The sequence below is a fragment of the Xanthobacter aminoxidans genome (genome assembly GCF_023571765.1).
GTDB lineage: Bacteria > Pseudomonadota > Alphaproteobacteria > Rhizobiales > Xanthobacteraceae > Xanthobacter > Xanthobacter aminoxidans.
In genome coordinates this window covers 1-56,297 of the sequence record NZ_JAMJXC010000020.1, presented here as the reverse complement: position 1 = coordinate 56,297, position 56,297 = coordinate 1, and the positions used below count along the sequence as shown (strand labels likewise).

Below are 56,297 nucleotides of genomic sequence, written 5' to 3'. Positions count from 1 at the left end.
TGAGGGTGAGCAGGATGCCGAAGATGCCGATCTCGATGGAGCCCCAGCCGAAGGTGCCGGCGGCATAAATGCCGCCGAAGGCGAACAGGGCGACGAGGCCGTCGGCATAGATCATGTTGGCGAGGAGGAAGCGGGCGAGCGCCGGGCGCGTCCTCAGCTTCGGCACCAGCCCGCGGATTTCCGTGAGGCCCTTGCGCACCGCCTCGCGCAGCGGCAGGCCCTTCTTGCGGTCGGGCACGAACAGGAACATGGGCAGCACCAGCACCGCGAACCACACGGCCGTGAGCGGCCCCGAGAAGCGGTCGCCCTCGCGGGTCGCCGCGTCGAGCCCGAGCGCCGGCGGCCGGCCGATGAGGGTGAGGCCGGTGTCCGGCGCGGTGGAGAAGAAGCCGAGCATCAGCGCCAGCGACACCAGCCCGCCAAAATAGCCCGCCGCCCAGCCGGTGCCGGAGAGCCGGCCCAGCCGCTCCGGCGGCACGAGGTCCGGCATGATGGCGTTGTTGAAGACGGTGGCGAACTCGACGCCGATGGTACCGATGGCGAAGGCCGCGAGCACCAGCGGGATGCGCGCCGTGTCGCCGGGCACCGCGAACCACAGCAGCGCCGATCCCGTCATCAGCATCAGGCCGAACACCGCGATCCACGGCTTGCGCCGGCCGGAGGCGTCGGCCACTGCGCCGAGGATGGGGGAACAGATGGCGATGATGAGCCCCGCCGCCCCGGTGGCGAAACCCCACAGGCTCTGCCCCTCGGCCGGTGTCGGGGCCACGGCGGAGGCGAAGTAGGGCGCGAAGATGAAGGTGGTGATGAGGGTGAAATAGGGCTGGCAGGCGGGATCGAACAGGATCCAGCCGACCACGGCCCGGCGCGGGAGGCGGGAGGCAGGCCGGGAGGAGGGCAAGGGCAAATCCGCAATCTGGCGAGTGATGCCGCACCATGGCAGTCGCCGCGCCCGAGGGAAACCGTCTCCGACGCGAAACCTCAGGCCGGAAAGTCGGGCATGGGCTCTGCCCCGGCCGGCACCACATGCTCCACCAGCGCGGCGATCGCGGATGCGACCAGCACGGCGGCGCCCACGGGCGCGGCGGAGAAGAACTCCTCCTGCACCGCATGGCCGTCCTCGTCCTTGAAGGCGGAGGAGGCGGCGCGCACGACGACCGCCTCGGTCACGAGGTAGCCGTCCTTGACGAGATCGCGGGCGATGGCCTTGGGTGGGCGCTTGTCACGCACGTGCAGCGGTTCCTCCTCGCCTGAGGCCCGCCAGACCACCTTGTAGATGTACATGGCGCTTCGCTGCTCCCTGCGGACATCCGTCCCCTGAACGCCACTGTGGAGCCCCTCGTTCCGATCCCTCTGCATTCCTATGGATCAACTGCCACGCCGCAGCGTTAATGCCGTGTTCGGCGCCGCGGGCGCCTGATTGGGGAGAGGCGGCGATGCTGCAGTCACAGGATCCGTCGTTGTCCGGCCCGGCCAGAGGCGCCGATCTGCCCGGACGGGACCGGCTGCTCGCCTTCTTCACCGCCATCGCCATCGTGACCGTGCTCTATGTGGGGCGCGACGTGTTCGTGCCCATCGCGGTGGCCATCCTCCTGTCCTTCGTGCTGGCGCCGGTGATCCTGGTGTTGCGGCGGGTGAAGGTGCCGCGGACGGCCGCGGCGGTGGTGGTGGTGATCGCCACCTTCCTCGGCCTGCTGGCGCTGGGCTCCGTGATTGCGCTCCAGACCTCCGATCTCGTGGCCGAGCTGCCGAAATACCGGCTGAACCTCAGCGAGAAGATCCGCTCCGTGAAGGAGGCGACCGGCGGTTCCGGCACCTTCGAGCGGACCATGGACATGATCCAGGACCTCGGCCGGGAACTTGAGGCGCCGGACCCGGCCAAAGCCGTGAGCGAGGAAGGCGGGCCCTTCGCGACCGGCGGGCGGCCGCTGCCGGTGGAAATCCGCGAGCCGCCGCCGGGCACACTCGGCACCCTCTCCGCCGTGATGGCGCCGCTGCTGCACCCGCTCGCGACGCTCGGCATCATCTTCATCTTCGTGCTGTTCATCCTGCTCCAGCGCGAAGATCTCAGAAACCGCTTTGTGCGCCTCGCCGGCGCCCACGACATCCAGCGCACCACGGCGGCGCTGGATGATGCGGGGCGACGGCTGTCGCGCTTCTTCCTGACCCAGGTGGCGCTGAATGCCGCGTTCGGCACGGTGATCGGCCTCGGCCTGTGGCTCATCGGCGTGCCGAGCCCGCTTTTGTTCGGTATCGCCGCCGCGGTGCTGCGCTTCGTGCCCTATGTGGGGGCAGCGGTGGCCGCTGCATTGCCCATCGGCTTCGCGCTGGCGGTGGACCCCGGCTGGACCATGGTTCTGTCGGCGGCCGTGCTGTTCATCGTGGTGGAGCCGCTGGTGGGGCACGTCATCGAGCCATTGCTCTATGGCCGCTCCACCGGCCTGTCGCCGGTGGCGGTGATCGCCGCCGCCACCTTCTGGACCTGGCTTTGGGGCCCCATCGGGCTTCTGCTCTCAACGCCGCTCACCTTGTGCCTGGTGGTGCTCGGGCGTCATGTGGAGAGCCTCGAATTCCTGGACGTCGCCCTGGGCGACCGGCCGCCGCTTTCGGACAGCGAACTTCTCTACCAGCGCCTGCTGGCGGGCGACCCCGTAGAAGCCGCCGCATCCGCCGAGGATGTCCTGCGCCAGACCGATCTCGACGCCTATTGCGACGGCGTGGTTCTGCCGGCGCTGAAGCTGGCCCAGCGCGATGCCGCGCGGGGGGCTCTCGATGCCGAGCGTCAGGCCCGCATTCGCGACACCCTCGCCGATCTCCTCGAGCATCTGCCGGCGTCCGAGGAGAAGGTCGCGGCCGACGGGGAGGGGGCCGACGATGGCCGTCCGCGGCCGGAAGGCCCCTCCGTGCTGGTGCTTCCCGCCCGCTCGGTCCTTGATGAAGCGGCGGCGCAGCTTCTGGTCTACCGGCTGACGGCCGATGGCGTCGCGGCCGAGGCGACCGCACCCGGCAGCGCCCGGCGGCTGGCGGCGGGACAGGCCGGGATGGTCGTCCTCGCCTATCTCTCCCCCGCGACGCCCGCGCACCGCCGCTACACCATCCGCAGCCTCACCCGCGACCGCACAGGCCGGCGCGTGGTGGTGGCCGATTTCATGGCCGAGGGACCGCCACCCGTGCTTCAGGGCGAGGCGGCGGCAGTGTCCACCGTGAGGGGCGCGGTGGAGGCGGCGCAGGTGGACGCGCCCGCGTCGGGGCCTTCCGCTCCCGCACTGGTCCCGGCGCGGGCGGGAGCGGCCTGAAGGGGAGCGCCCCCTTCAGGCCTTCACCAGATCGCCCAGCAGGCTCGCGGCCAGCGTCAGCTTGGAGAGGCTGAGGCCGGACTGGGCGATGTCGCGCACCGTGCGGCGCATGCGCTCCACCTCCTCGCGGCGGCGGGCCACATAGGCGTCTACCGCGGCTTCGCCGGAGATGCCCTCCGCCAGCATCGCTTCGGTGATGCGGCGCAGGAACGTCTCGAGCTGCGCCAGCGAGCGGTCCAGCGCCAGCCGGTCGTAATAGTCCGGCGCCATGATGCTACGCGCCTGGGTGAGCAGGTCGTCGATGGCGAAGTAGCGGCCGGCAGCGAAGAAGGTGCTGGCCGCGCTGGGGATGGCCTTGCCGGTGGTCTCGGCGATGAGCGCGATGTCGGACGCCGCCGCCAGCGCCGGCATGGAAGCAATGCGGCGGGCCAGCTCCTCCGGCACCCGCTGGGCGACGAGATCGGCCACGCGCCCGGCGCGGTCCTTGCGCCAGGCCTCGGGCAGGCTCTCGTCGAGCGCGGCGGCGACCGCCGCGACCCCGCTGCGGTAGCGCTCGACCACGCCGGCGATGCCGTCCGCGAACGAGACGTTGCCAAGGAACCAGATGGTGCGTCCCACCATCAGGTCCTGCACCGCCGCATAGAGCTGGAGCTGGACGTGCCCGTCCACCTTGTTGTCCAGCGCGTCGATGGCGGCGGTGAGTTCCGGCAGGTGATAGCTGTCGCGCACCGCCGCGAAGGCGCGGGCGATGGAGGCGGCGTCCCCGCCCGTCTGGTCGGAGATGCGGGCCATGGCGGAGGGGCCGCCCTGGTTGACGATGGCGTTGGCGAGGCCCGTCGCGATGATCTCCCGATGGAGGCGGTGGGTCTCGATGGCGTGGGGATAGCGGTCCTGCAGTTCGTGCGGGAAGTAGTGGACCAATTCGCCGGAGAGATAGGCGTCGTCCGGCACGCTGGAACCGACGAGGTCGTCCTTTAATGCGAGCTTGGCATAGGCGAGCAGCACCGCCAGCTCGGGCCGGGTGAGATGCTCCCCGCGCGAGCGGCGGTCGGCGATCTCGGCATCGGAGGGCAGGAACTCCACCGCACGGTCGAGTTCGCCGCGTGCCTCCAGCATTTGCATCAGGCGTTGCTGGAAGGCGAGGTCGTCCGCGCCCTTCAGCTCGGCGAGGGACAGAGCGAGGGTCTGGTCGTAATTGTTGACGAGGACGAGGCGCGCCACCTCATCCGTCATCTGCTTCAGCAGCGCCGCCCGGTCCGGCACGCTGAGGTCGCCCATCTCCAGCGGTTTGGCGAGCGCGATCTTGATGTTCACCTCCACGTCGGAGGTGTTCACACCAGCGGAATTGTCGATGGCGTCGGTGTTGAGCCGCACGCCCTTGCGCGCCGCCTCGATGCGCCCGCGCTGGGTCATGCCGAGGTTGGCGCCCTCGCCGATGACCTTGGCATTGAGGTCGGCGGCGGCGATGCGCACCGCGTCGTTGGCGCGGTCGCCGGCCTGGGCGTCGGTCTCGGCGGAGGCGCGCACATAGGTGCCGATGCCGCCGAAGAACAGCAGGTCCACCGGCGCCTTCAGGATGGCGTTGATCAGCTCCGCCGGGGTGGCGCTCGCCTTTGGGAACCGCAGCAGCGCGCGGACCTCCTCGGAGAGGTCGATGCTCTTGGCGCTGCGCGGGAAGATGCCGCCGCCCTTGGAGATCAGGGAGGCGTCGTAATCGGCCCAGGAGGAGCGGGGCAGGTCGAACAGGCGCCGCCGCTCGGCGAAGGCGCGCGCCGGGTCCGGCTCGGGATCAAGGAAGATGTGGCGGTGGTCGAACGCCGCCACCAGCTTCAGCGCCGACGACAGCAGCATGCCGTTGCCGAACACGTCGCCCGACATGTCGCCCACGCCGGCCACGGTGACGGGCGTCGTCTGGATGTCGATGTCCATTTCCCGGAAATGGCGCTTCACCGCCTCCCAGGCACCGCGGGCAGTGATGCCCATGGCCTTGTGGTCGTAGCCCACCGAGCCGCCGGACGCGAACGCGTCGTCCAGCCAGAAGCCGTGACGGGCGGAGATGGCGTTGGCGGTGTCGGAGAAGGTGGCCGTGCCCTTGTCGGCCGCCACCACCAGATAGGGGTCATCCCCGTCGAGCCGCACCGTGTCGGCCGGGGGCACCACGGCGCCGCCCTTCAGATTGTCGGTGAGGTCGAGGAGCGAGGAGACGAACACCTCATAGGCCGCCGTGCCCTCGGCGAACACTGCCTCGCGGGAGCCGCCCACGGGCAGGCGCTTGGGCACGAAGCCGCCCTTGGCGCCCACCGGCACGATGACCGCGTTCTTCACCTGCTGCGCCTTCACCAGCCCGAGAATCTCGGTGCGGAAATCCTGCGGCCGGTCGGACCAGCGCAGGCCGCCGCGCGCCACCTTGCCGAAGCGCAGGTGCACGCCCTCCACGCGGGGCGAATAGACGAACACCTCGTAGAGCGGGCGGGGCAGGGGCAGGCCCTCCACCCTCGCGCTCTCGAACTTGATGGCGATGGGCTCGCGCAGGCGGCCCTGCGCATCCTTCTGGTAATAGGTGGTGCGCAGGGCCGCATCCACGAGGTTCACGAAGCGGCGCAGGATGCGGTCTTCGTCGAGGCTGGACACCTCGGCGAGGGCTTCGTCGATGGCGTCGCGCAGCGGCGCTTCCCGAGAGGCGCGCGCCTCGGCGGAAGTCTCCTGCGCCGGATCGAAGCGGGCGTGGAACAGGCCGACGATGGCGCGGGCGAGGCGGCCGTGGCGGTTCAGCGTCTGCCAGATGTAGTCCTGCGAGAAGGGGATGCCCGCCTGCCTGAGATAGTGGCCGAGCGCACGCACCAACGCCGCCTCCCGGAAGTCGAGGGCGGCATCGAGCACGAGGGCGTTGTAGCCGTCATTCTCCGCCGCGCCGCGCAGCACGGCGTTGAGGCAATCCTCAAGGCGGACGGCCGAGCCCTCCACCGAGATGGTGCCGCCATCCGCCCGCTCCAGCGACATGTCGTGGACCCAGCTCTTGGGGCCGCCGGCGGGCTCGATGCGGAAGGTGCGTTCATTGATGGCCTTGAGGCCCATGTTCTCCAGCATGGGCACCCGCGCCGCCAACGGGAGGGGAGCACCGAACGAGAGGAGGCGCAGGGCGATGCGCCGGTCGTCGTCGCCTTCCCGGCGGTAGAAATCGAGGGCGACAGGCCGCTCCTCGGAGAGGCGCTCCAGCAGCTCGATGTCGGCGAGCGCCGTGGGCACGCCGTAGGCCGCGCGGTAGCCGGGATCGAACGCCTCCACGTAGCGGCGGGCGAGGCGAACCGCGTCGGTGCTGGTCATGCCGGGCAGCGCCGACACGGCGGCCGAAAGGCGGTCGCGCCAGGTGAGGATGGCGTCCGCCACCGCCCGTTCCAGCTCCCCCTTGTCCACCTCCGGGATGCGCCCCTCGGTGCGGCCGATGTCGTAATGCACGCGCGTGAGCGGCAGGCCGGCGACGAACGCCTGCTCGAAGGACGTGACCGTTCCGCCGTAGGACTTTTCGAGGATGGCGCCCACCCGGTCGCGCACCTGCGCATCGAACCGCTCGCGCGGCAGGAAGGTGAGCACGGAGACGAAGCGGTCGAACCGGTCGGCCCGCGCCAGCACCTTCAGGCGCGGCCGGTCATAGAGCGAGAGGATCTCGCGGGCGTGGCCGAGCAGCGTCGGCACGTCGATCTGGAACAGGTCGTCGCGCGGATAGGTCTCCAGCACGGTGGAGAGCGCGCGGGCGGAGTGGCTGTCCGGCTCCAGCCCGGCGCCGCGGATGACCGAATCCGCCTTGAGGCGCAGATAGGGGATCTCGCGCAGGGAATGAGTGTAGGCGGTGGAGGCGAACAGGCCGATGAGGCGCACCTCGCCGATGAGCCGGCCTTTCTCGTCGTGGGCCTTGATGCCCACATAGTCCATCACATCCCGCCGGTGCACCCGCGAGCGCAGGCTGGCCTTGGTGAAGAGGAGCGGGGTGGGGCCTTCCAGGAAGGCGCGGATTTCCGGCGTCGTCACCACCGGCGCATCGCCGAGGCGCAGTTCGTGGACGTCGGGATTGCGCAGGATGCCGAGGCCGCTGTTGGCCTCCGCCTTCAGGCCATCCTCGCTCAGCTCGTAGTGGCGCAGGCCGAGGAAGATGAAATTGTCCTCGGTCAGCCATTCGAGCACGTCGGCGGCTTCCTCGCGGGCGTCGTCGCCATAGGGCCGCTTCTCGCGCCGGTAGCCCTTCGAAAGGCTCTTCACCTGCTTGCGCATGGCGGAGAAATCGAGATTGGCGGCGCGCACGTCGGCGAGGGTTCGGTCCAGTCCCGCCTTCAGCTCCGCCGCCGCGGTCTCGTCGATGGCGGCGACGTGGATGTGGATGAGGCTTTCGCGGTTCTCCTCCGACAGGCCCCGGGGGCCGGGGGGCTCCAGGCCGCGCACCGTGCCGTCGCCGTCCCGCTCCACATGCAGGATGGGGTGGGCGGCGAGCTTCACCACCAACCCGCGGTCGGCCAGCTCGCCGGCGACCGAGTCAAACAGGAAGGCCATGTCGTCGTTCACCGCCTCGATGACGGTGATGGCCGCCCCCGGCAGATCGGGATTGAAGACGCGCACGCTCGGCTGCCCCTTGGGGCGGCCGGCCACATGGGCCCACGCTTCGCGCAGCAGCAGGACGACGCAGGCCGCCGGGAGAGGCGCCAGATCCTCCGGCGCGACGGCGGCGAGGAAGATGTCGGCGAAGCCGGCCGGCAGATGGGGCGCCTCGCGTTCGACGAGCGCTTTCACCGCGGCCAGAGCCGTCTCGTCGTGGAGTCCGTGCGCGCCGGCTTGAAATCCCATGACGTTCATGGCCTTTCCTCACTGTGTGGCCGCCGGCTGCGGGTCCCCCGCTTACGGCGAGCATGACGTTGTGGCCCGGAGCGGCGACGCTGGAATGACGAGGCGACCCAATGGCATCGAAAGTGAAGGCAGTAGGGGGCGTGGAAAAGGCCAAAAGCGCGACTGCCGCAAATAAAGGCAGGCCCGAAACTCAGGCGGCGCCGTCCGGCCGAAAGTCTTCGGCCAAAACTTCTGCACCGAAGACGGCGGTTCCGGCCGCTGAGCCTGCCCGCCAGCGCGACGATCTTCCCGCCGTCGCCCTCGCGATCCCGCCCGCCGAACTCGATGCGTCGAACAAGGCTTATTTCGACAAATGCGTGGAGAAGATCGGCTTCGTGCCGAACGTCCTCCAGGCCTATACGCTCGACATGGCGAAGCTGAACGCCTTCGCCGGCATGTACAATGATCTGATGCTCGCCCCCTCCGGCCTCTCGAAGCTGGAGCGGGAGATGATCGCGGTGGTCGTTTCCAGCATCAACCGCTGCTATTACTGCCTCACGGCGCACGGAGCTGCGGTGCGCCAGCTTTCCGGCGATCCCATCCTCGGCGAGCAGATGGTGATGAATTATCGCGCCGCCCGGCTCGACCCGCGCCGCCGGGCGATGCTGGACTTCGCCGCCAAGCTCACCGAGCGCCCCCACGAAGTGGAGGAAGAAGACCGGGAGGCGCTGCGCAAGGTCGGCTTTTCCGAGCGCGACATCTGGGACATCGGCGCCGTGGTCGGCTTCTTCAACATGTCCAACCGCATCGCCTCGGCCACGGACATGCGCCCGAACGAGGAATATCACGTCCAGGCGCGCACGCCGAAGGGGTGAGGCCCGGCCGAAGGGCTCGCCTGCCGGTCCGGAAAGATATATTCATATAGATATAGTTTTCCGGATCCTGAGGCGCGGCATGGCTCTGGCACGCCGTCTGTTGATGCTTGTGATACCTGCCCTCGTCTGCGCCGCAGTCGCGGCCGTTCCGGCGGTCGCGGCGGCGGAGCCGGGCGGTGAGGATTGCGGCAAGGCGGCATGGCCGCTCGCATCGGCCCGTACCCGCCTTGCGGCGCCGGTTCGGACGGTGGAGGTCGGCGGACGCCTGTCCTTGCCGCTGGAGGGCGCCGTGACGCTCGCCTTGTCGGATCGCGCTTCCGCGGCACTGCCGTTCCCGCCGACCCGGCAGGGGCGGGAATCGCGGGCCGGATTCGCCCGCATCGCCGTGCCCCCGCCTGGCGGCGAATACCAGATCACGGTGTCGGAGGGCGCGTGGCTCGACGTGTTCACGGACGGCAGGCCGCTGGCGCCGATTGCCTTCACCGGCGTGCATGCCTGCCCGGGCGTGCGCAAGAGCCTGCGCTTTCGTTTGCCGGCCGGCGAGGCGGTGCTGGTCGTGACCGATGCCGCCGGCTCCGGTCTCGGCATGGTCATCGATCCCGTTGGACCTTGAGAGCAAAAACAACTTCAGCTCAACCACGGCGGGTATGGCTATTGATTACCTCCTGCCGCAGCGTCTCTCAGACAATAGTGGTAAGATCGAGCTAGACATTCGTCGGCGCGTCGGTCTATTGACGCAGCCGCGGCGGAGCATGATAGCTTGCGCCCCAAGATCAAGCGCACCAGCCAAGGTGCCGAATGTTGCGGAGATCGGCTGGAGCGCGTCGCTTGCGATGTGCGGCCGGGGAACAGCGAGGGCGCCTTACGATCATGGACAGCGTCTCAGACGTGCCCTACATCGTTGAAGCTTCAGGTCTTACGAAGGAATTCAAGGGGTTCGCTGCGGTCAAGAACGTTGACCTCAGGATCCGCCGCCACACCATTCACGCCCTGATCGGGCCGAACGGTGCCGGTAAGACCACGTGCTTCAACCTGATTACCAAGTTTCTGGAGCCGACGCGCGGCACCATCAAGTTGAACGGCCGCGATATTACGCGCACGCCGCCAGCGGATGTTGCGCGGATGGGCATGGTCCGTTCGTTCCAGATCTCCGCCACGTTCCCGTACCTCACGGTGCTGGAGAACGTGCGGATCGCGCTGCAGCGGCCCATCGGCAACTCGTTCCACTTCTGGCAGTCGGAGAAGAGCCTCGAAGCGCTCAACGACCGCGCCATGGAACTGATCGCCGACGTGGACCTGACCCAGTACGCGAAGCACCTCGCGGTGGAGCTGCCCTACGGCCGCAAGCGCGCGCTGGAGATCGCCACCACGCTGGCGCTCGAGCCGGAAATGCTGCTGCTGGACGAGCCCACCTCGGGCATGGGCCGCGAGGATATCGCCCGCACGGCGGACCTCATCAAGCGCGTCTCGGACAACCGCACCATCCTCATGGTGGAGCACAATCTTTCGGTCGTGGCCAATCTCTCGGACCGGATCACCGTGCTTGCACGCGGCGAGATCCTCACCGAAGGCCCCTATGCCGAAGTGTCGAAGAACCCGCAGGTGATCGAGGCCTACATGGGCACCGGTGGAGCGCATTGAGATGGCCGCGAACGGAACGCCCCTCCTCGAGGTGAAGGACCTGCACGGCCACTATGGCGAGAGCCATGTGCTGCACGGCATGACCTTCGACGTTCATCCGGGCGAGGTGGTGACGCTGCTCGGCCGCAATGGCGCCGGCAAGACCACCACCATGCGGGCCATCATGGGCCTGCTGCGCAAGCGCGCCGGTTCCATCCGCTATCAGGGCACTGAAACGGTTGGATTGGCACCCAACAAGATCGCCCGGCTCGGCATCGCCATCTGCCCGGAAGAGCGGGGCATCTTCTCCTCGCTCTCGGTGCGCGAGAACCTTCTGCTGCCGCCCGTGGTGCTACCCGGCGGCCTGACCGTGGACGAGGTGCACGAGCTGTTCCCGCGACTCGAAGAGCGCCGCAACAGCCAGGGCACCAAGCTGTCGGGCGGCGAGCAGCAGATGCTGGCCATCGCCCGCATCCTGCGCACGGGGGCAAAGCTCCTGCTGCTGGACGAGCCCTCCGAGGGCCTTGCGCCGGTGATCGTGCAGCACATCGGCCAGATCATCCGGGACCTCAAGAAGAAGGGGTTCACGGTGCTGCTCGTGGAGCAGAATTTCCACTTCGCCTCCACTGTCGCCGATCGCCACTACGTGGTGGAGCACGGCCGTGTGGTGGACATGGTGGAAAACGACAAGATCGCGGAAAACGCGGCTCGTCTCGAAGCCTTTCTCGGCGTCTGACGCCGGGTTTCCGACAGCGAGAAAATCCGGTTCCAGCCGGAGGGAGGACACATCATGCGTCTTGCAGCCGTATTGCTGGCCGCCGCCAGCGTCGTCGTTGCCGCTGGCGCCGCCAAGGCCCAGGTTCCCGTCAAAATCGGCGTTCTCAATGACCAGTCGGGCCTCTACGCCGATCTCGGCGGCCAGGGCTCCGTGTGGGCCGCCAAGAAGGCGGTCGAGGACTTTGGCGCCGCCGCCAAGGGCCTCAAGGTGGACGTGATCTTCGCCGATCACCAGAACAAGGCCGACGTCGGCACCTCCATCGCCCGCCAGTGGTACGACGTGGACGGCGTGGACGTCATCCTGGACGTGCCGAATTCCGGCGTCGCGCTGGCGGTCAGCGGCGTGACCAAGGAAAAGAACAAGGTCTTCATCAATTCCGGCGCGGCCACTTCCGACCTCACCGGCAAGGCCTGCACGCCCAACACCGTGCACTGGACCTACGACACCTGGGCGCTGGCCAACGGCACCGGCAAGGCGATCGTGAAGACCGGCGGCGACACCTGGTTCTTCCTGACCGCCGACTATGCCTTCGGCCATGCGCTCGAGCGCGACACCTCGAAGGTGGTGGCGGAGAATGGCGGCAAGGTGGTCGGCTCCGTCAAGGTGCCGCTCAACAACGCCGACTTCTCCTCCTTCCTGCTGCAGGCGCAGTCGTCCAAGGCCAAGGTCATCGGCCTCGCCAATGCCGGCGGCGACACCATCAACTCCATCAAGCAGTCGGCGGAATACGGCATCGTCGAGGGCGGCCAGAAGCTCGCCGGCCTCCTCATCTTCCTCACCGACGTGCATTCGCTGGGGCTGAAGACCGCCCAGGGCCTGACCCTGACCGAAGCCTGGTACTGGGACCAGACCGACGCCAACCGCAAGTTCGCGGACGCCTTCGCCGCGGCCAACGGCGGCAAGCGTCCGACCATGGTGCAGGCGGGCGTCTACGCCGGCACGCTGCACTATCTGAAGGCGGTCGAGGCCCTGAAGTCTGCCAAGGACGGCGCCGCCGTTGTGGCCAAGATGAAGGAAATCCCCACCGACGACCCGCTGTTCGGCAAGGGCGAGGTGCGCGTCGACGGCCGCACCATTCATCCCATGTATCTCTATGAGGTGAAGAAGCCCTCCGAATCCAAGGGGCCGTGGGACTACTACACCCTGAAGGCGACCATCCCCGCCAACGAGGCGTTCCGTCCGCTCTCCGAGAGCGACTGCCCGCTCGTCAAGAAGGGCTGATCCAGAATCCGGATCGGGCGGGTCCTCAGGGCCCGCCCGATCCTTCTCCTCCGTGTCCGGTACCCCCAGTTCCGGTTGTCGCTTGCGGTTTCCGCCGTTTCCTCCTGACGAGACGGGTCTTCGATGTTCGAGCTCATCGGCATTCCCCCCCAGGCCCTGTTCGGGCAATTGCTCCTGGGTCTAATTAACGGCGCCTTCTACGCCATGCTGAGCCTCGGGCTCGCGGTGATTTTCGGCCTTTTGAACGTCATCAACTTCACCCACGGCGCGCAGTACATGATGGGCGCGTTCGGGGCGTGGATGCTGCTGAACTATGCCGGCATCCCCTTCTGGGGGGCGCTCGTGCTTTCGCCCATCATCGTGGCGATCATCGGCATGGTCATCGAGAGGACGCTGCTCAAACGGCTGTACCATCTCGATCATCTCTATGGCCTGCTGCTGACCTTCGGCCTCGCCCTCATCCTCGAGGGCCTGTTCCGGCGGCAGTACGGCTCCTCGGGCCTGCCGTACAACAACCCGCTCCCGGGTGGCACCAATCTCGGCTTCATGTTCCTGCCCAACTACCGCGCCTTCGTGGTGGTGGCCTCGCTGGTCGTCTGCCTCGCCACCTGGTTCGTGATCGAGCGCACCAAGCTCGGCTCCTACCTGCGCGCCGCCACCGAGCGGCCGGACCTGGTGCAGGCCTTCGGCATCGACGTGCCGCGTATGATCACGCTCACCTACGGCTTCGGCGTGGGCCTTGCGGCGCTCGCCGGCGTGCTTGCAGCCCCGGCCTATCAGGTGAGCCCCACCATGGGCTCGAACCTCATCATCGTGGTGTTCGCGGTGGTGGTGATCGGCGGCATGGGCTCGATCATGGGCGCCATCGTCACCGGCTTCGGCCTCGGCGTCGTGGAGGGCCTGACCAAGGTCTTCTATCCCGAGGCATCGTCCACCGTGATCTTCGTCATCATGGCCATCGTGCTCATGGTGAAGCCCGCCGGCCTGTTCGGCACGGCCAAGTGAGGGCTGCTACATGAGCTCCGCAACCCATCCCGCCTCCGCCCCCGCCACCTCCGGCGCCGGCTCCAACGTCATGCTCCTGTTCGCCGTCGCCGCGGTGGCGGTGCTACTTGTGGCGCCGTTCGGCGTCTATCCCGTGTTCCTGATGAAGGTGATGTGCTTCGCGCTGTTCGCGTGCGCCTTCAACCTGCTGCTGGGCTACACGGGCCTCCTGTCGTTCGGCCACGCCATGTTCTTCGGCGGGTCGGCCTACATCTGCGCCCACACCACCAAGGTGCTGGGCTTCACCCCCGAGCTTGCCATTCTCTCCGGCGTCGCCTTCTCGGTGGTGCTGGGCTTCCTCGCGGGGCTGCTGTCCATCCGCCGGCAGGGCATCTACTTCGCCATGGTCACGCTGGCTCTGGCGCAGATGTTCTTCTTCTTCTGCCTGCAGGCGAAGTTCACCGGCGGCGAGGATGGCCTTCAGGCGGTGCCGCGCCGGCCGCTGTTCGGCGTCATCGACATCAGCCAGGACATCCACCTCTACTACTTCGTGCTGGCGATCTTCCTGTTCGGCTTCTTCGTCATCTACCGCACCATCCATTCGCCCTTCGGGCAGGTGCTGAAGGCGATCCGCGAGAACGAGCCGCGCGCCATCTCGCTCGGCTACCGGGCCAACCAGTACAAGCTGCTTGCCTTCGTGCTCTCGGCGGCGCTGGCGGGTCTCGCCGGCTCCACCAAGGTGCTGGTGTTCCAGCTCGCCTCGCTCACCGACGTCGCCTGGCAGATGTCGGGCGAGGTGGTGCTGATGACGCTGGTGGGCGGCATGGGCACCGTGCTCGGCCCTGTGGTTGGCGCGGCGGTGATCGTGACCATGCAGAACTATCTCGCCGGTCTCGGCGAGTGGGTGCTGGTGATCCAGGGCGTCATCTTCGTGCTCGCCGTCTCGCTGTTCCGCCGCGGCTTCGTCGGCGAGGTCATCGCGATCTGGCAGCAGATGAAGGCCCGCAAGGCCAACAGCTAGGCCGTCAGTCGCCGGCCCCGGGGCCGGCCCGACATCCTCCCACCCCGCGGGCGCCCGTCGCTCGCGGGGTTTTTCATTTCAGGGCCCGCTCCCGTCAGCGGCGGCGCACGGTATCCATGGCGAACACGGCGAGGCCGGCGGCCAGCCCCCACACCGGGGCGCCGAGGCCGAGGGCACTGATTCCCGACGCCGTGGTGGCGAAGGTCACGATGGCGGCGGTGCGGTCCTTGTCCACGCTGAGCGCCGCGGTGAGTGAGCCGGTGAGGGGAGCGATCAACGCCAGCCCCGCGATGGTCGCGACCAGCGCCGGTGGCAGCGCCGCGAACACCGCGACCAGGGAGGCCCCCGCCGCGGCCAGCAGCAGATAGAACAGGGCATAGACCGGCCCCGCCTTCCATCGCGCCCGCGGGTCCGGGTCGCAGTCCGGCCCCGTGCACAAGGCGGCGGTGATGGCGGCGAGATTCGAGGCATGGGCACCGAACGGCGCGGTGAGCACCGAAGCGATGCCGGTGGTGGCGAGGATGGAGCGCACGGGCGGCACGTAGCCGCTGGCGGTGAGCACGGCGAAGCCGGGCAGATTCTGTGACGCCATGGTCACGAGGAACAGCGGCAACGCGATGCTGAGGAGCACGCCGCCGTCGAATTCCGGCGTCACCCACACCAGCGCCGACAGCTCCGGCGCGGGCATCGGTCCCACCACGCCCAGCCCGAGGGCCGCGCCGATGCCGGCGACGAGCGCCGCCGGCACGGACCAGCTCGGCGCCAGCCGGCGGGTGAGGAAGAAGGCGGCCACGACAGGCAGCACCAGCAGCGGGCTCTTCACCGCATGTTCGGCCAGCGCCGTGACGAAGCGCACCAGCACGCCCGCCAGCATCGCCGCCGCCACCGCCACGGGAATGCGGGCCACCAGCGTGCCGAGCGGCTTCACCGCGGCGCAAGCCACCATGAGGAGCCCAGCCACCAGGAAGGCCCCCACCGCCCGCTCCATGCCGATCCCCGCCCCGAAGGCAGCCAGCAGGGCCGCGCCCGGCGTGGACCAGGCGGTGATGATGGGCAGGCGGTGGCGGATGGACAGAAAAGCGCTCGATCCCGCGATCGCGAGACAGAGCGCCGCCACCCAGGACGACGCCTGCGCTGGGCTCGCGCCCACTGCCGCGGCGGCGGAGAGAATGAGGGCGAGGGTCCCGCCGAAGCCCACGAGGGCGGCGACGAAGGCCGACACGATGGCGGAGACCGGCACGCTCAACTCCTCGCGGATATCTATCGGAAGGCCTCAGCCGGCAGGCTCAGGGGGCCTGAGCCGACAGGACCGGGACGAGCGCCGCCAGCGTCTGCCGCCGTGCCACCAGTCCGAGGGATTCGGGGGAGGCCATGTCGAGGGAGGTGTAGCGCACGAACACGGCGGTGTGGCCGTCCTTCCTCGCGAAGCCCACGAACCAGCCGAACGGGCGCGACCGGTCGATGCGTCCGTCCGGGAAGCGCCCGAAGCCGGAGCCGGTCTTGCCGAAAGTGAGCCAGCCGGCGGGCTGCTCGTCGATGGCCATGATGCGGATGGTCTCGTCGACCGCGTCGGCCGAAACCGGCAGCTGGCCCTTCAGCATGCGGCGCAGGAAGTCGATCTGCTCGCGCGGGGAGATGACGAGGGAGGAGGAGATCCAGTAGCGCTTGCCGGGCTCCGCCTCGCCCTTCACCCCGCCCATGTTCTCGTTGCCGTAAGTGAAGACCTTGAGATAGTGGGCCATCCGCTCGCCGCCGAGCTCGGCGGCCAGTACCTCGGAATACCAGACCACCGAGTTCTTCATCCAGGAGCGGGGCGTCTGCGGCCCGCGCGTGACCTCCCGCTCGAGGTCGGCACCGGGCGGGGGCTCGTAGACAGGCTTGCTGTCGCTCTTGAGGATGCCGGCGTCGTAGCCCATCAGCGCCAGAACCACCTTGAAGGTGGAGTTGGGTGGATGCCGCGCGGCGCACAGCCCCTGCTTCGCCAGTACCCGGCCGCTGTCGAGATCGGTGACGAGCAGGCAGTCCTCGGCCGCGGCCGCCGGGCGCATCGCGAGGAGCGCCGGGGCCAAAACGAGGGACAGGGTGAGGGCGAGGCGGGCGAGGGGCGTTGCCGCCCCGGAGCGCATCCGCCCCATCAGGAGGCCTTGGCCGGCTTGTCCACCAGGCGGGGTGCGTAGGTGTGCTCCTTGGCCGGGAAGGTGCGGGCGCGCACTTCCTCGGCATAGGTCGCCACCGCCGTCTCGATGGCCGGGCCGAGGTTCGCGTACTTCTTCACGAACTTCGGCACCCGGTCGCCGAGGCCCAGCATGTCCTCCAGCACCAGGATCTGCCCGTCGCAGGCCGGCGAGCCGCCGATGCCGATGGTGGGGCAGGGGACTTCCTCGGTGATGCGGCGGGCGAGCGGCTCGGCGATGGCCTCCAGCACGATGGAGAAGGCGCCGGCCTCGGCGATGGCGCGGGCGTCGTCGAGGATGATGGAGGCCTCGGCATCGTCGCGGCCGCGCGCCTTGAACGAGCCGAGCGTGTTGATGGCCTGCGGGGTGAGGCCCACATGGCCCATCACCGGCACGCCGCGATCCACCAGGAAGCGCACGGTCTCGGCCATGCGGCGCCCGCCTTCGAGCTTCACCGCGCCTGCGCCGGTCTCCTTGAGCACGCGGGCGGCGGTGTGGAAGGCTTCGGTCGGGCTCGCCTCGTAGCTGCCGAAGGGCAGGTCCACCACGATGAGCGCGCGCTGCGTGCCGCGCACCACCGCGCGGCCGTGGACGATCATCATCTCCACGGTGACGGGGACGGTGGTCTCCAGCCCGTGCATCACCATGCCGAGGCTGTCGCCGACGAGGATCAGGTCCACGTGGCGGTCGAGCAGGCGCGCCGTATGCGCGTGGTAGGAGGTGAGCGACACGATGGGCTCTCCCCCCTTGCGGGCCTGGATCTCGGGCGCGGTGACGCGGCGGGCGTCGGCCTGAATGGACATGGCGTTCCTCTTGGCTTGGCCGCCGTCTTGGCTGCGGCCGGGGTCGTTCGCGGCTCCGGCGGGAGCCGTCCTCACCTGTACGTTGTTCTTGTTCCCCTGCGGCGTTGGCCGCTTCTACATCACCGGCACGCCGACGACGTAGGGATGGAATAGGTAGGCGAGGGCGAGATAGAGCACCAGCCCCCCGCCCACCACCAGCGCGTCGCCGGCCCAGTTCTTCGGCGCCACCGGGGCCGGCAGGTCGCGCCGCTTCAGCGAGATGCGGTCGAACACCGCCCAGGCCAGCACCGCGCCGAACAGCACGATGGAGGCGAGGTCACCATTGGCGAGCAGATGCGCCACCGCCCACGTCTTCACGCCCACCAGCATGGGGTGCTTGAGCCAGGCCTTCACATGGCTCGGCACATAGGCGGCGACGATGGAAATGGCGGCGAACAGCATCAGGAGCAGCGTGAGGTGCCGCATCCCCACCGGCGGGTTCCACACCTGCATGGGGCCGGAGGCACGCCACAGCGCGTAGCCATAGGCCGTGAGAAGGAGGCCGGACGCCGCCAGCAGGGAATAGAAGCCCTTGTAGGGGCCTTCCCCCAATTGGGCGATGAGGCCGGCGCGCAGACCCCGGACAGTCGTCACCAGATGGATGCCAAGGAAGACCACGAGGCCGAGCAGCATCATCACCATGGGGCAGGTCTCCTTCAGGCGCGGACCCGAAACATCCGCCGCCGACGGGCGGACCTTAGTGGGGCTGGAGCCGGATGGAAACGGGGCACCGACGCCCGGCCGCCGGCATCGGCCAGATGTCCCTGCGGCAGCAACACCTTGCGCGCGGTTGCAAGCGTGGCACTATGGCTGACGGGAGGGTAACGGGCATGAGTCTACCGTTGGTTGTGCGGCCGCGTACCGGCCGGGCCGAGGCAAGGCGTCTGCCCGCGATGCGCCCGTCGCCGGCTTTCGGCAGATGGCTGGCGTCGCTTCTCCTCGCGGTCTCGCTCATATGGGTGCTGGCCTTTGCCGCGCCCGCCTCCGCCGGCACCGCGGCCGTGGTGGCGCGGATCGACCTGTCGCGGCAGAACATGACCGTGAGCGTGAACGGCATGCCGCAATATTCCTGGCCGGTCTCCACCGCCCGCCGCGGCTATGTCACGCCCACTGGCGCCTACCGGCCCCAGCGCATGTACCGCAGCTATTTCTCGCGCAAATATTACAACTCGCCCATGCCCTACTCGATCTTCTTCAACGGGGGCTACGCCATCCACGGCAGCTACGAGGTCAGCCGCCTCGGTGCGCCGGCCTCGCACGGCTGCGTGCGGCTGCACCCGTCCAATGCCGCGACGCTCTATTCCCTGGTGCAGACCTACGGGGCGGGAAACACGCTGATTCTCGTCACCCGCTGAGACCGCCGCTTTTCCGGCTCCTCGTCCGGCGCATGCGTGCCCTGCGGCGAATCCCTCGCAACAGGTCTTCTATTCGTCGCGCACCCATGGTATCGGCCACTGCCAACTCGTAGCGAGGTTCTTAAGCCCCTCGGCCAGCCCACGGCTGGGTCCAGGCTCAGTCCCTCGTTCCGGCCCCGATCCAGCGGTCGCGTTCCGCGCCGCCACCAGGAGTTGGCCATGACGACCCCCAATGGGACCGCGCATTCGTCCGCAATCGACAGCCGCTCGCGCTTCCGCGAGGCGCTGACGTTCGACGATGTGCTGCTGACGCCCGGCGCCTCCGAGGTGATGCCCGGTCAGGTGGAGATCACCACCCAGCTCACCAAGACCATCAGCCTCAACATGCCGATCATTTCCGCGGCCATGGACACGGTGACCGAATCGCGGCTCGCCATCGCCATGGCGCAGGCTGGCGGTATCGGCGTCATCCACCGCAATCTCTCGCCCGAGATGCAGGCCGAGCATGTGCGGCAGGTGAAGAAGTACGAATCGGGCATGGTGGTGAACCCCGTCACCATCCACCCCGACCAGACGCTCTCCGACGCGCTCGACCTGATGAAGCGCTATTCCATCTCCGGCATTCCGGTGGTGGAGCGGGGCACCGGCGGCATCGCCGGCCGTCTCGTCGGCATTCTAACCAACCGTGACGTGCGCTTCGCCCGCGATCCCGCCCAGCGCGTCGCCGAGCTGATGACCAAGGACCGGCTGGTCACCGTCCGCGAGGGCCAGGTGAACCAGGACGAGGCCAAGCGCCTGCTGCACCAGTACCGCATCGAGAAGCTGCTGGTGGTGGACGCGGACGATCGCTGCGTCGGCCTCATCACGGTGAAGGACATCGAGAAGGCGGTCGCTTACCCCAGCGCCGCCAAGGACGAGCAGGGCCGCCTGCGCGTCGCCGCCGCCACCACGGTGGGCGAGGACGGCTTCGAGCGTACCGAGCGCCTGATCGACGCCGGGGTGGACCTCGTGGTGGTGGACACCGCCCACGGCCATTCGCGCAAGGTGCTGGACCAGGTTTCTCGCATCAAGAAGCTCTCCAACCGCACCCAGATCCTCGCCGGCAACATCGCCACCTCGGACGGCGCCAAGGCGCTGATCGATGCGGGCGCGGATGCGGTGAAGGTGGGCATCGGCCCCGGCTCCATCTGCACCACCCGCATCGTCGCCGGCGTCGGCGTGCCCCAGCTCACCGCCGTGATGGACGCGGTGGAGGCGGCTCTCGCCACCGGAACGCCTGTCGTGGCGGACGGCGGCATCAAGTTCTCCGGCGATCTCGCCAAGGCGCTGGCGGCCGGCGCGTCCGCCGCCATGGTGGGCTCGCTGCTCGCCGGCACCGACGAGAGCCCGGGCGAGGTGTTCCTGTTCCAGGGCCGCTCGTACAAGTCGTACCGCGGCATGGGCTCGGTGGGCGCCATGGCCCGCGGCTCGGCCGATCGCTACTTCCAGGCCGAGGTGCGCGACACCCTGAAGCTGGTGCCGGAAGGCATCGAGGGCCAGGTGGCCTACAAGGGCCCGGTGGGTGCCGTGCTCCACCAGCTCGCCGGCGGCCTCCGGGCGGCCATGGGCTATGTGGGCGGCAGCAACCTGAAGGAGTTCCGCGAGCGCGCCCGCTTCGTGCGCATCTCCTCGGCCGGCCTGCGCGAGAGTCATGTGCACGACGTGACCATCACCCGCGAGAGCCCGAACTACCCGACCAGCGTCTGAAGCGGCCTGGGACTCGCACCGGCGCGGCTCAGCCCGTGCCGGTGTTGCCCCCGCGCATCCGGACCACGAATTCCACCAGGAAGGCCGTGGACCAGGCCACCATCATCGGACCGATGAGCGATTCGAAGCCGGCCACGGCCCGGAACGCCTTAGCGATGGTTACACCGTCAGGGCCGAGCGTGGTGTAGGTGGACAGGGAATAATAGATGGCGTCCCGCGGGTCGCCGATTGCGTCGAGCAGCACATAGGCGGCAGCCCAGATGCAGACTTCCGCGAGGTGCACGAGGCTGAGGCTGAGCACCGTCGCGCTGATGATGGCGGCCTCGACGAAGACGTGGTCGACGTAGACTTTTCCTCTGATGCGGTGCGTGAGGCGCCGACGGATGACCGTCAGCGCGATCGCATGGGTGACGACCGTCAGCATCGCCAGCACGACGCAGGTTGCGACCACCGCCAGAACCGCGCCCGAACCGATCGCCCCATGCATGTCCCAAGCCCACTCCCGCTTCAAAGGGAGCAGACCATATCACCAGTCAGCCGGCTGAACTCCCCCGCAATGGCGGGTGATCAGACGTTGCGGCGAGGATCCTTGGGCGGGGTCACGTCGATCATGCCGCTCTCGTCCGGCGTGCCGTAGGTGCGCGTCTCGCGCAGGTCGATGACCCGGAAGGAGAAGCCGCCGTCGCGCTTCATGCCGGGCGCACGCCCGGTGACGAGGGCATAGACGCCGCCGCCAATGACCAGGGCGGTGATGACGATGCCTGCCACCAGGATTAGGCCGCCCACGAGCGTGAAGAGGGCGAGTCCGACGAGACCCGCCACCACAAGGCCGGCGATGCCGCCGAAGATGTTCACGAGCTGTTTCATGACTGAAAGACTGCCGGCCAATTCAGGCGGAAATCCGTGCGGCCACGCCGGAGCACGGGCAACCTTTTCGTGACCGGGCAGGGGGCCGGGGCTGGGTGGGGACGGCGGATCAGTCCGCCGCACCCTCCTCATACTGCTCCAGCGCCGGCTCGCGGCCGATGAGGCGGGCGAGCTGGCGCAGGCGGTTCTGCACCCGCTCGTTGATGAGCGGCACCAGCTGTTTCGGCACGCTCAGCGCCAGTTGGTCGCCGCGCACCTTCAGCGGCATGCGGGGCAGGATGCCGGGCATGGCGGCGGACAGCACATAGGCCACCCGCATGGCTGCGCCGAGGATGCGGGCGCGATCCAGCATTCCGGTGGTGACAAGCTCCAGGATGCGGGTGTCGCTCTCGTCAGCCCCGAGGCCTACGTGGCGGAAATAGACCGACAGTGCCACATAGGCCCGGCCGGGATGATCGATGCCGGCGAAGGCGGCATGGGCGATCATGTTCAAGCTCTGCTCGCCGCGATAGTCGGGATGGGCGCGCCAGCCCACGTCTGCCAGCAGGCAGGCGGCGCGGCGCAGCCGGCGCTCCTCCTCCGCTTCTTCCAGCACGGGCGCCGACGCGAAGAAGCCGTCGGTCCACGCCACCAGCTCCTCGCCGTGCAGCGGCGAGCGGGAGCGCAGGACGTTCATCTCCGCGGCGGCGATGAGCAGCGGGTCGCCGGCGCGCTCGGCTTCCGGCAGCAGCGAATAGAGCAGGCCCTCGCGCACGCCGAGCGCCGAGATGACCACCTCGGACGGACGGCCCTGCCGCACGATGTTCTCCAGCACCAGCGCGCCATAGGCCAAAAGCGGGCGGCGCGCGTCGGAGATCACGTCGATATGGGCCAGCGCCTCGGTATCGGCGCGATGGACGATGCGGGTGAAATCCAGCGCCTCGCGGGCTGGTATCACGTAGCCGTGCATCACATGCAGCGGATAGCCCTTGGTGAACATGTGCAGGCGCGCCAGCGCCCGCCAGGTGCCGCCCACCGCATAGAAGGTACGGCCGGCGAGGCCTTCCAGAACCTGCGCCTCCGGGATGGTCTCGCGGACGATCTTCTCCGCCTTGCGCGTCGAACGGGAGGAGCGGTCCTGCAAGGCGAGGCCGCCCAGAGGCAGGGTCACGCCCGTGCCGACGCTGCCGGCCTTCACGTCCACCAGCTCCAGCGAGCCGCCGCCCAGGTCGCCGACGATGCCGTCCGGCGCATGGACGCCGGCGACGATGCCATAGGCCGCAAGTTCCGCCTCGCGCTTGCCGGTGAGCAGCTCAATGCGGGTGCCGCAGATGGCCTCGCACTCGGCGATGAAGGCGGGGCCGTTCTGCGCGTCGCGCGCCGCGGCGGTGGCGAGGGCATGGACTTCGCCCACCTGCATCGCGTCACAGAGCGCACGGAAACGCTTCAGCGCGGCGAAGGCGCGATCGACCGCATCCTGCGGGAGCCGGCCGGTGGAGAGTACCTCCCGGCCGAGCCCGCACAGGGCCTTCTCGTTGAAGACCGGCGTCAGGGCACGGTTGAGCCCCTCGTACACCACGAGGCGCACCGAGTTGGAGCCGATGTCGATGACGGCAACCGGCGCCCCCTGGGACAGCCGGCCGGGGGCATGCGTCAACTCAGCGCCCGCCTCCGCGGCGGACGAAGAGGCTGCGCGGCGAAGAATCCTTGAGAGACTTTCCACGTCCGGACAAGCTCGGATTTGTCATGAAATACTGATGGGCGTTGAACGGCTCCTCGCCCGGCGCCGGGACTATGCGTTCCGACGAGCCATCCGGCAAGACGCGCCAGCTCTGCTGGTTGTCGATAAGGTTCGCAACCATGATCTGGTCGAGCACCTGCTCGTGCACGGTCGGGTTGGTGATGGGGCACAGGGTCTCGACCCGGCGGTCGAGGTTGCGCGGCATCAGGTCGGCCGAGGAGATGTAGACGATGGCGCTCGGGCTCGGCAGGCCGTGGCCGCCGCCGAAGCAGTAGATGCGCGAGTGCTCCAGGAAGCGCCCGACGATGGACTTCACCCGGATGTTCTCGGAAAGCCCGGGGATGCCGGGCCGGAGGCAGCAGATGCCGCGGATGACGCAATCCACCTGAACGCCGGCGGCGCTGGCGGCATAGAGCGCGTCGATGATCTCGGGATCCACCAGCGAATTGCACTTCAGCCAGATGGCCGCCGGACGGCCCGCCCGGGCAAACTCGATCTCGTCCGCGATGTGCTTCATCAGCCGCGGCTTGAGGAAGGAGGGCGACACGGCCATGGCGTCGAGTTCACCTGGCGTCGCATAGCCGGTGATGAAGTTGAAGATGCGCGCCACGTCCTGGGCGATCACCGGATCGGCGGTGAAGAAGGAGAGGTCGGTGTAGATACGTGCGGTAATGGGGTGGTAGTTGCCGGTGCCAACATGCACGTAGGTGGCGAGCTGGGAGCCTTCCCGGCGCACCGCCATGGAGAGCTTGCCGTGGGTCTTCAGCTCGATGAAGCCGAATACCACCTGCACGCCGGCGCGCTCCAGGTCGCGGGCCCAGCGGATGTTGGCTTCCTCGTCGAAGCGCGCCTTCAGCTCCACCAGCGCGGTCACCGACTTGCCGGCCTCGGCCGCTTCGGCCAGCGCCTTCACGATGGGGCTGTCGGAGGAGGTGCGGTAGAGGGTCTGCTTGATGGCGACGACGTTGGGGTCGCGGGCGGCCTGACGCAGAAACTGAACCACCACGTCAAAGGATTCATAAGGGTGGTGAACCAGAATGTCCTTCTCGCGAATAGCGAGAAAGCAGTCTCCGCCGTGGTCGCGGATGCGCTCGGGAAATCGGGCGTTGTAGGCTTGGAATTTCAGGTCCGGCCGGTCCACCGAGACGAGCTGTGAGAATTCGTTCAGCGCCTGCACGCCGTCCACCACGAAAATCTCGTCGTCGTTCACGCCGAGTTCGCGGGCGACGAAATTGCGCAGCTCCTCCGGCATGGCGGCGTCGGCCTCCATGCGGATCACCTCGCCGTAGCGGCGCTGCTTGAGGGCGGTCTCGAACAGGCGGACGAGGTCTTCGGCCTCTTCCTCGATTTCGAGATCGCTGTCGCGGATGACGCGGAACACGCCCTGTCCCTTCACCGCATAGCCGGGGAAGAGGCGCGCGATGAACAGGCCGATCATCTGCTCGAGCGTCATGAAACGCAGCGTGCCGGTGCCCTGATCCGGCAGGCGGATGAAGCGGTCGACCTTGGCCGGGATGCGGATGAGCGCGTTCATGCCCCGCCCGTCCGACTGGCGCACCAGCTGGAGGGCCAGCGAGAAGCCCAGATTGGGAATGAACGGGAAGGGGTGGGCCGGATCGATGGCGAGCGGGGTCAGGACCGGGAAGACGTGGTTGAGGAAGTGCCGCTCCAGCACCTCCATGTCCTCGGGCGTCCCATCCCCGCCATCCACCAGCACGATGCCGGCGGCGGCAAGGTCGCGCCTCAGTTCGCGCCAGCGCGCCTGCTGGTCGGAGATCAGCTGTGCGGCGGCGGCGAGGATGGTGGTGAGCTGCTCGGAAGGGGTGAGGCCATCCGGGCTCTGGGTCTGCACGCCCTCGCGCACCTGCTCCTTCAGGCCGGCGACGCGGACCATGAAGAATTCATCGAGGTTGTTGGCGGAGATGGAGAGGAAGCGCAACTGCTCCAGCAGGGGATGATTGCGGTTCTCCGCTTCCTCCAGCACGCGGCGGTTGAAGCCGAGCCAGGAAATCTCGCGATTGATGAACCGCTGCGGCGACTGCGCGAGCGGGCTTTCCACTTCGGAGACGATTTCGGTGTCGGAGAGAGCCACAGCCTCGTTCATGCCCATTCGCTCCCGTCGCTCCCTCATGCCTCATTGGCGGAAACCGGCCGGACCATGGCCGGCTTGCATGACCACTCTATGACATTGCGCCGGCCTTGCGCGTTCCTCAATCGTCCGCGTCCGGATCGGTCCCGGCGGAGGCCTCGTCCGCCAGATCGCCGGCCGCCAGCACCTGGGCTGCCAGCGCGCGGGTCACCGGCCGCCGGGCGGCCAGCGCGGCCTGGTCGAGCGCCTCGACGATGCGTTGGGCCCCCGCCACCGAGCGCGGGATGCGCAGCAACAGATATTGCACGGTCGCCTCGTCCACCGCGAGCTGCCGGTCTGCAAACAGCTTCACCAGCACGGCCGCCAGCAGGGAATCGTCCGCCGGGGCGATCTCGAACACCGGGATGGCGCGCAGCCGGGAGGCGAGGTCGGCCGTGGCGAGAGGGAAGCCGGAGGGCGGCGTGCGCGCCGTCATCAGGAGATAGGACTGCTGCTCGCGGGCGAGATTGAGCAGGTGGAACAAAGCCGGCTCGCTGAAGGTCGCCGGGTCGAGGTCCTCCAGCACCAGCGCGTCGCGGGCGAGGGCCGCCGGCACAGCCTCGCGCACGAGGTCGCGGGCAGCCATCGTCAGGGCGCCCGACCGCTCGGCGAAGATGGCGGCGAGGTGGCTCTTGCCCGCGCCTTCCGGGCCGACGAGGCAGGCGACACGCGACGGCCAGTCGGGAAAGGCGTCGATCAAGGCGAGCGCCGCCGCGTTGCCGGGCGCGGCGAGGAAGTCGTCGCGGCGCAGCGCCGGCTGGTTCGGCAGGTCGAGGGCAAGCTGGCGCGGCGGTTCTGCCGGGGGGCGGGGCATAGGGTCAGCGCGCCTCCGCCGGCGGATCATCGTCCGCCGCGCCCTGGTAGAGCGAGGATTGCATGTAGCGGGCGATGGCGAAGTGCACCAGAACGCCCGCCACCGCCGTCAGCGGCACAGCCAGCAGCAGGCCGACGAAGCCGAACAGGTAGCCGAAGGCGAACAGGGCAAACATCAGCCACACCGGATGCACGCCGATGCTGTCGCCCACCAGTTTCGGCGAGAGCACATAGCCCTCGATGGTCTGGCCGGCGACGAAGATGGCGAGCACGGTGCCGATCATGCTCCAGTCCGGGAAGAACTGGACGATGGCGACGCCCATGGCCAGCACGAAGCCGGTCAGCGAACCCACATAGGGGATGAAGGTGATGACCCCGGACACGATGCCGATCAGCAGGCCGAAGTTCAGCCCCACCATGGAGAGGGAGACGGCATAGAAACCGCCGAGCAGCAGGCAGACCATGGCCTGGCCGCGCACGAAGCCGGCCACCGCGCTGTCCATGGCGAGGGCGAGGCTCCTCACCACCGGGCGGTGCGGCACGGGCACCAGCCGGTCCACCAGCCCGACCATCTCATTCCAGTCGCACAGGATGTAGAACACAACCACCGGCGTCACCACCAGCAGCGCGAACAGCGAGATCAGCGCCTGCCCGCCGGACCAGACCGACGAGAGCAGGCTCAGCACATGGCTGACCCCCTGGGTCATCAGGTCGGAGATGGAGCGCTGCATGTCCGGCAGCCGGTCGCCGACGATGCCGCTCAGCCATTCCCGGTTCTCTTCGGTCAGAAGGCCCTGCAGGCGCGTCACGTAGGACGGCAGGCGCTGGATGAACTCGAACAGCTGGGACGACAGGATGGGCAGCGCCAGCAGGAAGAACAGCATCACCAGCAGCAGCATGATCCCCACCACCACGAGGGCGGAGAGGGCGCGGGCGACGCCGATGCGCTCGAGGCGCGCGACCACCGGATTGAGGAAGTAGGCGAGCACGATGCCCGCCACGAACGGCAGGAGGATGCCGGAAAGCAGCCACAGGACGAAGGCGGTGAGCAGCAGTGCGCCCACCCAGAAGCGGGCCTGGATGCGCACGGAGGTCCCCTCCATCCCGGAATGGATCGGCACGGGCATGCGCGGAAGCCGGGCAAACGCGGCACCGCGACGCGCCGGCGACGTGGGGTCGCTGCGGAGTTCCGGCATGCGGGTGCGGTCGCCGTCCATCACCTTGCGCCTTTCAACCAGCCGCCCGAAGGGGCGCCGATCCTGAACCGTAGCCCCTCAGCTTGCCATATGGCGCGTCCATGCGGCGAGATAGGCAGCGGCGGAAAGGCCCGTCAAGAGGCCGACAAGCACGAGCCCCAGATCGTACAGGCCGGGCACCGTCACCCCGAAGCCGGCGCTCGCCAGCACAAGGGCGGCGAAGCTGATCTGCGCCGCCGTGTTCACCTTGGAAATGAGAAGCGGGCTGATCGTCACCGGCTTGGCCATCACCAGCGACAGCACCACCGCGCCGATGATCATGACATCCCGCGACACCACGGCGATGGCGACCCAGCGGGGGATGAGGCCAACCACCGCCAGCGTCACGTAGATGGAGATGAGCAGCGCCTTGTCCGCCACCGGGTCCAGATAGGAGCCGAGCTCCGTCTGCATCTGGAAACGCTTGGCGATGAAGCCGTCGAGCGCATCCGAGATTCCGGCGGCGAGGAACAGCCAGAAGGCAAGGAGCGGCTCGCCGGAGGCGATGGCCCACACCACGGCCGGCACCAGGAAGATGCGCAGCAAGGTGATGATGTTGGGGATGCTCAAGGCTCTTCCGCCACCCTGATAGCGTTGAAAGGCCGGTCGAATGAGAGGGGGCGCGGTGCTCCGCGCCGTCCTCAGCCGCTGATGCGCTCGATTTCCGCGCCGCAGCGCGACAGCTTCTCTTCCAGTTTCTCGAAGCCGCGATCGAGGTGGTAGACGCGCTGCACCATGGTCTCGCCCTCGGCGGCGAGGCCGGCAATGACCAGGGACACCGAGGCGCGCAGGTCGGTGGCCATCACCGGGGCGCCGGTCAGGCGCTCGACACCCTCCACCACGGCAGTGTCGCCGTCGAGCTGAATGCGGGCGCCGAGACGGGCCAGCTCCTGCACGTGCATGAAGCGGTTCTCGAAAATGGTCTCGGTGATGCGCGAGCGCCCCTTGGCCTTGGTCATCAGGGCCATGAGCTGGGCCTGGAGGTCGGTCGGGAAGCCGGGGTAGGGGGCGGTGGAGACCTCCACCGGCAGGATTCCGGCGCCGTTGCGACGCACGCGGATGCCCTCGTTGGTGGCGTCGATCTCCGCGCCGGCGTGGCGCAGGGTCTCAAGCGCGTCCTCCAGCAGGTCCGGGCGGGCGCCGGCCAGCATCACGTCGCCACCGGTCATGGCGGTGGCCATGGCATAGGTGCCGGTCTCGATGCGGTCGGGCAGCACCGCATGGCGGGCGGCCTTGAGGCGCGGCACGCCCTCGATGCGGATGGTGGAGGTGCCGGCCCCCTCGATGCGCGCGCCCATCTTGATGAGGCAGTCGGCGACATCGACGACCTCGGGCTCGCGCGCGGCGTTCTCGATCACGCTCTCGCCGCGGGCGAGGGCGGCGGCCATCAGCGCGGTGTGGGTCGCACCCACCGACACCTTCGGGAAGACGATGCGGGCGCCGGTGAGCCCGCGCGGCGCCTTGGCCAGCACGTAGCCGGCGTCGATCTCGATGTCGGCACCGAGGGCACGCAGGGCGTCGAGGTGGAAATCCACCGGCCGCGTGCCGATGGCGCAGCCGCCGGGCAGGGAGACCTTGGCGACGCCCATGCGGGCGAGGAGCGGCCCCACCACCCAGAACGAAGCGCGCATCTTCGACACCAGCTCGTAGGGAGCAATGGTGTCCACGATGACGCGGGCGTCGATCTCCAGCGTCTGGCCGGCATAGGGGTCGTCCCCGTTGCGCTTGCCGTTGGTGGTGATATCCACGCCGTGATTGCCGAGGATGCGCTGCAGCAGCGCCACGTCCGCGAGCCGCGGGACGTTCTCGAGAATCAGCTTCTCCTCGGTCAGGAGGCTGGCAATCATCAGCGGCAGGGCTGCGTTCTTCGCGCCCGAGATGGGGATGGTGCCCTTCAGCTCGTTGCCGCCGACGATGCGAATCTTGTCCATGCCGTCCTGTCCTTGCCTTGCGGGCGGCGCCCCCCTGAGCCGGCCGTAAGCGGATGTAAGAGAGAAGCTCTAGCCCGCCTCGCCGTCCGGCACAATCGCGGGCTTCCCCTCGGGCGGGGCGCTGCTACCACCCGTTGCGGGATTTCCACCGGAAGCCTCGGGCGAGGCATTTTCCTCCTGCGGCGCGCGCCGGGCGCGCGCCTGCGCCTTGCGGCGCTGGAGATTGGCGCGCAATGCAGCGGCGAGGCGATCCGATCGATCCGTGTCAGAAGCCATGATGTTCCCCTTTCGTCCCAATAGAGGCGCGGGCGGACCGGCGCAAGGGCACCCTTTCTCCTTACCTTTGCGTGCATTGCTGGCCTTGCCGCAGGGAGTATGCTAACGAGCCCAATTGCTGGGCCGGGGGCACGCGGGCGTTCAGGCGCTCCACCATCCGCGCGCGGCGCGAGGACGGGCCGACGCGATCTCGTCTCCTTCGCGACGGAGGGGGGCTGGGCACGGCGGAAAAAAGGCATTATGCCCTCCTCCAGCCGCCGAACGGCAACGGGATTATCCGAACAACCGAGGGTTCGATCTATGAGTGACATCGCCGAGCGGGTGAAGAAGATTGTCGCGGAGCATCTGGGGGTTGAACCCGAGAAGGTCACGGAGAGCGCCTCCTTCATCGACGATCTCGGCGCGGACAGCCTCGACACCGTGGAACTCGTGATGGCCTTCGAGGAGGCCTTCAACTGCGAGATCCCGGACGATGCCGCCGAGACCATCCTGACTGTGGGCGACGCGATCAAGTTCCTGGAAAAGAACGCGGCTTGATCCATTCGCGTGTCCATCTGGCGGTCGCGTGGCGCTCGGCGCCCGCGGCCGTTGTTGCACCGGGCCGCGCGCCAGGCGCGCTGTTCGCCCGCCTCTCGGAGTTTTTCCCATGAGACGTGTTGTCGTCACCGGCCTCGGCATGGTGACGCCGCTCGCCTGCGGCGTCGAGCCGACCTGGCGGCGGCTTCTTGCCGGCGAAAGCGGTGTCAAGACGATCAGCCACTTCGAGGTCTCCGACCTCGCGTGCAAGATCGCAGCGAACATCCCGCGCGGCGACGGGTCCGACGGCACCTACAATCCCGACCAGTGGATGGAGCCGAAGGAACAGCGCAAGGTCGATGAATTCATCGTCTTTGCCATGGCTGCGGCCACCCAGGCCCTGGACGACGCCGGCTGGCATCCCACGTCCTACGAGGACCAGATCACCTCGGGCGTGCTGATCGGCTCCGGCATCGGCGGCATCGAGGGCATCGCGGATGCCTCCCTGCTGCTGAAGGATCGCGGCCCGCGCCGCATCTCTCCCTTCTTCATTCCCGGCCGGCTCATCAACCTTGCCGGCGGCTACGTCTCCATCGCCCACGGCCTCAAGGGGCCGAACCACGCGGTGGTCACGGCCTGCTCCACCGGCGCCCATGCCATCGGCGACGCCGGACGCCTGATCGCCCTCGGCGATGCGGATGTGATGGTGGCGGGCGGGACCGAATCGCCCATCAACCGGCTCGCCATCGCCGGCTTCGCCGCGTGCAAGGCGCTCTGCACCGCCTTCAACGAGGATCCGACCCACGCCTCGCGCCCCTACGACAAGGACCGTGACGGTTTCGTCATGGGCGAGGGCGCCGGTGTCGTGGTGCTGGAAGAGCTTGAGCATGCGAAGGCCCGCGGCGCCAAGATCTACGCCGAGCTTGTCGGCTACGGCCTGTCGGGCGATGCGTTCCACATCACCGCCCCGTCCATGGACGGCGACGGCGCCTATCGCTGCATGTCGGCGGCGCTGAAGCGCGCGGGGATGACGGCGGACGACGTCGACTACATCAACGCCCACGGCACCTCCACCATGGCCGACGAGATCGAGCTCAAGGCGGTGGAGCGGCTGCTCGGCAACGCGGCGGCCAAGACCGCCATGTCGTCGACCAAGTCGTCCATCGGTCATCTGCTCGGGGCCGCGGGGTCGGTGGAGGCGATCTTCTCCATCCTCGCCATCCGCGACCAGATCGCCCCGGCGACGCTGAATCTCGACAATCCGTCGGTGGAGACGCCGATCGATCTCGTGCCGCTGACGCCCAAGCCGCGCAAGATCGACGCCGTTCTCTCCAATTCCTTCGGCTTCGGCGGCACCAACGCGTCGCTCGTCTTCCGCCGCTACGCCGCCTGATGCGGCCCGACGGCCGGGCTCGCGCCCGGCCGCACGACGCTGGGACAGCCTGCCCCCGTCACGCCCGAATGTCCCTTTAGCAAGCCGCCAAAAGGTGGCTGACTGCCCCGCCGACACGGTGGGAGCCTTCGCCGACGACAAGGGAGCCCGGGATGGCCCAGTCCAACGACGGATCATCGACGCGCGAGGAGCCGGCGGAGGCCGGGGGCACGGCAGCCCCGACGCCGGCATCTTCCGAGCCTGCCGCTGCGCAATCTCACGTCGGCGCCGGTGAGGAATCGCCGCTTCTGCTCAAGGGGCAGATCCGTCCGCCCGCGCCCCCGAGCGCCGCCGGTGTGTCCGCTCCGCCGCGTCCGCCCGCCGCTCCTCCGATGCCGACCGGTCCTGCCCGCAGTTCGAAGCCGGGCAAGGCGCCGCCGCGCCGGCCTCCGCCCAAACCGCCGAGGCCGTCGCGCAGCGCGCGGCATCCGGCCGTGACCATCGGCAGCGGCATCTTCACCTTCCTGCTGTTCGTCTTCGTCGCGGTGGGGCTCGCCGGCTGGTATGGCCAGCGCGCCTTCACCGAGCCGGGCCCGCTGACCACCGAGAAGGTAGTGAACATTCCGCGCGGCGCCGGCGTGCGCGACATGGCCGAAATTCTGGAACGCGAGGGCGTAATCCAGAGCTGGGTGCTGTTCGTTGCCGGGCAGAAACTCGCTAGGCCGGATGCCTCGCTGAAGGCGGGCGAATACGTGTTCAAGCCGGGCCAGTCGGTGGCGAGCATCATCGACACCATCGCCTCCGGCAAGGTGGTGCTCCACCAGGTGACCATCCCCGAGGGGCTGACCAGCCAGCAGGTGGTCAAGCGGCTGATGGACAATGACCTGCTCACCGGCACGCCCGCCGTGCCGCAGGAGGGCACGCTCCTGCCCGAGACCTACCGCATCCATCGCGGCATGACCCGGGATGCGGTGCTGCAGGAGATGGCGGACGCGCAGAAGAAGCTGCTCGCGACCATCTGGGCCAAGCGCGCGCCGGACGTGCCGCTCAAGAGCCCGCAGGAACTCGTCACCCTCGCCTCCATCGTGGAGAAGGAGACCGGCAAGGACGACGAGCGTCCCAAGGTCGCCGCGGTGTTCGTCAACCGCCTGACGAAAAAGATGCGGCTGCAGTCCGACCCGACCATCATCTACGGTATCGTCGGCGGCAGGGGCTCGCTCGGGCGTCCGATCTCACGCACCGACATCGCCACGGCGACCGCCTACAACACCTATGCCATCGACGGTTTGCCGCCCGGCCCCATCTGCAATCCGGGCAAGGACGCGCTGATGGCGGCGGCCAACCCGCCGAAGACGAAGGATCTGTTCTTCGTCGCGGACGGCACCGGCGGACACGCCTTCGCCGAGACCTTGGCGGACCACAACAAGAACGTCGCCCGCTGGCGGGCGATCGAGCAGGGCGCAGCCCCGGCGCAGGGCGGACAGCCGCCTGCCGCGCCGGCCGCCACACCTCCGGCCGCACCCGGCCGCTAAAAGACACGGAGACGGCAATGGCCGCGGGACCGATCATCAAGCGCGCAGCCGTCTCGGCCGGAAAGGTTGAGCCGAGGACGCCGCTTGCCAGCATGACCGGCTTCGCCCGCGTCTCCGGTTCGCACGGGCCGTGGCGCTTCGGCTGGGAGGTGCGCTCGGTGAACGGCAAGGGCCTCGACCTGCGCCTGCGCCTGCCGCCCGGCTTCGAGTCGCTGGAATCGGACGTGCGCAGCCGCACCGGGCAGGTGCTCTCGCGCGGCTCCGTCGCCGCCAACCTCACCGCGACCCGCGAGGGCGAGGCCTCCACCGTCCGCGTCAACCAGGGCGCGCTCGAGGCGCTCTACCGCGCCATGGCCGAAAGCGCGCGCCGTCTTGGCGCCGCTGCGCCGACCCTTGATTCGCTTTTGGCCGTGAAGGGCATGGTGGAGATCACCGAGGCCGAGGACAGCGAGGAAGAGCGCCGCGCCCTTATGGCCGCGGTGCTGGACGCCTTCGACCGGGCGCTGGCCGAACTCGGCACCATGCGCGAGCGGGAAGGCAGCGCCCTCAATTCCATCCTGACCGAGCGGCTCGATACCATCACCGGCCTCGTCTCCCGCGCCGAGCGCCTGCCAGAGCGTTCGGTCGAGGCGGTGAAGGCGCGCATCGCCGATCATGTCCGGGTGCTGATGGAGGCCGCTTCCCTCGATCCCGAGCGGCTCCACCAGGAGGCCATTCTCGCCGTCACCAAGGCCGACGTCCGCGAGGAACTCGACCGCCTCGTCGCCCACATTGCCGCTGCGCGCGACCTGATGGCCGCCGGCGGGCCAGTCGGGCGGCGGCTTGATTTCCTCGCCCAGGAGTTCAACCGCGAGGCGAACACCCTGTGCTCGAAGTCCAATTCCGTGGCGCTCACGCAGATCGGGCTTGACCTCAAGCTGCTCGTGGACCAGTTCCGCGAGCAGATCCAGAACCTAGAGTGAAGTCCGCCGCGATGCCCAATTCCGCCTCATCTTCCGTGTCGTCGCACTTCGCGCTGCCGGGCTGGAAGCCGGGCGCCGGGGTGCTCGCCCGCCGCGGACTGATGCTGGTGCTCTCCTCGCCGTCGGGCGCGGGCAAGACCACCCTGTCCCGTCTGCTGCTGAAGAGCGATGACCGCATCACCATGTCGGTCTCGGTGACGACCCGCGCACCGCGGCCGGGCGAGGAACACGGCAAGGATTATTTCTTCGTCGATCGCGACACCTTCCACCGCATGCGCGACGAAGGCGAACTGCTGGAGCACGCCACGGTGTTCGAGAACCTCTACGGCACCCCGCGCGGGGCCGTGGAACAGGCGCTCTCCGCCGGGCGGGATGTGCTGTTCGACATCGACTGGCAGGGCACCCAGCAATTGGGTGAGAGCGCACAGCAGGATCTGGTGAAGGTCTTCATCCTGCCGCCGTCCGCCGCCGACCTCGAGCAGCGGCTGAGGTCGCGGGCTCAGGATTCGGAGGAGGTCGTGCACCAGCGCATGGCCAAGGCCTCGGACGAGATCAGCCACTACACCGAATACGACTACATCATCATCAATCACGACGTGGAAGACAGCCTCACCAAGCTCACAGCCATCCTCCAGGCGGAGCGGCTGAAGCGGCGGCGGCTCACCGGGCTTTCCAGCTTCGTGAAGGGCCTGCGCGACCACCTCTGAGGCGCGCCGGTCGGGTAGCGGCTATTTCTGCACCGCCACCACCTTTCCCCTGTCCACGGCGAGAGCGAGCTGCCCGGCCTTGAGCGCGAGGGCGTGCACGCCGAACAGCTCCCGCCGCCAGCCCTTCAGAGCCGGCACGTCGGCCTCGTCGCTCACCGCGATGCGCTCCAGATCCTCGGTCGTCGCGATCACCTTGGCGGCGACGGCGTTCTGCTCCGCCGTCATGCGCAGCAGCACCTTCAGCAGTTCGACCGTGGCGCTGGCACCGTTGGGCAGGGGTTTGTCTCGCTCGATGCGCGGCAGGGTCTTGGGATCGCGCGCGACACCGCGCTTCACCGCTTCCAGCACCGCCTCGCCGTAGCGCGAGCGTTCGAACCCCTTGGGCAGGGACCGCAGCTCCGCCAGGCGCTCCGGGGTCTGCGGCTGCTGCACGGCGATCTCGCCGATCACTTCGTCCTTGATGACGCGGCCGCGCGGCAGATCGCGGGTCTGGGCCTCGCGCTCGCGCCAGGCGGCGACTTCCACCAGCACCGCCAGCTCGCGCGGCTTGCGCACGCGGGACTTGAGCCGTTCCCATGCCTGTTCGGGATGCTGCTCGTAGGTGGCGGGGGAGGTTAGGACGTGCATCTCCTCGCCCACCCACTCGCCGCGGCCGCGGGCGTCCAGATCCGCCGTGAGCTTGATGTAGATGTCCCGCAGATGGGTGACATCGGCGATGGCGTAGGTGATTTGCGCCTGGCTCAGCGGCCGGCGCGACCAGTCGGTGAAGCGGGAGGACTTGTCGAGGCTGTGGCCGACGGTGCGCTGGACCAACTGGTCATAGGAGATGCTGTCTCCGTATCCCAGCACCATGGCCGCCACCTGGGTATCGAACACCGGGTGGGGAATCAGCCGCGCCTGATGCCAGATGATCTCGATATCCTGCCGCCCGGCATGGAACACCTTCATCACCCGCTCATTGCCCATGAGCCGGTAGAAGGGGGCGAGATCCAGCCCTTCCGAGAGCGCATCGATGAGGATGGCCTCGTCGGGGGATGCAACCTGCACCACGCACAACTTCGGCCAGAAGGTGCTTTCCCGCAGGAATTCGGTGTCGACGGTGACGAAGGGGTGTCGCGCAAGACGCTCGCAGGCAGCTGCCAGCGCCTCGGTCGAGGTGATGGGGTCCATCCGTCAAACATACCCACGCCGACGCGTTCGGCAAAGGGAATGTGGCGTGATCTTGTCGGAAAGACGTCAGGCGGCTGAGGCGCGGGCGCGGCGGAGGGCTTCCTCTGCGGAGCCCGGACGGCCCAGCAGATAGCCTTGAAGATGCGAGCAGCCCTCGGCCGTGAGCAGCCGCCGCTGGCCCTCGGTCTCAACACCTTCAGCCGTGCAGCGCAGCCCGAGCGTGCGGGCGAGGCCGACGATGGCGCGCACGATGGCGAGGCTCTGCGGCGAGGTCTCCACCTGTTCGATGAAGGAGCGATCGACCTTGATACGGCCGATGCTGAGCGTTCTGAGGTATCCCAGGGAGGAGTAGCCGGTGCCGAAATCATCGAGCGCGACGGTGATTCCCTCCTCGCTGAACTGCTCCAGCGTCGCCCGCACCATGGGCCCCTCATGCAGCAGGGTGCTTTCGGTGATCTCCACCTCCAGCCGGGAGGGGGCGAGACCCGAGCTTTCCAGCGCACTGCGCACCTGCCGGAAGGCTTCCGCTCCCCGGAACTGGATGGGCGAGAGGTTGACCGAGACGAATAGGCCCTCTGGCCAGGCGGTGGCCGCGACGCAGGCCTCTGTGAGGACCCAGGCGCCGAGCGGCAGGATGAGCCCGGTCTCCTCGGCGACCGGGATGAAGTCCGAGGGGCTGACCAGCCCGCGCTCGGGATGCCGCCAGCGCAGCAGCGCCTCGAACCCGGCGATGCGGCCTGATTCGGCTTCCACGATGGGCTGGTAGACCAGGAAGAACTGGCGTTCTCGCCACGCGGTCTGGAGATCCACCTCCATCTCGCGGCGCTCGCGCACCAGACGCTCCATCTCCTCGACGAAGACACGGGCGATGCCGCGGCCGTCGGTCTTGGCGCGGTAGAGGGCGAGGTCCGCGTTCTTGAGCAATTGAGCGACCCCGGTCCCGTCCCGCGGCGACATCACGATGCCGACGCTGCAGCCGCTGATGATCCGGTGGAGCCCGATGTGGAGCGGCGTGCGCAGCGCCTCGATCAGACGCTGCGCAAATTCCGCTGCTTCTGTCTCGTGCGTCAGCCCCGCCAGAACGACGGCGAACTCGTCGCCCCCGAGGCGGGCTGAGAAATCGTCCGGGCCGAGCATGGCGCGGATGCGTTCGGCGATCTCGGTCAGCAGGGTGTCGCCGGCGTCGTGGCCGAGGGTGTCGTTGACGGCCTTGAAATAATCGAGGTCGAGATAGAGCAGGGCGAAGGGCGTTCCGCCGCCTCGCGCATTCAGGAGTGCGGCCAGACGCTCGGCGAAGGCGAGGCGGTTGGGCAGGCCGGTCAGCATGTCGATCCGTGCCATGGCATGCTGGGTCACGGCGAAGGCCCGCTCATCCCGCAGATGTCGGCCGAGGCCCCAGCCGGCCAGACCGATGGTGAGGCAAAGCAGCACGGAGGCGACGATCAGCGGCGTCGCGCGCTGCCACATGAGGGTATCCAGAGCGGCGACGCTGTCGCTCACCACCACGGCCACCGGCAGATCGCCCACGGGGTGGACCGCAGCAATGCGCGCCTTTTCATCCAGCGTTCCGGCGGGGAGCTGGGTCATCTGGCCGCTGCCGAACACCGCCGTCGCGGTTCGCGCACGAACGGCGGAATCGCGCGGGGAGAGGCCGGCAGAGCCGGGATAGCGGGCGAGCAGCGCACCGTCGGAACGGATCAGCGCGATCATGCCGTCGCGTCCAAGCCGGATGCCGCCGTAGAAGCGCTCGAAATACGCTTGCTCCATGGCGCCCAGCACCAGGCCCAGGAAGCGGCCCGAACTGTTCGCGAAGCGCTTGGCGAGATAGATGGTGACGGAGCCGCTCCCGCGGTTCGGGACCGGCTCGCTCACGAAGATGTCCGGTCCCTTCATCCCTTCGAGGGCCAGGAAATAGTCGCGGTCGGACACGTTGACCTTGGGAATCGGCCAATAGCGCGAAAAATTGAGGAGCTGGCCGGTCTGATCGATGACGGTGATGGCATCGATGAAGGGCAGCCCGGAAATCTTCTCCCGCAACCGGGAATGGACGTCTTCCGTCGACATGGCGTCCACGAGCTGGGCCTGTGTCTCGATGTCCCTTTCCCGCGCATGGGCGATAAGGTCGTCCTGGATAAGGCCCACGCTCTGGAACGCACGGGCGGTCTGCTCCGACAGCGTCACGGCAAGGTTTTCGAGCTCACGGGCGCGATCGGCGGCCCCATCGTGCCACAGGTTCGTCACGAGGAGACTGGTGGCGGCGATCACGCAGCCGACCAGGGCCGCGGCGATCAGGGCCAGCCACAGAGGCCCGTGCAGGGCTGGTCCCGCCACGTCCTGCGACCCGGTCTCACGCCCATTCGGCGTCTCCATGCCGGCCTCGCTCTCTGTCACGCCCGCACCCGCACGACCCATCGATTAAGACACGGCAGAACCGAGCCTACATCCTTCGCGCATGGCTGAACAAGACTGCGCGCTTGACACGGGCGGGATCGCATGCACCTTCGCCCCGCCTTAGACGCGGACTTTCGAGCCGTGGCGCGCGGTGACGCGGCGCCCGGCGCGCAAGCGGCGCCTCGGGCGTCCGGTGCGCGCCAATGGCCTGCGCGCGGGCGTCCGGGCTGCAGGGCCTGATCGCCCCGTGTCTTCCCCGTTCAGCCTTGAAAGGGCGACCCCATGCATCGTTACCGCTCACATACCTGCGGCGCGCTTTCGACCGCCGAGGTGGGCCAGATCGTCCGCCTGTCCGGCTGGTGCCACCGCATCCGCGACCACGGCGGCGTGCTTTTTATCGACCTGCGCGACCATTACGGCCTCACCCAGGTGGTGGTGGACCCCGATAGCGCGGCCTTCAAGGACGCCGAGAAGGCGCGCTCCGAGTGGGTCATCCGCATCGACGGCAAGGTGCGCCTGCGCCCCGAAGGCACGGAGAACGCGGACCTCACGACAGGTGCCATCGAGGTCTATGCCACGGACCTCGAAGTGCTGGGCCCGGCGGCCGAGCTGCCGCTGCCGGTGTTCGGCGATGTGGAATACCCGGAAGAGACGCGGCTCAAGTACCGCTTCCTCGACCTGCGCCGCGAGAAGCTCCACCGCAACATCATGACCCGCGGCGCCATCATCGACGCCATGCGCCGGCGCATGAAGGATCAGGGCTTCTTCGAATTCCAGACGCCCATCCTCACGGCCTCCTCGCCGGAAGGCGCGCGCGACTTCCTCGTGCCCTCGCGCCTCCATCCCGGCAAGTTCTACGCGCTGCCGCAGGCGCCGCAGCAGTACAAGCAGCTCATCATGATGAGCGGCTTCGACCGCTACTTCCAGATCGCACCCTGCTTCCGCGACGAGGACCCGCGCGCCGACCGCCTGCCCGGCGAGTTCTACCAGCTCGACCTGGAGATGAGCTTCGTCGAGCAGGAAGACGTGTTCGCCGCCATGGAGCCGGTCATCACCGGCGTGTTCGAGGAGTTCGCCGGCGGAAAGCCGGTGACCAAGAACTGGCCGCGCATTCCCTATGCGGAAGCCCTGCGCAAGTACGGCACCGACAAGCCGGACCTGCGCAACCCGCTGGTCATGCAGAACGTGTCGGACCATTTCCGCGGCTCGGGCTTCAAGGTGTTCGCCCGCATGCTGGAGGTGGAGAAGAACGAGGTGTGGGCCATCCCGGGCCCCGGCGGCGGCTCGCGCGCCTTCTGCGACCGCATGAACAGCTGGGCGCAGGGCGAGGGCCAGCCGGGCCTCGGCTACATCATGTGGCGCGAAGGCGGGGAGGGCGCCGGCCCGCTCGCCAACAACATCGGCCCCGAGCGCACCGAGGCGATCCGCGAACAGCTCGGCCTCAAGGCCGGCGACGCCGCCTTCTTCGTGGCGGGCGATCCGGAAAAGTTCGTGAAGTTCGCCGGCCTTGCCCGCACCCGCGTCGGCGAGGAGCTGAACCTCGTCGACAAGGACCGCTTCGAGCTGGCCTGGATCGTGGACTTCCCCTTCTACGAATATTCGGAGGAGGAGAAGAAGGTGGACTTCTCCCACAACCCCTTCTCCATGCCGCAGGGCGGGCTGGAAGCGCTGAACACGCAGGACCCGCTGACCATCAAGGCGTTCCAGTACGACATCGCCTGCAACGGCTACGAGATCGCCTCTGGCGGCATCCGCAACCATCGCCCCGAGGCCATGGTGAAGGCGTTCGAGCTGGCCGGCTATGACGAGGCGACCGTGGTGGAGCGGTTCGGCGGCATGTATCGGGCCTTCCAGTATGGCGCGCCGCCTCACGGCGGCATGGCGGCGGGCGTGGACCGCATCGTCATGCTCCTGTGCGGCACCACCAACCTGCGCGAAATCTCCATCTTCCCCATGAACCAGCAAGCGCTCGACCTGCTCATGGGCGCCCCGAACGAGGCGAGCCCGAAGCAGTTGCGCGAACTCCACATCCGGTCTGCGCCGCAGCAGAAGTGATGCGGTCCCCCAGTTGGGGGAGAAGCGCGGCCGCGCCGAAGCCGATATAGATCCTCTCCGGGACATCACCGCGGGACGAAACCGCGGGCGCTCCCGGGAGGATGCAGATGCGGTTCGCCTATCCAATGCTCTTGGCCGCGGCCCTCGCGGTCCAGATTCTCGCCTTCCCCGCCGGCGCCGCAGCTGACGAGGCTTCGGACAAGGCCGCGCTGGCGCGGCAGGTGGTCGACTTCGCGGTCGTGCCGGGCCTGGAGAAGCATTTCGGCCGGATGATCGGCCAGGCCGCCGAGAAGATCCCGGCTGACAAGCGGGATGCCGCGCGTGACGTGCTCACGAAGGAGTCTGCCAGCATCCGCGAGGATCTCGTGGGGGTCTTCGTGGGCTATTATGCGGATGCCTACACCCTGGCCGAACTCAAGGAACTGGCCGACTTCTACGGCAGCCCCCTCGGCCTGAAGATGGTGCGGGTCCAGGAAAACCCGCCGGAAGCCGTCAACATGGCCGTTCAGCAGCAGATCGTGAAGCTGGTGGCGTTCCTGAGCGCGGCCACCGGCGCCCCCCGGTGAGGGGCGCCGGGTTCTGAACCCGGCGCTTTCATCGCGCGCCTGAGCGCCCTCAGGGCGCCGTGGCGGTCGCCTCGAAGGTGAAGGTCTCCAGCATAACGGTCGGGTCGCCGGAGGAGACGAGGGCGATCAGCGGCACGAAGCCCTTCGGCTTTGCCGTCACCTTCAGCGTGCCCGGATTGCGCAGGAACGACACCAAAGCGGCACCCACCGGCGCCATCTCGGGCATGCCCTCCTCCATTTCGGCCGCGAAGCTCTCGGCCAGCGCCACGACCTGCTCGCGATAGTCCGCCTCGCTCACCCCGGCCGCCTTGGCGAACTGGGCGTACATGAGCTTGGCGAGCCCGAGGTCCGTCAGCGTTACCGTCACCGGCCCGGCACCGATCGCCGGCAGTTCGTTGACGAAGCCGCCGGCGTCGGCGAAGGCCGACTGCGGCACATCGGAAAGCTTGGTCTCGATGATGACCCGGAAGGCGTCCTTCACCTCGGTGGTGATGGGCGCCAGCGTGAGCGTGCTCTCGTTGACGTCGTAAAATGCCTTGGCGCCGAGCGAGACGGTCGCCCGCTTCATGCCTGCGTTCATGAGATAGATGAAGGGCTCGCCATCCTCCGGCCGGATCGGGCCCGAGACGTCGGTCAGCGCGAAGTCCACGTAGGATGGCAGCACCCCCAGCGATCCGCCCCAGGACAGGGAGAAATTGCCGATCTTCACCGGCTCGTCCTTCGCGTCCCCCTCGCCATAAGGCACTTCCAGATTCTTGATCTCGATGCCCGAGATCACCCGGAACAACACCAGCGCCGTGGTGGGGGAGGGGTTCTGCGCTTCGGCGGCGAGCGCCGCGAGCTGGTTGAAATCGAGCTGGCGCACGGCGATGCGGCCGATCTTGCCGGTGCCGCCCTCGGGCGTCTTGCCGTCCGCCCGTTCCAGCACGAACCCGTCGAGCACGCCGTTGGCGAGGCCGTCCATGCGGATCAGCCCGACACGCCCCGTCTCGCCCTTCTCCGAGGTGTAGGCTTCCGTGACCGCGACAGTGGTGAAGGAGATGCCGCCGATGGTATCGCGCACCAGCTCGGCGGCGCGGCGGCTGTCCTCGACGGACGGATTGGCCGGCGGCTTCGTCACCAGAGCCTGGAACTTGGCGAGCCGCCCGGCATCGAAGGCCGAGGGGCGGATGGCGAAATTCTCCATCAGCATGGAGGCGCCGCCCTGGGTGGGGCCGCCGTCCTGGGAGATGACGTAAGGGCCGGTGACCACCTTGCCATAGATGCGCCCGTAGGCGTCGGCTGCCTTGCCGGCGGGGCCGCCCGGCTGGGTCATCAGCAGCAGCGGCGCGGTGTCGATCTGCGCCGCGACCAGTCCCTCGATGCGCAGGTTGAACTTACCCGGCGCGGCCTGCCCATCGGCGGGCGCCGCGGCCGGCAGCACATAGGAGGCGGTCGAGCGGTCGATGATGAGGCTGCGGATCGCCCCGGCATTGATGCCCTCGGCGGCGAGATTGGTGTAGGTGGCCTCCATGGGCGGAGCACCGGCCGGCACCATCCGCACGCGCGCCTCGGGGATGGTCACCTTGGCGGCGGTCGTCGCCGCCAACTGGCGCAGGGCCACCCGCAAGGCGCCATAGGCGCCGCCACCCTCGCCAGCCGCGATCAGGGTCATGGGACCGTTGTAGCGGTCGATCATCACCTGCGGCAGGCTGTAGGTGACCATCCCGCCTTGTGCGGAATCGCCGGTGAGCGTCACCTCCACGCCGTCGAGGTCGAGGGCTTCGAGCGTCACCCGCCGGTCGATGGGCTTCTCGCTGCCCCGCGCGACGAGGCGCGCGATCTTCACGGCCGCTGTGCCATCGGCCGAGGCGATGGCGATGCCCGAGACCGTGACGGCGCGGTCGGCGGGGTCGAAGCCGGCATCCGTGAAGGACGCCTTGCTGCCCGCCGCGCGGATGCCGGCAAACGCCTGGTCCACTTCCGACCGCACCTTGGCCCGCGACCAGGCGGCGAAGCCGAACCAGCCGCCCGCCCCCAGCACGGCGACGATACCGATCGCAACGGCAACCTTCGTCCCGATTCCGCGCCCCGCCTTCCCCTCGGTCATATCCATTCCTTCCAGGCATCCGCCCGCATCATACCCGCAGACTCGCCGCCAAAAGGGCGAATCGCAGGCGCCCAAATTGCGAGCGCGCATCAGACACGCCCAAGATCGCGGCACCTGCGCCCCTCAGACCCGCCATGCGTGCGCAACATAACCTAATTTGTGCGGTCGCCCGTGACATAAGCATGCGTGGCCGCTAGGTTGCCGGCCGATTTTCCGCGGCGATCGTTATTCACGAAGGGGGAGGCGTATGGCGTCCAACATTTCCGAGGATCTGCGTTCGGGCGCACTTTATTACCATCGCACGCCGCGGCCGGGAAAACTTGAGATCCAGGCCACCAAGCCCCTCGGCAATCAGCGCGATCTGGCGCTCGCCTATTCGCCCGGCGTCGCCGCCGCGTGCGAGGCCATCGCCGCCGATCCGCTGCAGGCTGCCGAGCTGACCATCCGTTCGAATCTCGTGGGCGTCGTCTCCAACGGCACCGCCGTGCTCGGCCTCGGCAATATCGGCCCCCTCGCCGGCAAGCCGGTCATGGAAGGCAAGGCCGTCCTGTTCAAGAAGTTCGCCGGCATCGACGTGTTCGACATCGAGATCGATGCCCTGACCGTCGAGCGCATGGTGGACGTGGTGAGCGCGCTCGAACCCACCTTCGGCGGCATCAATCTCGAGGATATCAAAGCGCCCGAGTGCTTCGAGGTGGAAGCCCAGCTGCGCCAGCGCATGAAGATCCCGGTCTTCCACGACGACCAGCACGGCACCGCCATCATCGTCGCGGCTGCGGTGCGCAACGCGCTGGAGATCGGCAACCGCAAGATCGAGGATCTGAAGATCGTCACCTCGGGCGCCGGCGCCGCCGCGCTCGCCTGCCTCGGCCTTCTCGTCACCATCGGCGCGAAGAAGGAGAACATCTGGGTCACCGACATCGAGGGCGTGGTCTATGACGGCCGCAACACCCTCATGGATCCCTACAAGGAGATCTATGCCCAGAAGACCGACAAGCGCACCCTCGACGAGGTGATCGAGGGCGCGCACATCTTCCTCGGCCTCTCCGCCGGCGGCGTGCTGAAGCCGGAGATGGTGAAGAAGATGGCGGACAAGCCGCTCATCCTCGCCCTTGCCAATCCCATGCCCGAGATCATGCCCGAGGCTGCCCGCGAGGCGCGCCCGGATGCCATGATCTGCACCGGCCGGTCGGACTTCCCGAACCAGGTCAACAACGTCCTGTGCTTCCCCTACATCTTCCGCGGCGCGCTGGATGTGGGCGCCACCGACATCAACGCCGAGATGAAGATGGCGGCGGTGGAAGCCCTTGCCGCGCTCGCCCGCGAGACGCCGTCGGACGTGGTGGCCCGCGCCTATGGCGGCGAGACCCGCTCCTTCGGCTCCGATTCGCTCATCCCCTCGCCGTTCGACCCGCGCCTCATCCTGCGCATCGCGCCGGCGGTGGCGAAGGCGGCCATGGACACCGGCGTCGCGACGCGTCCCATCACCGACATGGACGCCTATATCGACCGGCTGGACACCTTCGTGTTCCGCTCCGGCTTCATCATGCGTCCGCTGTTCGCCAAGGCGAAGCAGTCCATCAAGCGCGTGATCTATGCCGAAGGCGAGGACGAGCGCGTGCTGCGCGCCGTGCAGGCGGTGGTCGAGGAAGGCATCGCCCGGCCCATCATCGTCGCCCGCCCGAGCGTGGTGGATACCCGCCTGAAGCGCTTCGGCCTTTCCATCCAGCCCGGCCGCGACTTCGACCTCATCAATCCCGAGGACGATCCGCGCTACCGCGACTACGTGCGCGATTACGTCGAGGTGGCCGGCCGCCGCGGCGTGACGCCCGACGCCGCCCGCACGCTGGTTCGCACCCATCCCACCGTGATCGCGGCGCTGGCCGTCCATCGCGGCGAGGCGGATGCGATGCTTTGCGGCATCGAGGGCCGTTTCGTGCGCCACCTCCGGCAGGTACGCGACATCATCGGCCTCGCCCCCGGAGTCAAGGAGCTGGCGGCGCTCTCGCTGCTCATCACCTCCAAGGGCAATTTCTTCATCTGCGACACGCAGATCCAGACCGAGCCCACCGCCGCCGACCTCGCCGAGATGACGGTGCTGGCCGCCGCGCACGTCCGCCGCTTCGGTCTGGAGCCGCGGGTGGCGCTGCTCTCGCACTCCAATTTCGGCAGCCACGAGACGCTCTCGGCCAAGCGCGTCCGCTCCGCCCTCTCCATCATCCGCGAGCGCGATCCGAACCTTCAGGTCGACGGAGAAATGCAGGCGGATGCGGCACTTGTGGAAGATATCCGCAAGAAGTCCTTCCCCCATTCCGGGCTGTCCGGGGTGGCCAACGTGCTGGTGATGCCGGACCTCGACGCGGCCGACATCGCCTTCAACATGATCAAGGTGTTGGGCGATGCCCTGCCGGTCGGTCCCATCCTCATGGGCACCGCCAAGCCGGCCCACATCCTCGGCCCGTCGGTGACGACCCGCGGCGTGGTCAACATGACCGCCGTGGCCGTGGCCGAGGCGCAGACGGACTGACAAGCCTCTGAAAAGACGGACCTTTCCTCCTCCCCGCGCGGGAGGGGGAAAGGGCCTCGGCGAGGCGCTTCAGCGCGACGGCGGGGGGCCGAGGATGCCTGCCGTATAGCGCTCGATCAGGGCGCTGAAGGGGGTGCCGTCGGGCAGGGTCAGCACCGCCCGGTGGCTCAGCACGAAGGCCGGCAGGGGCAGCACAGCACCGGGGGCGGGCTTGAAGCCGGTCTCATCAGCCGGCATCCACAGCACTGTGGAATCGAGGGTCTTGCGCCGGAAATCGAGCGGTTTCACCACCTTGCCGAACGGGGTATCGGTGGTGTCCAGCACCTGGTTCATGTCGGGTGTCAGTTTTTCCGGCAGATAAAAGTTATCCGCCTCCGACAAAACCGTGGGTCCGCACACCAACCGCACCCGGCGATGCCGCACCGGCGTGTCGGGTCCGGCGCCGAGCAGAGCGCGCACCTCCGGGGGGGCGGCGCCCTCCCGCTCGTAGACCCGCTCGGCCACCACCTTGGACGGATCGGAGATGCCCCGGGTGGCGCACCAGCGCTCCAGGGTGGCGGTGGCGCTCGGATGGGCGAGGAGGTCGGCGTTCAGCGCCTCCACCAGCTCCTGCGCCTGCTGGCGGGCGGAGGCGGTGTCCGGCCACTGGGCCTCCAGCGCGTGGGCCGGCACCATCAGGCAGGCGGCCAGCATCAGCGGCACCAGCAGCGGCAGGCCGGACGGGAAGCCGGGCGGAAACATGGGATCGCGCACCCTCCAGAGCGACGCGCCAGCGCGCCACCCCTCTCCATACCGCAGCGCGAAGCCGCTTTCCATGGCGGCCGTTGCCGCCGACCCGGCCCACCCGCCAGCTGAGACAGCAGCACGCACCATGCGGCCGATCTGTACGTGCCCAAACGGACATGCATGACGTATAATGTCCTTGGTATGATCCTTGTCCCCGACCAGCTCGCTGCCCTCTACGACGCCACGCAAGTGCTGGTGGCGGCTTATGATTCCTTCGATCGGCTGCGCTATGCCAACGCCGCCTTCCGCTCCGCCTTCTTCCTGGCGCCGGGCGAGGAGGTGACCTGGGCGGAGATCATGCGCCGCAACCATGCCGAGCGGCGGGGCACCGTCATCACCGCCCCCGATTTCGACGCCTGGCTGGTCTCCACCTCCTCGCGCCGCGGCAAGGTGCCCTACCGGGCGTTCGAGACCGACCTTTACGACGGCCGCTGGCTGCTGATGACGGAGGGCGTCTCCGCCTCGGGATGGATGCTCTGCATCGCCAGCGACATCACCGCCTTGAGGGAGGACGGGCGGGATGTGCGGCAGGCCCGCGACCGCGCCATCAAGGAAGCGCAGACCGACGATCTCACCGGCATCGCCAACCGCCGCTTCATCACCGCGCGGGTGGACGACATGCTGTCGCCCGGCGCCCTGGGCGGGGCGCTGTGCGTGCTCGACCTCGACAATTTCAAATATATCAACGACCTGGTCGGTCACCTCGCGGGCGATGCGGTGCTGCGCGACTTCGCCGCCCGCATCAACGGCCTCATCCGCCGCAAGGATTGCTTCGGCCGCATCGGCGGCGAGGAGTTCGTGCTGGTGCTGCCGCAGACCTCGGCGGAGGAGGCGGTGCTCATCGTCGAGCGGATGCTCTCGCTGGTGCGCCAGTCGCGGCCGCTGCCGCAATGGCCGGACTTCGCCTACACCTTCTCCGCCGGCATCGCCACGGGCGGGCCGGGCACCACCTTCACCGATCTCTACGGCCGCGCCGACCGCGCGCTCTACATGGCCAAGATGAGCGGCCGCAACCGCATCCAGGTGGATGGCGAGGCGCCGCCCGCGGTCATGGCGGCACGGGGCTAGGGTAGGGGACGGGCGCCCGCCGTCGTCTCACCCGAAAGCAGGAGGCAGGTGCTACAAAACCACTGCCCGTCGTCCCTCCAGTTACGGTATGCTCGGCCGGGCCATGTTCGACATCCGTGACTTCGGAAACGCGGGCGCCGAAGACGGCGTGCCCGGCCTCCTGACCCGCCTCCGCACCCTCTACGAGGCGACGCCGCTGCTTGTCGGTCTTTACGATCACACCGACCGGCTGCGCTACACCAACCCGGCCTACCGTGCCACCTTCGGGCTTTCGGAGGGCGATTTCCCCACCTGGGAGGAAATGGTCCGGCGCAGCCATGCGTCGGGGCACGGCATCAACATTACGGCTGATGATTTCGAGACCTGGCTCGCCTCCGCCAAGTCGCGCCGCGGCAAGGTGCGCTTCCGCAGCTTCGAGAGCGATCTCAGGGATGGCCGCTGGCTGCTGGTGAACGAGACCATGGACGCGGACGGCTGGATGCTCACCGTGGGGGTGGACGTCACCGCCTTCCGCGTCGACACGCGCGACATCCGGCAGGCTCGCGACCATGCGCTGCGCGCCGCCCACACGGACGAGCTGACCGGCGTCGCCAACCGCCGCTTCGCCATCCACCGCGCCAACGAGATGATGGCGCCGCACGGCCCCGGCGGCACGCTCTGCGTCATCGATCTCGACAATTTCAAGCATGTGAACGACCGCTTCGGCCACCAGACCGGCGACGTGCTGCTGCGCGCCTTCTGCGCCCTGATGGCCGGCGCCATCCGCCGCTCCGACTGCTTCGGCCGGGTGGGCGGCGAGGAATTCGTGCTGGTGCTGCCGCAGACCGACCTCGCGGAGGCCGAGCACCGCGTCGCCGACCTCCTCGCCCGCGTCCGCGCCTCCCGCCCGCTGCCGGATGTCCCCGATTTCACCTACACCTTCTCCGCCGGCCTCACCTTCACACCCCCCGGCGACACCTTCTCCGACGCCTACGGCCGCGCCGACCGCGCGCTCTATCTGGCGAAGCTGGCTGGGCGGGATCGTGTGATGCTGGGGTGAGGGGAAGGTTTTTTAGGATTTTAGTCCTTGACAGCGGTGCGCTGCCTGGGTATCTTTTCCCCATGTTCGAGAGGTGTGCCTGACGGCCGATGCCGGGGCGACGAACCGCCCTCGACCATCGTGATTTCTCACAGACCGTCATGGCCGGGCTTGTCCCGGCCATCCACGTCGTGGGGCCGGGTGCCCGTTCAGGGCCATCGTCCCGTCGGCCCGACGTGGATGCCCGGCACGAGGCCGGGCATGACGGCGGCGCGGTGGCGCGGTCGTCCTGCCGAACCGGCGCCCGCGCCTCTTCCTTTCCTCTTCATTCCAGAGGTCCAGCCATGGAGCAGCCTCACGGCAGCGCCGTGCCGTCCGCGCGTCCGGCGCGGGGGGCGCTGGCGCGGCGGCTTTATCTGGAGGGGGCCAGCATGGCGGAGATCCGCCGGCAGACCGGCCTCTCCAGCGCCGGCGTCTATTACTGGATCGACCGCGAGATGGGGCCGGACGGTACCTTCCTCTTCAATCCCGTGCCGCGCCGCACCGCCCACCCCGTGGGCGGCCAGCCGGCGAAGGCGCGCGCCGCCAGAGGCCCCGCAAACGCCCCCGCGAACGCCTCCGGCAAGCCGGACCGGCGCGGCCTGCTCAAGCGGCTATGGCGGGCGGCGGAACGGCAGATCAACGAGATCGAGGACCGCCTCGCCCGCGTCGCCGACCCCTCCGAGGCGCCGCGCCCCGAACCCGAGAAGGACGCCCGGGCGCTGGCCGTGCTGGCGCGGACTTTGCGCGAATTGACCGCGCTTGAGGCCGAGGCGAAGAAACGGCGCAAGGCGAAGGACCAAGATGGAACCGTCCGCGACCTCGACACCTTCCGCCGCGAGCTTGCGCGCCGCCTTGAGCGCCTGCGCGAAGGAGGAGACGGCCCAGGCGTTTCTTGAAAGCCTGCCCGAGGAAGACGCCGGCCGCCTCCTCGCCGACTGGGCCCTGTGGGCGCGGCCGGACCAGCTTCCGCCGGCGGAAGCCCAGGGCGGCGGGGCGTGGTCCACCTGGCTGGTGCTGGGCGGGCGCGGGGCCGGCAAGACGCGGGCGGGCGCCGAATGGGTGCGCGGCCTCGCCACCGGTACGGCCCCCTTCGCGGTGGCGCCGGTGAGCCCCATCGCGCTCATCGCCGAGACCATGGCCGATGTGCGCGAGGTGATGGTGGAGGGCGTCTCCGGCGTCCTCGCCGTCCATCCGCGCGGCGAGCGTCCGCGCTGGGAGCCCACCCGCCGCCGCCTCGTCTGGCCCAATGGCGCGGTGGCGCAGGGGTTTTCGGCGGAGGACCCGGAAAGCCTGCGCGGCCCGCAATTCGCCGCCGCCTGGCTGGACGAACTGGCCAAGTGGAAGCGGGGCGAGGCCACCTTCGACATGCTGCAATTCGCGCTGCGCCTCGGCACCCAACCCCGCCAGATGGTGACGACCACGCCGCGCCCCACCGCGCTGCTGCGCCGTCTCCTCGCCGATCCCGCAACGGCGGTGAGCCGGGCGAAGACGGCGGACAATGCCTTCCACCTCGCCCCCACCTTCCTCGGGCAGGTGATGTCCCGCTACGGCGGCACCCGCCTCGGCCGGCAGGAGCTGGATGGCGAGATCATCGAGGACCGGTCCGACGCGCTGTTCTCCCGCCCCCAGCTAGAGGCGCTGCGCGAGGCCGAGGCCCCGCCGCTCGCCCGTATCGTCGTGGCGGTGGACCCGCCCGCCTCCTCCCGCGCCGGCGCCGATTCCTGCGGCCTCGTGGCGGCGGGCGTGGATGCGGCGGGGGTGGTGCATGTGCTGGCGGATGCCACCGAGCAGGGCCTGCGCCCGGCGCAATGGGCGGCCAAGGCGGTAGCGCTGTTCCATCGCTTCGCCGCCGATCGCATCGTCGCCGAGGTGAACCAGGGCGGCGAGATGGTGCGCGCCGTCATCGCCGAGGTCGACCCCGCCGTGCCGGTGGAGCAGGTGCGCGCCACGCGCGGCAAATTCCTGCGCGCCGAGCCGGTGGCCGCCCTCTACGAACAGGCCCGCGTCCGCCACGCCGGCGCCTTCCCGGAGCTGGAGGACGAAATGTGCGACTTCGGCACGGACGGCCTCTCCTCCGGCCGCTCGCCCGACCGGCTCGACGCGCTGGTGTGGGCGGTGACCGCGCTGGCGCTCGGCCCGAAGGCCGGCGCGCCACGGGTGCGGGGGCTGTGACGTTCCCCGGACAAGCGACGGCGCAGCCGGAGCGCTGATCCGGGGTCCAGCGCAAGAGTTCCCGCGCAGCGGGGCAAAGCCTGAGGATGGCGGGGTTAGGAAGCGCCTTCGGCGGCGCCTTGTGCTGGGTCCCGGCTCGCGTTCCGCTGGAGCTGCACGCGTCCGGGACGCGAGAGTGGCGCCTCGCCCCTTGCGTGGCATCCAGAATACGTCCATCATGTGCCTACAAATGAGGCTGCATGACAGCGTTGTGTGCAGACATTTGCCTTCCCTTGGCCCTCTCTGCCCCGTCTGGAGCCATGAGACATCATTGGAAAGCATTTTTCGCACGTCATGAGCCCCATTGCGGCTCCGTCCAGGTCGGGCTGAAGTCCGGCGCGGGCGGCATGCTGGGCATGGGCCTTGTCGGTGGCGCCGCGGCCTTCACCAGCCTTCCGCTGCTCATCGCGCCGTTCGGTGCGAGCGCGGTGCTGCTGTTCGGCCATCCCTCCTCGCCTCTGGCGCAGCCGGCCAATGTCATCGGCGGCTATGCCCTGTCGGTCACGGTGGGCATCGTCTTCGCCTTGCTGTTTCCCGGTGCCTGGTGGGCGGCGGCGCTGGGGGTGGGCCTCGCCATCCTCGCCATGCTGCTGCTGCGCGTGTCGCATCCGCCCGCCGGCGCCGTGCCGGTGCTGATGGCGGCCTCGCCCATCGATCCGTTCGAACTGTCCGGCATCGTGATTGCCGGTGCCGTCTGCCTCGTGGCGGTGGCGAGCCTCTACCACCGGCTGCCGCCGCGCCATCACGAATATCCGCGTCGGGCGGGCTAAAGCCCTGTCGCCGCGCCGGCTGAGGCCGGTCGCCGTTCCGCACGCTTTAACGCCGGCCGCCGCGCCGGCGCATCCTGTGGCCTGCAGCCGGCTCGCCGGTTTGCACCCTCCGGCCGCTCCTTGATCCGCACCTCCCGCAGAAGCCCCGATCTGCTGGAATGAGCGGCCTCAGGGGGCGGCCGTTTTCATTTCGGAGCCCCCTCATGCTGGCCAGCCTGCTTGCCCCCTTCCGCCGCGCGCCCGAGGAGGCCAAGGCGAGCCGCACCGGCCGCCTCATCGCCCTTCTCTCCGCCGGCCGGCCGCGCTGGACGCCGCGCAACTACGCTTCGCTGGCCCGTGAGGGCTATGCCCGCAACGCCATCGCCTATCGCGCCGTTCGGCTCATCGGCGAGGCGGCGGCCACCGTGCCTCTGGTGCTCACCGTGAACGGGCGGGAGCACGACACCCACCCTTTCCTCGACCTGCTCGCCCGGCCCAACCCGCGCCTCACCCGCGCGGCGCTGTTCGAGGCCATCGGCTGCCACCTGCTGGTGGCCGGCAATGCCTATGTGGAGGCGGTGGCCCTGGAGGGCGCGGTGCGCGAGCTGCATCTGCTGCGGCCGGACCGCGTGCGCGTGGTGCCGGGGCCGGACGGCTGGCCCGAGGCGTTCGACTACACCCTGGGCGCCGAGACGGTGCGCATTTCGCAGGACACGCTGGTGCCCGGCGCCGACGTGCCGCCCATCCTGCACCTGTCTTCCTTCAACCCGCTGGACGACCACTACGGCTTCGCCCCTTTGGAGGCGGCGGCGCAGGCGCTCGATCTCCACAATGCGGCGAGCGCCTGGAACAAGGCGCTCATCGACAACGCGGCCCGGCCCTCCGGCGCCCTCGTCTATGGCGGCACCGGCGCGCTCACCGAGGAGCAGTTCGAGCGGCTGAAGGGCGAGCTGGAAGCCTCCTTCCAGGGCGCGGTGAATGCCGGCCGGCCGCTGCTGCTGGAAGGCGGGCTGGACTGGCGCCCGCTCTCCCTCTCGCCCAAGGACATGGACTTCGAAGCCGCCCGCAATTCCGCCGCGCGGGAGATCGCGCTGGCCGTGGGCGTGCCGCCCATGCTGCTGGGCATTCCCGGCGACAACACCTATGCCAACTACGCCGAAGCCAACCGCGCCCTGTGGCGCCAGAGCGTGGTGCCGCTGGTGCGCCGCGTCTGCGACGCCCTCGCTCTCTGGCTCGCCCCGGCCTTCGGCGGCGGCCTGAGCCTGGTGCCGGACCTCGACCAGATCGAGGCGCTTGCCGCCGAGCGCTCGGAGCTGTGGGCGCGCGTGGGGGCGGCGGACTTTCTCACCGACGCTGAGAAGCGGGCGGCGGTGGGGTATGATGAGAGCGGACGGTCGCGGGGATGAGCGGCGTGAGCATAGGGACGGCGTGGGACTATCTGTTCAATCCCATCTCTTTGCTTTGCAGCTTCCGCTTCCAGAGTTCCTCTGCGGCTATGATCTCCGCTGTGCTTGCCGACGAGCCTGCAACTTCGAGTATAGAAATACGATAATCGGAAAGCTCCCGGCTCTTGAGGGCAATGTTGCCGCCATGGCCGTTCTGGACATAGAAGTCCCACCTGCCGACAAAGCCGTCCGCACCAGATGCCGACCCCACATATTGCTCTCGCGTGCGCGGGCATGTGAGAAGATAGACGCCTCTGGCATTCCTGAGGATTGCGCGCCACGATTCAGGAAGCTGAGAGACCTGCGAAAGCTGAGTTTGAAACCGCAGGAACCCAGGGAATTCCTCTTCGCGAAAAACGCGCCGCAGCTCGAGGACCTGCTTATCTCGTGTGTGAGCATACTGGACCCAGCTGCGTTGTCCTGTGGACCAATCAATGATCAAGCGCCCCACCATGTCGCTCAAATAGCTGGTGGACGTGAGCTGGTAGGTATCGACCGTTCCGGGCTCATCGAACTTGTTTTGCGACTGGGGCCAAGGCAGCCGCTCCCGATTAAGACCGAGATGGATTGCGCTCCAAATCCCCACAAAGAGCGTGTCGTCATTCGGGGTTGCTACGAACGCAGCCCAGTATCTGCCGCTCAAGGTTGTTCTCTTTGAAGGGGACTGCATGGCTTGATAGGCCATGAAGTCGTCGGGTGCGTTCAGCCAAAGGTGATAAGGGCTGCGCCCGGGATCCGCGCGGTTGTCCTTGTGGCGCAGAAGCCGGACGTCAGCTGGATCTAGCCCAGCCTGCCTAAGGACAGAATTGAAAATGATCGGCATCCACCAAGGATGCCATCCCTCCGAACGTAGGGGCAAGGTGCTGGCGGCAATCGCGAGCACCTTGCCTGCGCTACGCAAAAGAGCCCCCCATGGACACCCTCATCCGCACCTTCGCCGAGCGGGGCGATCTCGCGCATCTGGCGCTGCTCCTGTGGGCGCTGGCGGCCACCGCCGGCCTGTGGCGGACGCTGACCGAGCTTGCCCGCGCCAATGCGCGGATGGACGCGCTGGTGCGCGAGCTGGCCCGCTTCAACGCGCGGTTCGACGACCTCTCCTGACCTGCCAACACATTCCCGGAGACACCCATGCGATCGCCATTCCAGAAGGCGTCCCCGCCGCGCATCCGCGCGCTCACCGGCGGCCCCAAAACCAAGGCCCGCGCCCCTGCGCCCGCCGCCCCGGCGGGCACCGTCTTCCGCGAGTTCGTGGCCACGCTGGAGCGGCTGGAGAAGAGCCGCCGCCGCAAGAAGCCCAGCACGCCCGGCGGGGGTGCGTGAGCCATGCCCGCGCGTGTTTCCCCGGCCGCGTCTGACCTTCAGGCCGACGGCTACGCGATCGAAGGCTATGCGTGCCTGTTCGACGTCCCCGACCTCGGCCGCGACCTCATCGAGCGCGGCGCCTTCTCGGCGAGCCTCGCCCGCCAGGGCGCGGGCGGCGTGCGCATGCTCTACCAGCACGATCCGGCCGAGCCCATCGGCGTGTGGACCGACCTGATCGAGGACGGGCGCGGCCTCTATGCGCGCGGCCGTCTCTCGCCCTTCGTCGCCCGCGCGCGGGAGGTGGCGGCGCTGATCCGCGACGGGGCGCTCGACGGTCTTTCCATCGGCTTCAAGGCGGTGACGGCCCGCACCGATCCACGCACCCGCCTGCGCCGCATCGCCCGCATCGATCTGTGGGAGGTGTCGGTCGTCACCTTTCCCATGCAGCCTGACGCCCGGATCCGGCGCCCGGCCCCTTCGCCGGCCGCGATGCTCACCGCCGCCGCCGCCCGCCTGCGCGCCGCCGCCGGCGCCTGATCCCTCTTCAACGGAAGGTTTTTCCCATGTCGCTGAACATTGGTGCCCATGAGGGCTTGCCCGAAACCCGAGGCGCTCGCGAGGGCGCGCCTGAGACCAAGGTGGCCGGTGCCGAGCAGCGCATCGCCGTCGCCGATTTCCTGTCCGCCTTCGAGGCCTACAAGGAGACCAACGACGCGCGCCTCGCGCAGATGGAGCGCCGCGGCGCCGACGTGCTGACCACCGAGCAGCTGACCCGCATCGATGCGGCCCTCGACGCCCATCAGGCGCGGCTCGATGCCCTTGCCACCAAGGCCCGCCGCCCGGCGCTGGGCGCCGCGCCGGAGCGCACGGCCGATGCCTCCCAGCACGGTTCCGCCTTCGACACCTATGCCCGCCACGGCGAGGCCGGTGGCCTGAAGGCGCTGGAGGCGAAGGCGCTTTCCGCCGGCTCTGGCGCGGACGGCGGCTATCTCGTGCCCTACGAGGCGGAGCAGGAGATCGGCCGGCGCCTCGCCGCGCTCTCGCCCATCCGCGCGCTCGCCTCGGTGCGGGTGATCGGCGCCGGCACTTATCGCAAGCCCTTCATGACGTCTGGTCCCGCCTCCGGCTGGGCGGCGGAGACCGCCGCGCGGCCGCAGACCGACAGCCCGGTGCTGGCCGAACTCGCCTTCCCCGCCATGGAGCTTTACGCCATGCCGGCGGCGACGCAGGCGCTGCTGGACGATGCGCAGGTGAACATCGAGGAGTGGCTGGCGCAGGAGGTGGACGCCGCCTTCGCCGAGCAGGAGGGCACCGCCTTCGTCACCGGCGACGGCGTCGCCAAGCCCAAGGGCTTCCTCGCCTACACCAAGGTCGCCGACAGCGCCTGGGCCTGGGACAAGGTGGGCTACGTGGCGACCGGCGCGGCGGGCGGCTTCCCCTCCGCGACGCCGGCCGATCCACTCATCGATCTCGTCTATGCGCTGAAGGGCGGCTATCGCCAGAACGCCACCTTCGTCATGAACCGCAAGACCCAAGGCGCCGTGCGCAAGCTGAAGGACGAGAACGGCAACTACCTCTGGTCGCCCCCCGCGGGGGTGGGCCAGCCGGCGAGCCTCCTCGGCTTCCCGGTGGCCGAGAGCGAGGCCATGCCCGACATGGCGGCCGACGCCTTCGCCATCGCCTTCGGCGACTTCCGCCGCTTCTACCTGGTGGTGGACCGCGCCGGGGTGCGGGTGCTGCGCGATCCCTATTCCGCCAAGCCCTATGTGCTGTTCTACACCACCAAGCGCGTGGGCGGCGGCGTGCAGAACTTCGAGGCCGCCAAGCTGCTGAAGTTCGCGGCGAGCTGAGCCTGTTCCCCGGACCAGCGACGGCGTAAGCCGGAGCGCCGATCCGGGGGGCAGCGCAAATCCCCCGCGCAGCGGACAATGCCGAGGGCGTTCGGAATGGAAGCGCCTTCGGCGGTTTCTTGCGCTGGGCCCCTGTGTGTTGGGGATGTGTCAGGATGGGAGCGGGCGGGAGATCGTTGGGCCCCAGGTCTTGAAGACCGTGAGCCGGCACGGATCCCCGCCCGCTTGAACACACCCAGCCTGAA

49 protein-coding genes (1 of these 49 running past the window's edge) are annotated in these 56,297 nt (G+C 68.7%); 28 read left to right on the top strand and 21 right to left on the bottom strand.

Features of this window, described 5'->3' with window-relative positions:
* On the bottom strand, positions 1 to 901 hold the 5' portion of the coding sequence (locus EJ105_RS22945; RefSeq protein ID WP_250168153.1) for an MFS transporter. It extends 524 nt beyond the left edge of the window; 901 of the gene's 1,425 nt are visible here — the first part of the coding sequence; its start codon is at positions 899 to 901; its stop codon lies beyond the left edge, outside the window.
* 80 nt (positions 902 to 981) lie between these two features.
* Entirely contained in the window at positions 982 to 1,284 is a 303-nt protein-coding gene (locus EJ105_RS22940; protein ID WP_250168152.1) for a hypothetical protein, read from the bottom strand.
* Positions 1,285 to 1,436: 152 nt separating this feature from the next.
* On the opposite strand from EJ105_RS22940, the gene EJ105_RS22935 reads away from it, so the two are divergent.
* Positions 1,437 to 3,296 (top strand): AI-2E family transporter, encoded by a 1,860-nt coding sequence (locus tag EJ105_RS22935; RefSeq protein WP_250168151.1) that lies wholly within the window; start codon positions 1,437 to 1,439, stop codon positions 3,294 to 3,296.
* Positions 3,297 to 3,311: 15 nt separating this feature from the next.
* On the opposite strand, the gene EJ105_RS22930 is transcribed toward EJ105_RS22935, so the two are convergent.
* A complete protein-coding gene (locus EJ105_RS22930) occupies positions 3,312 to 8,129 on the bottom strand; it encodes an NAD-glutamate dehydrogenase (RefSeq protein WP_250168150.1) in 4,818 nt (1,605 codons plus the stop codon).
* Between the two features lie 305 nt (positions 8,130 to 8,434).
* Between EJ105_RS22930 and EJ105_RS22925 the strand changes: the two genes are divergently transcribed.
* From EJ105_RS22925 to EJ105_RS22895, 7 genes are all read left to right on the top strand, one after another.
* A complete protein-coding gene (locus tag EJ105_RS22925; RefSeq protein ID WP_038225773.1) occupies positions 8,435 to 8,983 on the top strand; it encodes a peroxidase-related enzyme in 549 nt (182 codons plus the stop codon).
* A gap of 79 nt (positions 8,984 to 9,062) precedes the next feature.
* Positions 9,063 to 9,596 (top strand): hypothetical protein, encoded by a 534-nt coding sequence (locus EJ105_RS22920; RefSeq protein WP_250168149.1) that lies wholly within the window; start codon positions 9,063 to 9,065, stop codon positions 9,594 to 9,596.
* Between the two features lie 257 nt (positions 9,597 to 9,853).
* Complete coding sequence (locus tag EJ105_RS22915; RefSeq protein WP_024277826.1) at positions 9,854 to 10,624, top strand: ABC transporter ATP-binding protein; 771 nt, start codon at positions 9,854 to 9,856, stop codon at positions 10,622 to 10,624.
* A gap of 1 nt (position 10,625) precedes the next feature.
* Positions 10,626 to 11,339, top strand: a complete 714-nt coding sequence (locus tag EJ105_RS22910; RefSeq protein WP_024277827.1) for an ABC transporter ATP-binding protein — start codon at positions 10,626 to 10,628, stop codon at positions 11,337 to 11,339.
* A gap of 54 nt (positions 11,340 to 11,393) precedes the next feature.
* Positions 11,394 to 12,602, top strand: coding sequence for an ABC transporter substrate-binding protein (locus EJ105_RS22905; RefSeq protein WP_024277828.1), 1,209 nt, complete (start codon positions 11,394 to 11,396; stop codon positions 12,600 to 12,602).
* A gap of 123 nt (positions 12,603 to 12,725) precedes the next feature.
* Positions 12,726 to 13,607: a branched-chain amino acid ABC transporter permease gene (locus EJ105_RS22900; RefSeq protein ID WP_029555168.1), complete on the top strand. Its 882-nt coding sequence runs from the start codon at positions 12,726 to 12,728 to the stop codon at positions 13,605 to 13,607.
* Positions 13,608 to 13,617: 10 nt separating this feature from the next.
* A complete protein-coding gene (locus EJ105_RS22895; protein WP_394007675.1) occupies positions 13,618 to 14,607 on the top strand; it encodes a branched-chain amino acid ABC transporter permease in 990 nt (329 codons plus the stop codon).
* 94 nt (positions 14,608 to 14,701) lie between these two features.
* Here EJ105_RS22895 and EJ105_RS22890 read toward each other — a convergent pair whose 3' ends face one another.
* The 4 genes from EJ105_RS22890 to EJ105_RS22875 form a co-directional block, all read right to left on the bottom strand.
* Positions 14,702 to 15,847: a benzoate/H(+) symporter BenE family transporter gene (locus tag EJ105_RS22890; RefSeq protein ID WP_250168148.1), complete on the bottom strand. Its 1,146-nt coding sequence runs from the start codon at positions 15,845 to 15,847 to the stop codon at positions 14,702 to 14,704.
* Between the two features lie 46 nt (positions 15,848 to 15,893).
* Positions 15,894 to 16,742 carry a penicillin-binding transpeptidase domain-containing protein gene (locus EJ105_RS22885; protein WP_250168147.1) on the bottom strand — a complete coding sequence of 283 codons (849 nt, stop codon included), beginning with the start codon at positions 16,740 to 16,742 and terminating at the stop codon, positions 15,894 to 15,896.
* Positions 16,742 to 17,584, bottom strand: a complete 843-nt coding sequence (panB, locus tag EJ105_RS22880; protein WP_024277833.1) for a 3-methyl-2-oxobutanoate hydroxymethyltransferase — start codon at positions 17,582 to 17,584, stop codon at positions 16,742 to 16,744. Before panB ends, EJ105_RS22885 begins: the two co-directional genes overlap by 1 nt.
* A 114-nt stretch (positions 17,585 to 17,698) precedes the next feature.
* A complete protein-coding gene (locus tag EJ105_RS22875; RefSeq protein WP_250168146.1) occupies positions 17,699 to 18,265 on the bottom strand; it encodes an NnrU family protein in 567 nt (188 codons plus the stop codon).
* A gap of 251 nt (positions 18,266 to 18,516) precedes the next feature.
* On the opposite strand from EJ105_RS22875, the gene EJ105_RS22870 reads away from it, so the two are divergent.
* Complete coding sequence (locus tag EJ105_RS22870) at positions 18,517 to 18,978, top strand: L,D-transpeptidase (RefSeq protein WP_284145604.1); 462 nt, start codon at positions 18,517 to 18,519, stop codon at positions 18,976 to 18,978.
* A gap of 219 nt (positions 18,979 to 19,197) precedes the next feature.
* Positions 19,198 to 20,724 (top strand): IMP dehydrogenase, encoded by a 1,527-nt coding sequence (gene guaB / locus EJ105_RS22865; protein ID WP_024277836.1) that lies wholly within the window; start codon positions 19,198 to 19,200, stop codon positions 20,722 to 20,724.
* Positions 20,725 to 20,752: 28 nt separating this feature from the next.
* Here guaB and EJ105_RS22860 read toward each other — a convergent pair whose 3' ends face one another.
* The 9 genes from EJ105_RS22860 to EJ105_RS22820 form a co-directional block, all read right to left on the bottom strand.
* On the bottom strand, positions 20,753 to 21,211 hold the full coding sequence (locus EJ105_RS22860) for an ion channel (protein WP_250168145.1): 459 nt from the start codon (positions 21,209 to 21,211) through the stop codon (positions 20,753 to 20,755).
* 80 nt (positions 21,212 to 21,291) lie between these two features.
* Positions 21,292 to 21,591, bottom strand: coding sequence for a hypothetical protein (locus EJ105_RS22855; RefSeq protein WP_029555160.1), 300 nt, complete (start codon positions 21,589 to 21,591; stop codon positions 21,292 to 21,294).
* Between the two features lie 109 nt (positions 21,592 to 21,700).
* On the bottom strand, positions 21,701 to 23,227 hold the full coding sequence (gene ppx, locus EJ105_RS22850) for an exopolyphosphatase (RefSeq protein ID WP_250168144.1): 1,527 nt from the start codon (positions 23,225 to 23,227) through the stop codon (positions 21,701 to 21,703).
* A 1-nt stretch (position 23,228) separates the two neighbouring features.
* Positions 23,229 to 25,415, bottom strand: coding sequence for an RNA degradosome polyphosphate kinase (locus EJ105_RS22845; RefSeq protein ID WP_250168143.1), 2,187 nt, complete (start codon positions 25,413 to 25,415; stop codon positions 23,229 to 23,231).
* Between the two features lie 106 nt (positions 25,416 to 25,521).
* Entirely contained in the window at positions 25,522 to 26,253 is a 732-nt protein-coding gene (locus EJ105_RS22840) for an HdaA/DnaA family protein (RefSeq protein ID WP_250168142.1), read from the bottom strand.
* Positions 26,254 to 26,257: 4 nt separating this feature from the next.
* A complete protein-coding gene (locus EJ105_RS22835) occupies positions 26,258 to 27,340 on the bottom strand; it encodes an AI-2E family transporter (RefSeq protein WP_250168141.1) in 1,083 nt (360 codons plus the stop codon).
* 186 nt (positions 27,341 to 27,526) lie between these two features.
* Complete coding sequence (locus EJ105_RS22830) at positions 27,527 to 28,057, bottom strand: CDP-alcohol phosphatidyltransferase family protein (RefSeq protein ID WP_029555155.1); 531 nt, start codon at positions 28,055 to 28,057, stop codon at positions 27,527 to 27,529.
* A gap of 71 nt (positions 28,058 to 28,128) precedes the next feature.
* Positions 28,129 to 29,418 carry a UDP-N-acetylglucosamine 1-carboxyvinyltransferase gene (gene murA, locus EJ105_RS22825; protein WP_250168140.1) on the bottom strand — a complete coding sequence of 430 codons (1,290 nt, stop codon included), beginning with the start codon at positions 29,416 to 29,418 and terminating at the stop codon, positions 28,129 to 28,131.
* A 69-nt stretch (positions 29,419 to 29,487) separates the two neighbouring features.
* Complete coding sequence (locus EJ105_RS22820; protein ID WP_250168139.1) at positions 29,488 to 29,694, bottom strand: hypothetical protein; 207 nt, start codon at positions 29,692 to 29,694, stop codon at positions 29,488 to 29,490.
* Between the two features lie 300 nt (positions 29,695 to 29,994).
* On the opposite strand from EJ105_RS22820, the gene EJ105_RS22815 reads away from it, so the two are divergent.
* The 5 genes from EJ105_RS22815 (at position 29,995) to gmk (ending at position 34,783) form a co-directional block, all read left to right on the top strand.
* On the top strand, positions 29,995 to 30,231 hold the full coding sequence (locus tag EJ105_RS22815; RefSeq protein WP_012115109.1) for an acyl carrier protein: 237 nt from the start codon (positions 29,995 to 29,997) through the stop codon (positions 30,229 to 30,231).
* 109 nt (positions 30,232 to 30,340) lie between these two features.
* Positions 30,341 to 31,603 (top strand): beta-ketoacyl-ACP synthase II, encoded by a 1,263-nt coding sequence (gene fabF, locus EJ105_RS22810; RefSeq protein WP_029555153.1) that lies wholly within the window; start codon positions 30,341 to 30,343, stop codon positions 31,601 to 31,603.
* A gap of 473 nt (positions 31,604 to 32,076) precedes the next feature.
* Positions 32,077 to 33,114, top strand: a complete 1,038-nt coding sequence (mltG, locus tag EJ105_RS22805) for an endolytic transglycosylase MltG (protein WP_250168138.1) — start codon at positions 32,077 to 32,079, stop codon at positions 33,112 to 33,114.
* Between the two features lie 92 nt (positions 33,115 to 33,206).
* Positions 33,207 to 34,076, top strand: a complete 870-nt coding sequence (locus tag EJ105_RS22800) for a YicC/YloC family endoribonuclease (protein WP_029555151.1) — start codon at positions 33,207 to 33,209, stop codon at positions 34,074 to 34,076.
* 101 nt (positions 34,077 to 34,177) lie between these two features.
* Positions 34,178 to 34,783 (top strand): guanylate kinase, encoded by a 606-nt coding sequence (gmk, locus tag EJ105_RS22795; RefSeq protein WP_250168183.1) that lies wholly within the window; start codon positions 34,178 to 34,180, stop codon positions 34,781 to 34,783.
* 21 nt (positions 34,784 to 34,804) lie between these two features.
* Here the strand turns inward: gmk and rnd are convergent, their stop codons facing one another.
* A complete protein-coding gene (gene rnd / locus EJ105_RS22790; protein ID WP_250168137.1) occupies positions 34,805 to 35,953 on the bottom strand; it encodes a ribonuclease D in 1,149 nt (382 codons plus the stop codon).
* A 66-nt stretch (positions 35,954 to 36,019) separates the two neighbouring features.
* Positions 36,020 to 38,323 carry a bifunctional diguanylate cyclase/phosphodiesterase gene (locus tag EJ105_RS22785; protein ID WP_250168136.1) on the bottom strand — a complete coding sequence of 768 codons (2,304 nt, stop codon included), beginning with the start codon at positions 38,321 to 38,323 and terminating at the stop codon, positions 36,020 to 36,022.
* A 303-nt stretch (positions 38,324 to 38,626) separates the two neighbouring features.
* Here EJ105_RS22785 and aspS point away from each other — a divergent pair, with 303 nt between their 5' ends.
* Complete coding sequence (aspS, locus tag EJ105_RS22780; RefSeq protein ID WP_250168135.1) at positions 38,627 to 40,399, top strand: aspartate--tRNA ligase; 1,773 nt, start codon at positions 38,627 to 38,629, stop codon at positions 40,397 to 40,399.
* A gap of 107 nt (positions 40,400 to 40,506) precedes the next feature.
* The gene (locus tag EJ105_RS22775) at positions 40,507 to 40,965 is read left to right on the top strand and encodes a DUF2059 domain-containing protein (RefSeq protein ID WP_250168134.1); all 459 of its coding nucleotides are present in this window, start codon (positions 40,507 to 40,509) and stop codon (positions 40,963 to 40,965) included.
* A 49-nt stretch (positions 40,966 to 41,014) separates the two neighbouring features.
* Here the strand turns inward: EJ105_RS22775 and EJ105_RS22770 are convergent, their stop codons facing one another.
* Positions 41,015 to 43,054 carry a hypothetical protein gene (locus EJ105_RS22770; RefSeq protein ID WP_250168133.1) on the bottom strand — a complete coding sequence of 680 codons (2,040 nt, stop codon included), beginning with the start codon at positions 43,052 to 43,054 and terminating at the stop codon, positions 41,015 to 41,017.
* 247 nt (positions 43,055 to 43,301) lie between these two features.
* Between EJ105_RS22770 and EJ105_RS22765 the strand changes: the two genes are divergently transcribed.
* Positions 43,302 to 45,581 carry an NADP-dependent malic enzyme gene (locus tag EJ105_RS22765; RefSeq protein ID WP_029555144.1) on the top strand — a complete coding sequence of 760 codons (2,280 nt, stop codon included), beginning with the start codon at positions 43,302 to 43,304 and terminating at the stop codon, positions 45,579 to 45,581.
* Between the two features lie 69 nt (positions 45,582 to 45,650).
* Here EJ105_RS22765 and EJ105_RS22760 read toward each other — a convergent pair whose 3' ends face one another.
* Positions 45,651 to 46,322, bottom strand: coding sequence for a hypothetical protein (locus EJ105_RS22760; protein WP_250168132.1), 672 nt, complete (start codon positions 46,320 to 46,322; stop codon positions 45,651 to 45,653).
* Positions 46,323 to 46,487: 165 nt separating this feature from the next.
* Between EJ105_RS22760 and EJ105_RS22755 the strand changes: the two genes are divergently transcribed.
* From EJ105_RS22755 to EJ105_RS22730, 6 genes are all read left to right on the top strand, one after another.
* Entirely contained in the window at positions 46,488 to 47,435 is a 948-nt protein-coding gene (locus EJ105_RS22755; RefSeq protein ID WP_250168131.1) for a GGDEF domain-containing protein, read from the top strand.
* 103 nt (positions 47,436 to 47,538) lie between these two features.
* A complete protein-coding gene (locus EJ105_RS22750; RefSeq protein ID WP_250168130.1) occupies positions 47,539 to 48,474 on the top strand; it encodes a sensor domain-containing diguanylate cyclase in 936 nt (311 codons plus the stop codon).
* A gap of 323 nt (positions 48,475 to 48,797) precedes the next feature.
* Positions 48,798 to 49,391 (top strand): hypothetical protein, encoded by a 594-nt coding sequence (locus tag EJ105_RS22745; protein ID WP_250168129.1) that lies wholly within the window; start codon positions 48,798 to 48,800, stop codon positions 49,389 to 49,391.
* Positions 49,297 to 50,667 (top strand): DNA-packaging protein, encoded by a 1,371-nt coding sequence (locus tag EJ105_RS22740; RefSeq protein WP_250168128.1) that lies wholly within the window; start codon positions 49,297 to 49,299, stop codon positions 50,665 to 50,667. The genes EJ105_RS22745 and EJ105_RS22740 overlap by 95 nt, the downstream gene beginning before the upstream one ends.
* A 299-nt stretch (positions 50,668 to 50,966) precedes the next feature.
* Complete coding sequence (locus tag EJ105_RS22735; protein WP_250168127.1) at positions 50,967 to 51,476, top strand: HPP family protein; 510 nt, start codon at positions 50,967 to 50,969, stop codon at positions 51,474 to 51,476.
* A 203-nt stretch (positions 51,477 to 51,679) separates the two neighbouring features.
* The gene (locus EJ105_RS22730; protein WP_250168126.1) at positions 51,680 to 52,861 is read left to right on the top strand and encodes a phage portal protein; all 1,182 of its coding nucleotides are present in this window, start codon (positions 51,680 to 51,682) and stop codon (positions 52,859 to 52,861) included.
* Positions 52,862 to 52,889: 28 nt separating this feature from the next.
* Here the strand turns inward: EJ105_RS22730 and EJ105_RS22725 are convergent, their stop codons facing one another.
* Entirely contained in the window at positions 52,890 to 53,723 is an 834-nt protein-coding gene (locus EJ105_RS22725; RefSeq protein WP_250168125.1) for a GIY-YIG nuclease family protein, read from the bottom strand.
* Positions 53,724 to 53,812: 89 nt separating this feature from the next.
* Between EJ105_RS22725 and EJ105_RS22720 the strand changes: the two genes are divergently transcribed.
* From EJ105_RS22720 to EJ105_RS22705, 4 genes are read left to right on the top strand one after another with little or no spacing between them, the layout of a single operon-like run.
* Entirely contained in the window at positions 53,813 to 54,001 is a 189-nt protein-coding gene (locus tag EJ105_RS22720; RefSeq protein ID WP_029555135.1) for a hypothetical protein, read from the top strand.
* Positions 54,002 to 54,028: 27 nt separating this feature from the next.
* Positions 54,029 to 54,220 carry a hypothetical protein gene (locus EJ105_RS22715; protein ID WP_250168124.1) on the top strand — a complete coding sequence of 64 codons (192 nt, stop codon included), beginning with the start codon at positions 54,029 to 54,031 and terminating at the stop codon, positions 54,218 to 54,220.
* Positions 54,221 to 54,223: 3 nt separating this feature from the next.
* Entirely contained in the window at positions 54,224 to 54,739 is a 516-nt protein-coding gene (locus EJ105_RS22710) for an HK97 family phage prohead protease (RefSeq protein ID WP_250168123.1), read from the top strand.
* Positions 54,740 to 54,765: 26 nt separating this feature from the next.
* The gene (locus EJ105_RS22705) at positions 54,766 to 56,052 is read left to right on the top strand and encodes a phage major capsid protein (protein ID WP_051678725.1); all 1,287 of its coding nucleotides are present in this window, start codon (positions 54,766 to 54,768) and stop codon (positions 56,050 to 56,052) included.
* Positions 56,053 to 56,297: the final 245 nt, after the last annotated feature.

What these genes read in the sequence shown, in the direction of transcription:
- EJ105_RS22815 (WP_012115109.1), top strand. Translation starts at nt 29,995, where the DNA reads ATGAGTGACATCGCCGAGCGGGTGAAGAAGATTGTCGCGGAGCATCTG.
- fabF (WP_029555153.1), top strand. Translation starts at nt 30,341, where the DNA reads ATGAGACGTGTTGTCGTCACCGGCCTCGGCATGGTGACGCCGCTCGCC.
- gmk (WP_250168183.1), top strand. Translation starts at nt 34,178, where the DNA reads ATGCTGGTGCTCTCCTCGCCGTCGGGCGCGGGCAAGACCACCCTGTCC.
- EJ105_RS22935 (WP_250168151.1), top strand. Translation starts at nt 1,437, where the DNA reads ATGCTGCAGTCACAGGATCCGTCGTTGTCCGGCCCGGCCAGAGGCGCC.
- EJ105_RS22755 (WP_250168131.1), top strand. Translation starts at nt 46,488, where the DNA reads ATGACGTATAATGTCCTTGGTATGATCCTTGTCCCCGACCAGCTCGCT.
- EJ105_RS22705 (WP_051678725.1), top strand. Translation starts at nt 54,766, where the DNA reads ATGTCGCTGAACATTGGTGCCCATGAGGGCTTGCCCGAAACCCGAGGC.
- rnd (WP_250168137.1), bottom strand. Translation starts at nt 35,953, where the DNA reads ATGGACCCCATCACCTCGACCGAGGCGCTGGCAGCTGCCTGCGAGCGT.
- EJ105_RS22930 (WP_250168150.1), bottom strand. Translation starts at nt 8,129, where the DNA reads ATGGGATTTCAAGCCGGCGCGCACGGACTCCACGACGAGACGGCTCTG.
- EJ105_RS22720 (WP_029555135.1), top strand. Translation starts at nt 53,813, where the DNA reads ATGGACACCCTCATCCGCACCTTCGCCGAGCGGGGCGATCTCGCGCAT.
- murA (WP_250168140.1), bottom strand. Translation starts at nt 29,418, where the DNA reads ATGGACAAGATTCGCATCGTCGGCGGCAACGAGCTGAAGGGCACCATC.
- guaB (WP_024277836.1), top strand. Translation starts at nt 19,198, where the DNA reads ATGACGACCCCCAATGGGACCGCGCATTCGTCCGCAATCGACAGCCGC.
- EJ105_RS22910 (WP_024277827.1), top strand. Translation starts at nt 10,626, where the DNA reads ATGGCCGCGAACGGAACGCCCCTCCTCGAGGTGAAGGACCTGCACGGC.
- EJ105_RS22725 (WP_250168125.1), bottom strand. Translation starts at nt 53,723, where the DNA reads ATGCCGATCATTTTCAATTCTGTCCTTAGGCAGGCTGGGCTAGATCCA.
- EJ105_RS22765 (WP_029555144.1), top strand. Translation starts at nt 43,302, where the DNA reads ATGGCGTCCAACATTTCCGAGGATCTGCGTTCGGGCGCACTTTATTAC.
- EJ105_RS22895 (WP_394007675.1), top strand. Translation starts at nt 13,618, where the DNA reads ATGAGCTCCGCAACCCATCCCGCCTCCGCCCCCGCCACCTCCGGCGCC.
- EJ105_RS22845 (WP_250168143.1), bottom strand. Translation starts at nt 25,415, where the DNA reads ATGAACGAGGCTGTGGCTCTCTCCGACACCGAAATCGTCTCCGAAGTG.
- EJ105_RS22710 (WP_250168123.1), top strand. Translation starts at nt 54,224, where the DNA reads ATGCCCGCGCGTGTTTCCCCGGCCGCGTCTGACCTTCAGGCCGACGGC.
- EJ105_RS22920 (WP_250168149.1), top strand. Translation starts at nt 9,063, where the DNA reads ATGGCTCTGGCACGCCGTCTGTTGATGCTTGTGATACCTGCCCTCGTC.
- EJ105_RS22785 (WP_250168136.1), bottom strand. Translation starts at nt 38,323, where the DNA reads ATGGAGACGCCGAATGGGCGTGAGACCGGGTCGCAGGACGTGGCGGGA.
- EJ105_RS22715 (WP_250168124.1), top strand. Translation starts at nt 54,029, where the DNA reads ATGCGATCGCCATTCCAGAAGGCGTCCCCGCCGCGCATCCGCGCGCTC.
- EJ105_RS22915 (WP_024277826.1), top strand. Translation starts at nt 9,854, where the DNA reads ATGGACAGCGTCTCAGACGTGCCCTACATCGTTGAAGCTTCAGGTCTT.
- aspS (WP_250168135.1), top strand. Translation starts at nt 38,627, where the DNA reads ATGCATCGTTACCGCTCACATACCTGCGGCGCGCTTTCGACCGCCGAG.
- EJ105_RS22885 (WP_250168147.1), bottom strand. Translation starts at nt 16,742, where the DNA reads ATGGGGCGGATGCGCTCCGGGGCGGCAACGCCCCTCGCCCGCCTCGCC.
- EJ105_RS22860 (WP_250168145.1), bottom strand. Translation starts at nt 21,211, where the DNA reads ATGCATGGGGCGATCGGTTCGGGCGCGGTTCTGGCGGTGGTCGCAACC.
- EJ105_RS22770 (WP_250168133.1), bottom strand. Translation starts at nt 43,054, where the DNA reads ATGACCGAGGGGAAGGCGGGGCGCGGAATCGGGACGAAGGTTGCCGTT.
- EJ105_RS22760 (WP_250168132.1), bottom strand. Translation starts at nt 46,322, where the DNA reads ATGTTTCCGCCCGGCTTCCCGTCCGGCCTGCCGCTGCTGGTGCCGCTG.
- EJ105_RS22840 (WP_250168142.1), bottom strand. Translation starts at nt 26,253, where the DNA reads ATGCCCCGCCCCCCGGCAGAACCGCCGCGCCAGCTTGCCCTCGACCTG.
- EJ105_RS22750 (WP_250168130.1), top strand. Translation starts at nt 47,539, where the DNA reads ATGTTCGACATCCGTGACTTCGGAAACGCGGGCGCCGAAGACGGCGTG.
- EJ105_RS22800 (WP_029555151.1), top strand. Translation starts at nt 33,207, where the DNA reads ATGACCGGCTTCGCCCGCGTCTCCGGTTCGCACGGGCCGTGGCGCTTC.
- EJ105_RS22855 (WP_029555160.1), bottom strand. Translation starts at nt 21,591, where the DNA reads ATGAAACAGCTCGTGAACATCTTCGGCGGCATCGCCGGCCTTGTGGTG.
- EJ105_RS22870 (WP_284145604.1), top strand. Translation starts at nt 18,517, where the DNA reads ATGCGCCCGTCGCCGGCTTTCGGCAGATGGCTGGCGTCGCTTCTCCTC.
- EJ105_RS22820 (WP_250168139.1), bottom strand. Translation starts at nt 29,694, where the DNA reads ATGGCTTCTGACACGGATCGATCGGATCGCCTCGCCGCTGCATTGCGC.
- EJ105_RS22740 (WP_250168128.1), top strand. Translation starts at nt 49,297, where the DNA reads ATGGAACCGTCCGCGACCTCGACACCTTCCGCCGCGAGCTTGCGCGCC.
- EJ105_RS22775 (WP_250168134.1), top strand. Translation starts at nt 40,507, where the DNA reads ATGCGGTTCGCCTATCCAATGCTCTTGGCCGCGGCCCTCGCGGTCCAG.
- panB (WP_024277833.1), bottom strand. Translation starts at nt 17,584, where the DNA reads ATGTCCATTCAGGCCGACGCCCGCCGCGTCACCGCGCCCGAGATCCAG.
- EJ105_RS22900 (WP_029555168.1), top strand. Translation starts at nt 12,726, where the DNA reads ATGTTCGAGCTCATCGGCATTCCCCCCCAGGCCCTGTTCGGGCAATTG.
- EJ105_RS22735 (WP_250168127.1), top strand. Translation starts at nt 50,967, where the DNA reads ATGAGACATCATTGGAAAGCATTTTTCGCACGTCATGAGCCCCATTGC.
- EJ105_RS22730 (WP_250168126.1), top strand. Translation starts at nt 51,680, where the DNA reads ATGCTGGCCAGCCTGCTTGCCCCCTTCCGCCGCGCGCCCGAGGAGGCC.
- EJ105_RS22745 (WP_250168129.1), top strand. Translation starts at nt 48,798, where the DNA reads ATGGAGCAGCCTCACGGCAGCGCCGTGCCGTCCGCGCGTCCGGCGCGG.
- EJ105_RS22940 (WP_250168152.1), bottom strand. Translation starts at nt 1,284, where the DNA reads ATGTACATCTACAAGGTGGTCTGGCGGGCCTCAGGCGAGGAGGAACCG.
- EJ105_RS22905 (WP_024277828.1), top strand. Translation starts at nt 11,394, where the DNA reads ATGCGTCTTGCAGCCGTATTGCTGGCCGCCGCCAGCGTCGTCGTTGCC.
- EJ105_RS22875 (WP_250168146.1), bottom strand. Translation starts at nt 18,265, where the DNA reads ATGGTGATGATGCTGCTCGGCCTCGTGGTCTTCCTTGGCATCCATCTG.